The sequence below is a fragment of the Propionimicrobium sp. BV2F7 genome, from assembly GCF_000510445.1.
In the GTDB taxonomy this organism is placed as follows: Bacteria; Actinomycetota; Actinomycetes; order Propionibacteriales; family Propionibacteriaceae; genus Propionimicrobium; species Propionimicrobium lymphophilum.
The window spans coordinates 517,339-575,009 of sequence record NZ_AZIS01000003.1; the positions used below are offsets into that span (position 1 = coordinate 517,339).

The following is a 57,671-nucleotide window of genomic DNA, read 5'->3' on the forward strand; positions in this document are numbered from 1 at the left end:
TCGGCCTTCTCGCCTGCGTCCTGCTGCTGGCCAAAGCTGCCGCTTGGGCTTTCGACAACTACTACGCGGGCATGTATCACGCGATTCTTGGCACTGTTATTGGTTCTTCTGTAGCTATCTTCCCGACCGTCGTATTTCCGGCTTTCACCGAATCGGGCCTAACCGAAATGGGCCTTTCGATGCCTGTCGCAGTGATATTCGCGTTGCTCATGTTGGCGGCTGGCGTCGTCGCCTCTCTAGCATTCAGCAAGCTAGAGGACAAGGTCTCCGATGAACGAGAGGCCATCGACGCTAGCGCGTAAAGTTTGTCATCCTTTAACCGCCTAGTTACACAATTGCCGCTGTTAGCCGGTACGGTGCTTTCGTGACCTCATTCAATAGCGAAACCCGTACCGCGCTAAGCAGCGGTGCTTCTTCAAAACGAAAAATAGTTAGCTGGGCGATGTGGGACTGGGGAACTCAGCCCTTCAACACAGTCATCACAACATTCGTATTTAGCGTATACATCACCAGCAAAGCCTTCGGCGACTCCAACACCACCAGCCAGGCTCTCTCAATTTCCACCGCTATTGGCGGCATCTTCATCGCATTAGCCGCCCCAGTGCTGGGGCAGACGGTCGATCGCTATGGCAAGACCGTTTCTGTTTTACGCTGGCTCACCTGGGCTCTGGCCGCGATCTCCTCCGCACTGTTCTTCGTGAAGCCCGAACCAGCCTACCTATGGTTGGGTCTCGGCCTGCTGGCCTTAGGCTCGGTCATCAGCGAGATCGCCTCGGTCAACTACAACGCTCTACTCGATGAGGTCGCGGGTAGGCGCAACGTGGGTCGTGTTTCTGGCTTCGGCTGGGGCATGGGCTACCTGGGCGGCATCATCGTTTTGCTACTGCTCTACTTCTGCTTCATTTCGCCAGAAGTAGGGCTGTTTGGTGTCACTAGCGAAAACGGCATGGATATCCGAGTTGCAATGGTGGTCTGCGGCCTGTGGACGCTTGTCTTCACCGTTCCGACTTTCGTCACCCTGCACGATAAGCCCGGCAAACGGCCAGTTAAGATCGCCGGTACCGACGAGCTAAAACGTCGCAGGCCGGCGTTCATCTGGAGCTGGCTCGCCCCCATCTACGCCTCTTACCGAGAGCTAGGCCGAACGATTTCTAGGCTCTGGAAGATTAGCCGCCACACGGTCTACTTCTTGCTCGCTTCTGCCCTATTCCGTGATGGTCTGGCCGGTGTTTTCGCTTTCGGCGCAGTGATCGCTGCGGGCACATTCGGCATGGACCCCGGCGAAGTGATTATCTTCGGAGCCGCCGCAAACGTGATTGCAGGCGTCGCAACCATCGCATTTGGCCTGCTAGACGACAAGCTTGGCCCAAAGACGGTAATCATGCTCTCCCTGGGCAGCCTAGTGGCCTGCGGTTTTGCGATCTTCTTCTTCCACGACGCAGGCAAGAACCTATTCTGGGTGGTCGGCCTAATCATGTGCGCCTTCGTCGGGCCCGCTCAGTCGGCTTCTCGCAGCTTCCTTGCGAGGCTAATTCCTGAAGGCAAGAGCGGCGAGGTCTTCGGCCTCTACGCCACCACGGGACGAGTTGTCTCGTTTCTCTCTCCGACTCTATTCGGCATCTCGATTGGCATCGGCGCAGCGATAACGGGAGCCGAGAATACGCAGTACTGGGGCATCCTCGGCATCGTTATCGTGATTGCCGTCGGAATGTGCGTCATGGCTGCCGTCAAGCAGCCGGAAAAGCACACGATTTAAGCATCGATTTGCTCGTTGCTGAGCGAGTATGCGCCGTCCACGATGAAGTCTTTGCGTGGCGCTACCTCACTACCCATCAGCTTTTCAAAAGTCTCTGCTGCCTGAATACCATCGTCAATAGTCAGACGACGCAGCAACCGGTGCCGCGGATTCATGGTGGTGTCTTTGAGCTGATCGGCGTCCATCTCACCAAGGCCCTTGTAGCGTTGCGGCTCCTTAAACTTGAGCCCCTTCTTAGTTAGCTCTGCAAGCTTGCGCTGATATTCGGGATCCGAATACGTGTAGATGTATTTGTCCATGCCCTTTTTGGGGTTGGTCAACTCGAATCGGTGCAGCGGCGGGACAGCCGAATACACCTTTCCTGCCGCCATCATCGGGCGCATGTACTTGAAGAACAGCGTCGCTAAAAGGCAGCGAATGTGCGCGCCGTCGGAGTCAGCATCCGCCATAAAAATGACTTTGCCGTAGCGTGCGGCGTCGAGATCGAAGCTCTTCCCCGAGCCAGCGCCAACAACCTGAATGATCGAGGAGCACTCCGCGTTCTTTAGCATGTCTGCAAGAGATGCTTTCTGAACGTTTAGGATCTTGCCACGAATCGGTAGTAGCGCCTGGAATTCGGAATTCCTGGCGAGGTTAGCGGTACCCAGAGCCGAGTCGCCCTCCACGATGAACAGCTCACAGCGGTCGACATCGTTGCTTCGGCAGTCTTTGAGCTTGGGCGGCAGAGAGGAATTCTCCAGCGCTGTCTTACGGCGCTGCACCTCGCGCGAATGCCTTGCCGCTACCCTGGCTCGAGAAGCATTTACGACCTTCTCCATGACCGTTCTGGCCTGCGGACGCTCGCTGGGTTTGTTAGAGGTCAAGAACTTACCGAGCTCGGCCTCTACAACGCTTGCTACCAACCTAGAAACCGGCGGCGTGCCCAACACTTCCTTAGTCTGGCCCTCGAACTGCGGCTCAGGAAGTTTGACCGTCACGACCGCCGTCATGCCCTCCAAAACGTCTTCTTTAATGACGTTGTCGCTGGATTTGAGCAGCCTGGTGCCTTCCAAGGAGTTGTTGAAGGCCCGCAGCAAGCCACGTTCGAAACCGTTTACGTGCGTTCCGCCCTTCGGAGTGGCGACGATGTTCACGAAAGAACGAGTCAGCGTGTCGTACTGGTTACTCCAGCGCACTGCGATGTCGATGTCCAGGTCTCGAACGACGTCCTGTGGCGTCATGGACCCGTTTTTGTCGAGCACCGGAACTGTCTCTTCGAACTGGGTACTGCCCTGCAGACGAAGAATGTCGGTTACGGGCTCGCCTTCGCTCAGATAATCGACGAATTCAGTGATGCCACCCTCGTGGCGGAAGAATTCTTCGACTGGCTCTTCCGGACGCGAATCCGTCACCCTCAGGGCTAGGCCTGGCACCAAGAAACTGGTCTGACGTGCCCTATTAACTAGTTTCTCGATGGAAAGCTCAGCGTCTTTCAAGAAGATCTGTCGATCGGGCCAGTAGCGTACGCGCGTACCGGTCTTTTTCTTGGCAACCTTGCCGACCTTGCGCAGCCCATGACTTGGTTTGAATTTTGCATCGGGGCCTTCGCCGTCGAACTCGCCGGGCACACCGCGTTGGAAGCTGATCTGCCAGGTTGCGCCGTCACGATCCACCTGAACGTCGAGTCTTGAACTCAGAGCGTTTACCACTGATGCACCAACGCCGTGCAGACCGCCCGCAGCGCCATAGTTTCCGGTGCCGAACTTACCGCCTGCGTGTAGCTTGGTGTAAACGACTTCGACACCAGTCAGGCCGGTGCTCGGCTCGACATCGACGGGGATGCCGCGACCGTTATCGGAAACGTAAATAGACCCATCTGCTCTGAGCTCAACTGCGATTTCTTCGCCGAAGCCGGCCAAGGCCTCGTCGACCGCGTTGTCGATGATCTCCCAAAGGCAGTGCATTAGGCCCCGCGTATCGGTAGACCCGATATACATTGCGGGGCGTTTACGGACGGCCTCCAGCTCTTCCAGAACAACTAGGTTCTTGGCTCCGTACGAGTTGTTTTTAGCGTTTGGCACACCGCGACTTTACCCGCTCTGTGTCGCGGACTCGAATATTTAGGCTTCCCGCGAGTCTAATCACATTAAGATTTTCTCCATGGCAAAGATCATCGTTACCCATCCACAAATCGACGAATGCCTTGAAAATCTGCGCGCAAATCACGAGGTTATCGGCGGCAAAGAGTTCATGAGCGCCGACGAGCTTGCAGAACAGATCGTAGATGCCGATGTTCTGCTTTCTGGGCTTTCGGATCCGTTGGATGCAAAGATATTGTCTAAGGCGAAAAACTTAAAAGTCATTGGCCAGTGCGCTGCCGGTTTCAACAACATCGACATGAACGCCGCCAAGGAAGCTGGAATCGTCGTTACCACCACGCCTGGTGTCCTACATGAGTCCACCGCTGACTTGGCGTTTGCCTTGTTACTCTCGGCCACCCGCCGCACGGGAGAAGCTGAACGCCACGTTCGCGCCCGAAAGCCGTGGAGCTACGACCACACATTCATGCTTGGAAAGTGCATCCAGGGCGCGACGCTCGGAATCATCGGTCTCGGTCAGATAGGCGAGGCCATGGCAAGACGAGGCGCTGCCTTCGGCATGAATATCATCTATACCGCTCACAGCGACAAAGACACCACGGCCATCGATTCAATCAACCCAAACACGTCCCCCACTAAACGAGTAACAACCGAGGAATTGATAGCACGATCGGATGTGATTTCACTGCATTGCCCGCTAACCGACGAGACCCGCCACATTCTCGATAAAGACGCCTTTGGAAAGATGAAGTCCGGCGTTTACATCGTCAACACGGCGAGAGGCGCTTGCATTGACGAACGTGCTTTGGTTGAGGCGCTCAATTCCGGGAAGGTGGCAGGTGCCGGCTTGGACGTTTACGAGAACGAACCCCTTATTGAGGAGGAACTCTACGGGATGGAAAACGTGGTGCTTCTCCCCCACATTGGCTCCGCGGCGACCAAGACCAGGATTAACATGACTGCACTTGCCGTTGAAAACATTGAGCTTGTTCTATCAGGCAAGGAGCCCAAAACTCCGGTTACTCAATGAGGCAATAACAACCGAATAGAGAACGCCTGGTTGTTTTGTTTACCTGGCCAAGTATTGTTGGGAACAAGTTGAACCGAAATGTAGTTCTACCTACGTAAGGTCTGAACGAAGGATTGATATAGATGCTTACCGATGTGAGGGAAGAAAAGCTTACTGCTGCCGACCGTTGCGACCGTTGCGGCGCCCAGGCATACGTGCGGGTGACGCTTCCATCCGGCGGTGAACTAATGTTCTGCGCCCACCACGCGCGCGCCCACGAGGACAAGCTGCGCCAGGTTGCAATCAGGATTCAGGACGAAACCGCAAAGGCAAATATCTAAATAAAGCTTCAATAAATTAGGCGTCATGAGCCCATCAGGCTCGTGACGCCTATATTTTTATATTGTCCGGCTTACGATGTAATTGTGGCTATTGAAACATTGGCTTTTCTGCCGCGTCCAAGCACACGGCTATGGCACCAGAGCGCCACACGATGATCCACTTCGAAGAACCTCATGAACGACCGCGGCACCGACCACGGAAAAATGTTTGCCCGCCAGCCTTTTGCCAAGCCATTCGATTACGAGCTCGCCAAAGCCTTCATCGATTACCAGCTAGAAACAAAGAAAGACGTCACGAGTTTCTGGCTGCCGAAAGAAAAATGATTCGTCAGCTACCTTTCCCCGCTTTTGGTTCTTGAAAAATGTCTGCTCGCCCCCATGCAGAAAAGATTTTCTTATCCTGCGACCTCATGAAACCTCGGGGGATATTTTCCCTCTACGAGTGTTAAAATAGTTTCGACGGGAAGAAAGAATCAACATTTCTAGACGCCCCCTGTGCGCCTAGATGGAGGAAGGCAATTTATGAATTTTAGCAAGAAGAGCCACGTTCTAATTGTCGCCAGCGGGTTAAGTTTTCTGCTGGCTTTTTCGCCGATGGGCTCAGCATTCGCTGAAGAAAACGCGCCTGCCGAAAGCAACACGAACATTGTGCAAGCCGGCACTGACCCAGCTGCTAAGAACCTAACAAAAACAGAGAACTACGTTAACCACGATCTATCGGTCTTGCCCGACAACGTCAACTGGGATGGTGAACGAAAAACCTTCGAAGACGTCGATAAATTTGGCGGCTCGGTAAAACTTCCTGATACTTCCACTCCTTATTCCGTCGCCGACTTTAAGGAAACTCCTGGTATTAATGAGCCAACAATAGGCAACGCAGAAGCTTTCGGCTGGGATCTTAACTATGGTGCCGTGAGTATCTCGCGTGAGGGCAAAGCTTACAAATCGGGTACGGGTGAATCAGGGATTATTAATCCGGAAAACAAAGAGAACATCATATGGTTTGGCAAGTACAGAAAAAACCCAGAACCTGAGATCAAGAAGGACATAGATCCTCTATCCATCGCCAAGCGCGCATGGATACCGTGGGAAAAACTCAACGGAGATTTATTCAAGGATGCCAAGTATTCCATCCTGACCGGGGAATATTGCATCTTAAAGGATTACGTCAATAGCAGTTACCCTCGGTGGGATGATTGCTCTCGATCTGATGTTGACAAGAGCACAAAGAAAGTATTTTCGGATTACACCGACTCGCCCATAGGAAAATACACAATGCTGACTCGTGCTGATCTTAAAAATGGCCAGCACATTATTGTTGAACTAAAACGCACCGTTTATCCACGATTCAACGCTGGTGTTAAGCAGGCCGTCGACGTGACCCCAGGAAGCGAAATCGTGATCACTCCTTCATGGGTTTCAAACGGCAACGTAAAAGGAACCGACCAGCTTCAATTGCGCATCTACGATGCAACGGGCAAGCAAATCTCCGACTTCCCCTACTGGTCTACCGATCGTCCCGTGATGCTGTACGAGGGTTCCACCAACCGGCCAGAGGTCGGCACGCAGGGATTTGTTTGGAAAGTGCCAGAAGGCGTTACTCGAATTTTCACTACTTTCAGGCAGGCAGACGAAACAGCTGATCACACCGGGCTAGCCGATAAGAGTGCCGTCGCCTTAACCGGGTTTACTGGCGCTACCGTAACGACTGGATCACACCTGACCATGGCCGCTGCTGCGACTAACGATCCTGCTAAGCAGATCGTCAATAAGCCGTTTGACTTTGAGCTTGTCGTAACCAGCGATGGTTACGCCGCTACCGCTAACGGTGAATTCTCCGCAGAGCTCCCCCAGGGTGTCACTGCTGAGTCCGTTGTGGTCAAGACTGCCGACGGCAAAGAGGTTGCGGGAACAATAAAGGACGGCAAGATCATCGTTCCCCTGTCCAAGATGAACGTCGGCGATAAGGTTACCATCCTTCTCAAGGGCATTAAGCTTCCAGTCGCACAGAAGTGGAATCTGCTGAACCCGGTGTTGTCGTACAACACCTTCGCGCTTAATGGAGGCTACACAGACGCTGCCGAGTTCACCGACCCGTTCCACATCGTCCACCCGTACACGATCTCTCTAACAGCTCAGCCCGATTCGAACGTTGCAAAACCTACTGAACCAGCAAAGGCAACGAAGGGCAAGAAGCATGTGGCAAAGTCTAAAGGACTTCCCACTACCGGTTCAGGCTCTCTAGGTGCCATCGGCGTTGCAGGAGTAGTACTGCTTGCTGGAGCTACCGTGGCAGCTACTCGCCGCAACAGGAAGAACTAGTAGCTACAAAAAATAATTGATAAAGGCCCAGGGCTGATTACTCTTGCCCTGGGCCTTTGTCATGTCCTGGCTTTAGGCATTCGGTTAATTACGCATTTTCCTAGGCTTCTTTGCTGCAAGAAAAATGGAGGGCAAGATTTCCTTACCCTCCATTGCTAATTGCCTGCTCGCCTTATCACTCCAAATAGTCGCGCAGAATCTGCGAACGGGACGGGTGACGAAGCTTGCTCATCGTTTTCGACTCGATCTGACGAATACGCTCACGCGTGACACCATAAACCTTGCCGATCTCGTCGAGAGTCTTCGGCTGGCCATCGGTCAGACCAAAACGCATCGAAACCACACCTGCTTCGCGCTCGGAGAGCGTGTCTAGGACATCGTGCAACTGCTCCTGCAGCAGGGTGAAGTTCACCGCGTCTGCCGGAACGATAGCCTCGGAGTCCTCGATCAGATCACCGAACTCAGAGTCGCCGTCCTCGCCCAGCGGGGTGTGCAGTGAGATCGGCTCGCGACCGTACTTCTGCACCTCGACAACCTTTTCGGGAGTCATGTCGAGTTCTTCAGCCAGCTCTTCAGGATTGGGCTCGCGACCAAGATCCTGCAGCATCTGGCGCTGGACTCGAGCCAGCTTGTTGATGACCTCAACCATGTGGACCGGAATACGGATTGTGCGAGCCTGATCGGCCATCGCACGAGTGATCGCCTGCTTAATCCACCAAGTTGCGTAGGTGGAGAACTTATATCCCTTTGCGTAGTCGAATTTCTCAACTGCACGGATAAGGCCCAGGTTGCCCTCCTGAATCAGATCAAGGAAGAGCATTCCACGCCCGGTGTAACGCTTAGCAAGGGAAACAACCAGTCGAAGGTTAGCCTCGAGCAGATGGTTCTTGGCGTCTTGACCATCTTCGACGATCCACATGTAATCGTCGATATCTTCAGGTTTCACGTCGCCGTTGCTGACGGATTCCTCGGCGAACAGCCCAGCCTCGATGCGCTTGGCAAGGTCGACCTCTTCAGCGGCATTAAGCAAGGCAACCTTGCCAATCTGCTTCAGATAGTCCTTAACCGGGTCCGCAGTGGCACCAGCAGTGACTACCTGCTGCGCGGGCTCATCGGCGTCGTCCTTATCGGAGAGACTGAAGCCCTGTTCCTCGTTGATCTTCGCCTCGTCCTTCGCGGCCTCGGCGGAATCGAACTTGGAATCATCGACATCGTCTAGGGAACGCTTCTCACCGCCGACGGTAACGACCAACTCGTCACCTTCCCGCTTGACGGTGACAGACTTACCGCCGCCAAGGTTCTTGGCGACCTCCTGCTCGTCGTCCTCTTCTTCGAAGTCATCCTTTAGATCATCTGCGAGGTCGCTTTCAACATCAACCTCGTCGTCGAGCTCATCCTCGTTTACGTCCTCGGGTTCAGCGACTTCGTCGAGTTCAATTTCGTCTACTTCTTCGGTTTCTACCGGCTTTACTTCTGCCTCTTTAGCCTTAGAAACCGCAGTCTTCTTGGCTGCCGGCTTCTTTGTAGCAGTCTTCTTAGTGGCAGGCTTCTTGGCCGCTGTGCTCTTACTGGCGGTCTTCTTGGGTGCGGAAGTCTTAGTCTTCGAAGTCGAACGAGCAGCAGTCGTTTTCTTCTTGGGAGTTTCCGCGCTCTGCGTTTTAGATGCCGAAGCCGTGCTCTTTTTCTTTGCAGTGGAACTGGCTTTAGCTGCAGAAGCCTTTGTGGTGCTTGGCGACACTAACGTGACCTTCCAAATCTGTTACAATATCCGGCGAAAAACATTCGGGCAGGCTAGAGACCTACCACATCTATCTATTGTGGCACCTGGTACCAAATTTCTAGCCCCCAAACGAGCCGAAGACTGCGACTAGAGGCAGATTTTTAGAAAATTATAACTATACCTGTGACATAAAACACGCACACTGATACGCCAGAGGTCTGATTGTTGCCAAAGTGAGAAACAAATCCAGAACTTTTCGCGTTGCAGCTACTGAACCTAAAAGCTGTAAGCAGTTTGGCTTTAGATAGATATTCATTTCGATATTAGGAGGCACGTCCATGAGTTCCAGAGCCCGTGCACGCAACACAGAAGGCATCGATGGCAAAGACTCCGTTGGCCTTTACTTGGAAGCCATCGCCAAGACTCCTCTCCTTACAGCCGAAGAAGAGGTCTCGCTGGCGCGCCGCATTGAAGCTGGCTTGTTCGCCCGCAAAATTCTCGATGGCACCGCTGAGACAAGCGTCAAAGCCACACAGGAAGAGCTGTTAGAGGTTGCTCAGGACGGACAAACCGCCATGCAGCACTTCACCAGAGCAAACCTTAGGCTCGTGGTTTCCGTTGCTCGCCGTTACGGACGTTCGCAGATGCCGCTCCTAGACTTAGTTCAGGAAGGCAACACCGGCTTGATCCGCGCCGTCGAGAAGTTCGACTACGCGAAAGGTTTCAAATTCTCCACTTATGCGACCTGGTGGATCAGGCAGGCAATTAGCCGCGGCATCGCCCAGCAGGGACGTGTCGTGCGCCTTCCGGTTCATGTGGCTGAGCAGGTTAACCAGATTGCTGCGGTGCGTCGCAACTTGGAGCGCGAGTTGGGACGCGAACCAGAGATCTCAGAGATCGCAGAAGAACTGAATCTCGAGGAGGGTCGAGTTATCGACCTCATTCGTTACTCCCGCGAGCACGTCAGCCTGGACGCTCCGGTCGAGGAAGAGGGCGACACCTCTTTGGGCGACTTGATTGCCAGGGAGACCTCCCCCGGTCCTGACGAAGTTGTGCTCAGCCAGGAGGACCGCGATCGCCTTGACCATCTGCTGGAGAACCTGGATGAGCGTTCCGCAGACGTCGTTCGTAGGCGCTACGGACTGTTGGATGGCCGCCAGGCCAAACTCTCCGATATCGGTCAGGTCTGGGGCATCACCGCGGAACGCGTACGCCAGATCGAACGCGCCGCACTGAATGTACTTCGCGAGAAAACTGCTGTTCCCGTCGGATAGTTCTCTTAGACACAAATAATGCGGTGGCTTTTAGCCACCGCATTATTTACTTTTCTAGGCCTTTAAAGATTCGAGTTCTTCGGCCTGCTCGAGAACTGCGTCAACGATCCTTTCGTCGTCGATCTTCAGCCACTTGCAGACATTCTCGACCGCCTCATCGAGCTCTCCCGACACTAAGGGCTTCAACTCATCGGCGCCGGCGTCTCCGATCGGAGCACCAATTCCGCGCAGGTGCAGCACCCATGCTGCAACCGCACGAGTCGCACCTGTGGCCACGGTTCCGTCCTTAATGAGTCCCTGAATCGTCGGGACGATCCGGATAGGCAACTTCTGCGTGCCGTCATTGGCAATCTGGGCTAGCAGATGCTTGATGCGGGGGTTCTTGTACCTTTCGATGAGGGCGTTGCGGTAGTCCTGAATCTCTTTCTGCGGAAGCGGTAGCTGCGTTGCGGCGTTATCCCACCACTCCTCTACCCAGCCTCGAACACGCTCGTCGCAGATTGCGTCGTAAACGGTTTCGTGGCCAAGAATAGAAGCCGCATACGCCATTAGCGAGTGCGAACCGTTTAGCAGGAACAACTTGCGCATTTCGTGAGGAACAACGTCATCGACGAACTTAGCGCCCATCGTCTCCCACTTGGGACGACCTGCCTTAAACTCTCCGGCCAGCACCCACTCTGCGAACGGTTCAGTGACCACAAGGCCTTCGTCTCGGATACCAGTTTCTTCGGCTACACGGTCGCGATCTTCATCAGTTGCTCGGGGCGTGATCCTATCAACCATGGTGGTGACGAATCCCACGTTCTGATCGATCCACTCGAGCAACAATGGGTCTACCTGCTCGGCAGCCTGACGAATGATGCGCTCGGCCATTTCGCCGTTTTCAGGAATGTTGTCGCAAGGAACGAAAGTGATAGGACCAGCATCTGCGTTGCGGCGAGCCAGCAGCCCTCGAATGAACTTTCCTGGCCCGGTGAAGACCGGAGATTCCAGATCCCCACTCTTCAATAGCTCGATGTCCTTCTTTACCAATTCGTCGTTGAGGTCGAGGTTACCTTCGTTGTCGCGGCAGTAACCGGCTTCGGTGATAGTCGAAGTCACGATCGCCACCTTGGGATCAGCGAATAGCTTGGTCCACGCCTCATGCTCGTGCGAACGATAGGTGTGAGATACCGAACTCATCACCTCAACCTTGTCCCCATCAGGGTTCTGGATGCACAACTGGTAAAGACCTTCTTGAGCATCCAGTGCGTCGTCTCTGGGAGATTCGCGCGGCTCCAGCGTAGTCCGTCCAGCGAACCCGGCTATGCCCCACTCGTCGGCGTCCTCAGCGTGTTCGGTATACCAGGCCTGATGAGCGCGAGTGAAGTTACCGATTCCTAGGTGAATGATTCGGGTCGGGGCCGCCGGGCGGCCGTGCTCTTTACGGTTTAACTTGCTCACAGATTGAACACCTTCTTTGGTTGATCTACGACCAGGCGCCTTGCCTGCTCGATTGCTTCGTCTTCATCGAGGCGATGAGTAGCCACAAGCGACGCCAGGTGAACCGCATCAAGGCGACGAGACATGTCGTGTCTAGCGGGAATGGAACAGAATGCTCTGGTGTCGTCGATCATGCCGGACGTGCGGCTGAAACCGGCCATTTCCGTAACGGACTGCTTGTATCTGAGAATGGATTCCGGAGCGTCAATGAACCACCAAGGAACGCCTATGTAGAGCGACCTGTAGTAGCCAGCAAGAGGCGCAATTTCGCGGCTAAACACGTCCTCATCCAGCGTGAACAGCACCAACTTTAGGTTCGGGTGGTTACCGAACTTGGCGAGGGCTGGCTGCATAGAGCGAGTCACCTCGAGAGCGTAGGGGATATCGCCGCCAACGTCAGCCCCGTATTCAGCGAATGCGTGTGGGTCGTGGTTCCTGACCACCGCCGGATGCAATGTCATCGTTAGGCCGTCTTCACTGGCCATCCGGATCTGGTCTACCAGCAGAAAACGCCTTAGTTCTGTCGCCTGAGCAGGACTAATTAACGAGGTTCGGGCCAACTGATACAGATTTTCCGCCGTCGCCCTATCGACGACGTTGGTTTGCAGGTCAGCGTGTGAGTGATCCGTGCTGATCGCGCCGTTTTCTTTGAAATACGCCCGACGGTTCTCCATCGCTTCAGTGAATCCGGAAAGGGTGTCGACGCTAACCTCAGAAACTTCTCCGAGATTGTTTACCAGCTCATTCCAATCTGCTCGCCCAGGCTCAAGATATTTATCGGGACGGAAGGTTGGAACGACACGATGTTTGGAGCTGAACTCCTGGTTAGCGTGGATCGCCTGGTGATCGGCCAGGTCGTCACAAGGGTCATCGGTTGTTGCAATGAATTCGATGTTGAATTTGTCCATCAGCTCGCGTGGGCGATGCGCTTCGTCGTCGATCCAGCCCTGGATTTGGTCGTATATTACGTCCGCCGTTTCGGGGCTGGGACGCTCGGTAACACCAAAAATGCCTACCAGCTGGTCCGTCATCCAGTAACGCATCGCTGTGCCGTTGTAATCGCTCCAATGTGCGCAGAATGTCCGCCAGGCGTTGCGATTATCTTCCTCAGACATCTCCTCGCGGCCGACACCCAGCTGCGACAATTCGACGCCGTTAGCGTGCATGATTCGATTGATGTAGTGGTCTGGGGTCAGCAAAAGCTGGGCAGGATTTCCGAATGAAGTATTCTCGCTGAACCAACTCGGCGGCACATGCCCGTGTGGAGAAATGATGGGCAGGTCTTTTGTTGTCGAATAGATCCGGCGGGCTATCTCTCGTTGAGTTGACTCTGCCGGAAATAGGCGATCTTCATTCAGTGTCAGTTTTGGCATGTACCCAATTCTGATTGGTTTTTAGTTCAGCTGGGCCATGTTGCCAGTTATTGCTGGGCCTACCTGAGCCTTGCGTTACGGGTATCGATTCGAGTGCGCCGAATCGGGCCAGTCGACTCGCGAACAATCAGCTTCATTGGGAGCACGACCGAGTTGCTCGGTGGCAGCCTGGCAGGTTCCTTGTTGATCAAAGCCAAAGCGATCTTGGTTGCGCCCTCACCTAGCTGCGCTAGCGGAGCCGCGACCGTGGTCAGGCCAGGGGTGACAAGATCGGAGGCGAAAGTATTATCGAAACCAATGACAGACAGATCACCAGGAACAACGAACCCAGCATCCTTTGCGGCACGGCTCAGGCCGATCCCGATCATGTCGTTGTAGCAGATAGCCGCGCTAACGCGCTGTTCCATGACCCGCTTGAATACGCTGTAGCCGCCCCTTACTGTCGGCGCTACGGGACCGATCTTGTGATCAATCAGTTCCAGCTCAAAACAACCCTCGCGGAACGCCCGCCAGCGCGCTCCGTCCGCCCAGGAAGCGGAGGGCCCTGCCACGTAGCAAACCCTGCGGTGGCCCATTTCTGCCAGGTGCTCAAGAGCCCTGCGCATTCCCCGCGCATTATCCGTGATGACACACGGTAGGCCAGCCACCATTCGGTTCAAAACGACAGTCTGCACTTCTTTTGCGACGCTGCGAAGCGCAGTGTCGGAAACCCTCGAGGTCGCGATGATCAGACCGTCGAGGACAGGAGAAGTGCGCTCGTGAAGTTGACGTTCCAGGTCTGAGGACTCTTCGGTGTCCACCAAAAGGATCGAGTATCCGCGTTTGTTAGCTACATGCTCGGCTCCACGAATGATGCTGAAGAAAAACGGGTTCGTAACGTCTGTCACTGCAACACCGATAAGCTTGGTTTTGGAACTAGGAACTGTGCGGGTAACCTGCTCGGTCCGATAACCGATTTCTGCAGCTACCTGGTGAATCTTTGCGGCCGTCTTACTGCTCACACGCCCGGGGCGAGAAAAGGCTCTTGACACCGTGGAAGGGCTCACACCCGCAGCTTCAGCAACGTCGTATATCGTTGCCGGCTTGTCATCCTCTGACCTTCGTTGCGTCATTTTCTCATCATACCCCTAGATAATGAACAGTTCGAGCATCTCATGATTATCAAGTCTTGTTGCCACAGTGGCAATCTTTTATTTACTTTAGCTAGGAAACAAACGACAAATATCCGCAGGCTAAACATTTCTGGATATAGCGTTGAGCCAAAGCAGCGGAAGCAGACCGCGCCAGAAGTTTTTAAGGAGAAACATGTCGATGCAAGCAGCACAGGGGCAGGGAAAGGCCAATATCGGCGTCATCGGAATGGCCGTCATGGGTTCCAACCTGGCTCGTAACCTTGCACACAAGGGCTACACGGTGGCGCTGTTTAACCGGTCCCCCGAAAAGACCCGAAAGGTCTTCGCCGAGCACGGTCACGAGGGCAATTTCATTCCAGCAGAAACTGTCCAAGAGTTTGTTAACTCAATCGAGCGTCCGCGTTCAATCATTCTTATGGTCAAAGCCGGCAAGGCTACAGACGCCACCATCGAACAACTGATGCAATACCTTGATGAGGGCGACATCATCATGGACGGTGGGAACTCCCACTTCCGTGACACCATTCGTCGGGAGAAGGAAGTTTCTGAAAAGGGCTTCCACTTCGTCGGCACCGGCATTTCTGGCGGCGAATACGGAGCTCTTACTGGCCCGTCGATAATGCCTGGCGGCACACCCGAAAGCTACAAGACCTTGGGCCCGATGCTCGAAGATATTTCCGCACACGTCGGTGACGAGCCTTGCTGCACATGGATCGGCCCGAACGGTGCCGGCCACTTCGTCAAGATGATTCACAACGGAATCGAATATTCCGACATGCAAGTCATCGGTGAGGCATACGAGCTGCTTAAGGGCGCTGGCCTTAGCACCGATAAGATCGCTGACATCTTCGCCGAATGGAACGAAGGTGAGCTGAGCAGCTATCTAGTGGAGATCACCGCCGAAGTTCTTCACCAGAAGGACCCCCAGACCGGCAAGCCGCTGGTTGATGTGATCAAGGACCGGGCGGGCATGAAGGGCACCGGAACTTGGACTGTCGTCACCGCTCTCGAACTAGGCGTTCCGGTCAACGGAATTGCAGAGTCTGTTTTCGCTCGCGCCACTAGCAGCCACGACGATCTCCGCAAGGTTGCTCAGGCGTCGTTGAAGGGCCCCGATCGCAAGGTACAGGTCGAAGATGTAGATGCTTTCGTTGAGCAGGTGCGACAGGCGCTCTGGGCATCGAAGGTTGTGGCCTACTCCCAGGGTTTCGACGAGATTCGTACGGGCGGCATCGAATTTGGTTGGAACATTTCGGTTGCCGATTGCGCGAAGATCTGGCGAGACGGCTGCATCATCCGCGCGAAACTGCTCGAAAACATCTCGCAGGAATACAGCGCAGACCCCGAACTTGTTTCGCTTATGTGTGCTCCCTCAATCGCGCCAAAACTGGACGAGTACCAGAACTCTTGGCGTGAGGTAGTTGCTATCGCTGCCAGTTCGGGAGTCGCAGCACCCGTGTTCTCTAGCTCGCTGGCCTACTACGACATGGCTCGCGCGCCCAGGGTAAATGCGGCTGTAACTCAGGGCCTGCGTGACTTCTTCGGCTCGCACACTTACGAGCGTGTGGACGCCCCGGGCCACTACCACCTGGACTGGAGCGGAGACCGCACGGAAGAAAAGGTTTCCGAGGATTAATCAACTGAACTAAAACTGCGGGAGTGCCTGGAGAATAATCGTCCAAGCACTCCCGCAGTTTTTTAGATGTCTCTAAACGAGAAGTTCATTCATCGCTTCCCGGGTGGTCTCTGGCAGATTAATAGATTTACCAGTCTTCGGGTCCACCGCCACCAGAACCACTTGTCCCCTGGTCAATGGGTTTACATCCTCTGGGCTGCAAAGCTCTGCAGCCAACGTCAGGGACTTGTTCCCCACTTTCGTCACGGCGGTGCGCACCTCGTAAGGTTCGGGCCTATAAGCAACCTGATGGATGTATTGGACATCCTGGCGAGCAATCACCCAGCTCAGGCCTCCTTCTTGGCCCTCGACGTTGATTCCTGCCCGAGCGGTCGAGGGATCAGCGCTTACTGTGGTGTCGATTCTTCCGAGCATCAGATAGTTCAGTTGCACCACGTTGTTCACGTGGCCGTAACCGTCAATATCGGACCACCGCGGTTGCGCAGCGGTCTTGTGCCCTCCCCCATTAAGGTCGGGGATCGGGAGAGCTTCAGCTGGCTCGCGCTCAACCCGCCATTGGTTGAAGAAAGCTCTTTCGGAATCATTGAGCCTGCGCGGATACTGCGCGTCGAAGTCGAAGGGGCAAAGCGAAGTTGTCGCACTGACGCACAGTCGCCCGTTTTGGGTTATCCGATACGCCATCTCGAACTTAGCTCCACCGACCTTTGAAACACCGACCTTGACGTCTAAATAATTTGGCGAATAGAAAATTGGCGCATGGTAGGTGATCTCATGCGAAGTGACCACAACACCGGAGCCCAAGAGGCTCTGCTGATCAGACCCTGATTCCAAAATCTGAGTCCTCGCTTGCTGCATGAGCTCGACAACAGAGACGTTATTCACGTGCCCTTGCGCGTCAATATCGGTGTAGCGAAGCTGGATTTTCGCGGGAAACCAATTGTCCTTACCCACAGAATGCGCCTTAAACCGTCAGGTCCGATCTGGAGGCTTCTTCGTACATGGCGTCGATCTGGTCGGCGTACTTTTCGTAAACCTTGTTTCGACGCACCTTCAGGCTAGGTGTCAGATCGCCATTTTCTTGGGTCAGCTCGTGATCCAGGATCGTGTAGCGCTTAACCTGCTCCCAGTTCTCGAGATAAGAGTTCGCCTTTCGAATAAACCGGTCTATCGACTTCTTTATCTCGGGAAGCTGGGTCAGTTCCGCATACGACAGGTTTTCGTGTCCACGCCTCTTCGCCCAGAGCTCGAGCGCAGGCCGATCAAGCGTCACGATTGCCGAGCAGAACTTTCTTCCCTCGCCGATGGCGATCGCCTGGTTGACGTAGGGAGTGTTGGCCATGATCGCGTTCTCGATCTTCTGCGGGGCAGCGAATTTGCCATTCGAAGTCTTGAACAGGTCCTTCTTGCGATCGGTGATGAACATGTTGCCATCCTCGTCCATGCGGCCAATATCCCCGGTGTGGTACCAGCCATCTTTAAAGACCTCCGCAGTCTCCTCTGGCATGTTGTGGTAGCCACGAGCGATTATCGGGCCGCGCAGCAGTATCTCGTTCTCCTCGCCAAACTTCACATCCAAACCAGGAACTGCCTTGCCTATGCTGCCCAGCACGGGTTCATCTGGAAGATTCAAGAACGCAACAGCCGAAGTTTCGGTTGCCCCGTAGCCTTCGATTAGGGGTAAGCCAGCCCAGTAGAACCATTCCTGAACCTGTCGGGAAAGCTTCGCGGAACCAGAAATCATGAACCGCATCTTTCCGCCCATTTTCTCGCGAAGCTTCGAAAAGACGAGCTTGTCAGCCAGCGAATATTTAAATCTCATCCACAAGGAGAGCTTCTTGCCAGCCATCCTGATCTTCAAAGCGTCCCTGCCGGTAGCAAAAGCCCACCGGGAGATATGCCCCTTGAGAGATTTAGCCGGATAAATCGTGATGACGGCGGAACGAATCTTCTCAAAAATCCTCGGCACGCCTACCATGATCGTGGGGTGAACCTGCTGCATTCCGGACATGATGTGGTCTACACGCCCATCCACCGAGCAGCGCATTCCGACGGCGATGTGCAACGCGATCAGGTCGCGGCCGAAAACATGGGATAGCGGCAGCCAAAGGTAGAGATTGTCTTCGTGGGTTACCAGGTGGCTAACCATGTGCTGCAGCGCTTCACCTTCGTGGGTCCAGTTCCTGTTGACCAGCTCCACGCCCTTGGGGGTGCCCGTGGTTCCCGAGGTGTAGATCAGCGTGGACAGATCCGAAGGTTTGATCATTTCGATCGCGCGATCGACGCAACTTGGGTCTTCCTTCAGCAGCTGGTCGCCAGCGTCCAAAAGCTGCTGCCAGGTCAGAACGAAGTCTTCGGACTTGTCTTGGCGGTCGTCGTCTATCAAGACAATATGCTCGATCTGATCGACGAGGTTCTCGTGCTTGGTTATCTTTTCCAGCTGCGCGGAATTCTCGACGATCGCAATCTTCGTTGTCGAGTCAGTCAGAATGTGGACTTCCTCGTCGTTGTGCGTATTTGGGTAAACCGTGGTGGTCGCTGCCCCCGCGCAGGCAATCGCTAAATCGGCGAACACCCATTCAATGCGTGTGGAACTGATGATGGCGACCCGCTCCTCCTTGCGGATGCCAAGACTGATTAGACCAGCCGATAACCTGTCCACTTGTTTTTGTGCTTGGAACCAGGTGATCTCCTGCCATGGCTCGCCGTCGACTTTCGGCGGAACATAGTAGGCAATACGGTCTGGGCATTCGATAACCCGTCTGCGAAACATCGCCGGATAGCTGGGTGCTGCCTTGCTGTCTAAGTATTTGACTGCTTGCGAAACGTCGCTGCTCATTTAGATTCTTTCCGTTTCAGATAGCAAAAGTACTCTTCCACATTAGGAGATAACACCAAAGCAAGTGCTATCTAAACGCCCAATTTTCCGAATAGATGTTTGGTTGGTTTCGTCGACAAGTGGGCACAGCGCTACATTCGGCTCGCTTAGTGGCAGACTGGAGGCGATGTTTGCCACAAAGAAAGCCCCAAGCCAACCGCTGTTGGGTAATTTCACCTGCCTAGATGAATCCTCCCTGACAAAGGCGATCTATTCGTCCGACTCGTCTATTTATAGGGTTGTTCCGAAGGTGGTGGCTACCCCGAAAACCAGGTCCGAGCTCATTGACCTGGTTCGAGCCGCGCTGAAGGAAAAGCTGCCTATCACTGCTCGTGGCGCTGGCACTTCTTGCGCGGGTAACGCCGTCGGCAGTGGTCTTGTAATAGATATGCGCAAGCATCTGAACAAAATCATTGAAATAAACCCGCAAGAGCAGACGGCAACCATAGAGCCTGGGGTTGTTCAGTCTGCGTTGCAGGAGGCAGCAAAGCCTTACGGATTGAGGTTCGGCCCGGATCCTTCGACTGCAAATCGATGCACAATCGGCGGCATGATCGGGAACAACGCCTGCGGACCGCGTGCGCTGGGCTACGGTCGAACTTCTGACAACGTCGTCGAACTCGAAGTGCTCACAGGTACCGGAGAGCTGATTACTCTCACGCGAGACGGCATAAAGGGCATGAGCGACAAACCGCTTCGCAATTTTGCCAACTCCAACCTTGGAACCATCCGCACCGAATTCGGGGCATTTAGCCGGCAGGTTTCCGGTTACAGCCTCGAGCATCTGTTGCCCGAGAACGGTTTCAACATCGCCGGATTCTTTGCGGGCACTGAGGGCACGCTTGGTGTCGTCACCAAGGCGAAGGTAAGGCTCGTCAAGGATGCTCCCCTAAAGACTACTATTGCGCTTGGCTATCCGACGATGCCGCAGGCAGCCGACGATATGCCAATTCTGCTGAAGTATTCCCCTACTGCCTGTGAAGGCATGGACCGCAGACTTTCCAATTTGGTCGCCGAGCGCATTGGCCCGCACGCCGTGCCCGAACTGCCCAGTGGAGATGCCTGGATATTCATCGAGCTTGTGGGCGACGACGCCGAAGAAATTTCTGCGAGAGCGCATTCGATGGTTGAAGACTCGAATTGCACTGAAGGTTGGGTCGTAGCAGATCCCTCCGCAGCAGCCAGGCTCTGGGGCATCAGGTCGGATGCTGCAGGACTTGCTGGTGTAGCTCTAGATCGCCCAGCATACGCAGGCTGGGAAGACTCCGCCGTGCCGCCAGCCAAACTCGGCGATTACCTTCGTGACTTCGAAAAGCTTCTCGCCAAATTCGACCTGCGCGGCCTGCCTTACGGCCACTTTGGTGACGGTTGCGTGCACTGTCGAATCGACTTTCCTTTAGAGGACGCCGACGGGCCCCAGCGTTATAAAAATTTCGTAATGGCAGCGGCGGAACTTGTTGCAGGTTACGGCGGCTCGGTCAGCGGCGAGCACGGCGACGGCCGGGCGCGCAGCGAGCTGCTAGCCAAAACTTACTCGTCTAAGGCGATCGAGCTTTTCGGCCAAATCAAGAATTTCTTTGACCCGAAGAATCTTCTCAACCCTGGGATTTTGGTGAATCCGGTTTCCGTATCCGACGACATCAGGGCTTTCCAGTCCCGCAAGTCGGCGCTTAAGGTAAAGCATCCTCAATTCGCTGCAAATGTACATCGTTGCACTGGAGTCGGAAAATGTCTGGCGAATACTACTGCCGGTGACGGCGTTATGTGCCCCAGTTTCCAGGCCACTGGAGACGAAAAAGACTCGACCAGGGGCAGATCACGTGTTCTTCAAGAGATGATCAATGGCAACTTGATCAGCGAGGGCTGGCGCTCGCCGGAGGTTCGTGAGGCGCTTGAATATTGCCTCGCTTGCAAGGGGTGTCGACGCGATTGCCCGACCGGCGTAGATATGGCTTGGTATAAGTCGAACGTTTTGAACGAGGCCTTCAGCGGCAGAATCAGGCCGATAAACCATTATTCGTTGGGTTGGCTGCCCAGGTGGGGACGTCTTGTCACCAGCCTGCGGATCGGTTGGCTAGGAAACTTTTTCCTGCAGACCCCCGGCCTCAAGCATGTGATTCGCGCGGTTGCCGGCGTAGATCAACGCAGGCCCTTGCCAAGGTTCCGAAGCGGGAAGGCCGCCAGAAAGAACCGTCCCTGTGCGAATGTTTCGGCGCCACACGGCAAGGTTGCTATCTGGGTCGATTCTTTCACCGACGCCTTCGCGGGCGATCAGCTGGCGGCCCTACTGCTGGTCTTGATCGACGCGGGCTACGACCCGCAGGTGATCACAGAGCCAGCTTGCTGCGGACTTACCTGGATCACTACTGGCCAGCTAGACGGGGCAAGGAAACAGCTCACCAATGCTCTGGATATTCTCGAGCCGATAGCGGCTAAAAATATTCCGATCGTGGGCATGGAGCCTAGCTGCATGGCGGTTTGGCGAAGCGACGCGCCCGAGCTTCTTCCAAGCGACAACCGAGTCGACACTGTAGCTTCGAGCATCACAACGTTGGCAGAATTACTGGTGGCCACCGATGATTGGCAGGCGCCGGACCTTTCGGGCCACGAAGTGATCGCACAGCCCCACTGCCACCACAGTTCGGTGCTGGGTTGGCAGGCAGACGCGAAGGTCCTGGAACGGACCGGAGCAAAAGTCACGAAGCTTGCAGGCTGCTGCGGGCTAGCGGGCAATTTTGGCGTCGAAAAGGGACACTACGAGGTTTCGGTAAAGGTTGCAGAGCACGATCTACTGCCGGCAATTAAGGCTCATCCGGGTGCCGTAGTGCTAAGCGATGGCTTCAGCTGCCGCAAGCAGGTCACGGACCTCACAGATAGCGATGCCGTGACGCTTGCGCAGCTTCTTGCCAGGCACTCCTAGGAGTCGTGACGTTCTAGCAGGTATTTGACGTCGTAGGGCTTGCCGCGGAACTTTGCGTAGTTGTCGATCAGCGGCATGGAATCTCCCATGGCCAGAATCTGTCGGCGGAACTTTTCGCCGTTTTCGCGCCTCAATCCGCCGTTTTCGTCGAACCAAGCGCAGGCGTCTGCGTCCAGCAGCTCCGACCACAGGTAGCCGTAGTAGGCCGCGGCGTATCCCCCGCCCCAAATGTGACTGAAGTAGCAGCTGCGATATCGCGGTGGAATGAGTGGGAAATCCACTCCCGCCGCTTTGAGTGCTTTCGCCTCGAATGCGTCCACCTCGGCTGGGTTGCTCGGCAGTTCATCCGCCGCTGCGGTGTGCCAGGCCTGATCGAGAAGCATCGATGCTACTAGCTCGGTGTCGGCATAAGCCTGATCGAATTTTGCGCCGTCGATCAGCTTTTGGATCAGCTCTTGTGGCAATTGAGCGCCACTTTGCCAGTGTTTTGCGTATCTTTCGATGAGCGTTGGCTCCCATGCCCAGTGCTCGTTCACCTGGCTGGGGAATTCCACGTAGTCTCGTGGCCCGTTCGCTCCAGCGAGGCTGGGATATCGTGCCTCAGAGAAGAGCCCGTTTAGACAGTGGCCGAACTCGTGGAAGATGGTGATCACGTCGTCCCAGGTCATCAATGTTGGTTTGCCAGGTTCGGGCTTTACGTAGTTGCAGTTGAGCGTGACTACTGGCAGCTTGTCACTGAGTTCGCTTCTCACGACTAGGTCGTTCATCCACGCCCCGCCCTGTTTGCTTGGCCTGGCGTATGGGTCGACAATTATCCCGCCTAGAAGCCCATCTTCATCGTGGACCTCGTAGACACGGGCATCTTCGACGTAGCCCTCCTGTTCTATCTGTTTGAAGGTTAGGCCGTAGAGTTCGTTCGCCTGGGCGAAAATTCCGTCGTTAAGCAGGCGCTCGAATTCGAGGTACGGCTTCAGAATTTCGTCAGATACGGCGTAGTGCTGACGCTGCTTTTCCGCCATCCACTGCCAGTCCCACGCCTCGAATTTTTCGCCAGGAAACAGCTTTTCGAACTCATTTTGGTAGACCTTGGCATCTCTTTCTGCCGCCGGTATCGCTTGATCGCGAACCGCCTGTAGGACCTCGGTCAACGCTTCAACCGTGGCAGCCGTGCCCTCGTCGGCGACGTATTCGGCGTGGTTTCTGAATCCCAGCAGTTTGGCTCTCTCCAGACGCAGCTTGGCCGTTTTGATGATCAGTTCTCGAACGTCGGATCCACCAGTTTTACCGCGTGCGATTGAAGCCTTGAAGATGTGTTCGCGGTCTTCACGGTCGTAGAGTTCGGCGAGAATCGGCTGACCTGTCGTGTTGATCAGCTCGACGGTCTTTCCAGCCACCTCGATGCTGGACTCATTCCTGCCAGCCACCACCAACTGATCCCACTTGGCATAGTTCGCCGCCAGTTTTGAGTTCAGTTCGCGCAGACGCTGTTGCTCCTCGTCGGAAAGCTGCACTCCGGAGCGACGGAAGTCTTTTAGGGTTAATTCCACCCAGTGCCTGTCTTGGTCGTCCAGATCGGTCTTCGAAAGAGCCTCTATTTTCTCGTACAGAGCGCGGTTTTGATAGATCTCATCGGAGTGAGCCGCGAATAGCGGGGCATATTTTTCGTTAAGGGCATCCAGTTCGTCCGTGGTGTCGGAGCTCATGACCGTCTCAAACAGGGCGAGTAACTCACTCAACTCCTCAGCGGCCTTTTCCCAAACCACGATCGTATTCTCGACGGTGGGCCGATCGTTAGCTACTATCTCATCGATTGCTGATAGCTCGTTGGCCATGGCCCGATCGAAATCTGCTGCAAATTCTTTGGCTGAGCGGCCGAAACGCGGAAATACAAGCTTACTGTTCACGCATTAAACCCTAGACCCATTGCCAACTATCATTGGGCCTGTGAGTGAGCAGAAGTCTGAGCAGAGAAGTGTCTGGAGCTACCCGGGTTTCGCTAACGTCATGGTGGCTGTTTTTGCCGCTTTTGGTTGCTGGGCGCTGCTTCTTCCTGTGATCCCGAAGGCGATCTTGGACGGCGGCGGTTCGGCCGGGCTAGCAGGCGCCTCGACCGGCGTGTTTATGGGCGTAACGGTGATCTCTCAAACCCAAACACCGAGATTGATCACACGATTCGGCTACGTGCCAACAATGGCTTTTTCGGGGGTTTTACTCGGCCTGCCCAGCCTTCTCCACATCTTCACCATGTCCGCGCCTGCGGTCTTCGCCGTTGCGGCGCTGCGCGGAGTGGGTTTCGGCACGTTATGCGTGGCGGAATCCGCGCTGATCGCTTCCCTGGTTCCGCTAAAACTTCTGGGCAGGGCGTCCGGCACATTGGGCGCGATGGTTGGCCTCGGCGAGCTACTCATGCTGCCCCTCGGCCTGGTGATCGCCTCTTCTTCTGGCAGCTACACGCCGGTTTACATCATCGCCACAATCGTTGGCATCGCGGGCACGATATTTGCCACCAGAATCCCGCACGTAGAACCGGCCAGAAAGTCGAGCACGAGGCTATCCGAAGCAAGAGTGCCGACATGGAAGCTAGTTGCCGTCCCCGCCGCGGCAATGTGTTTCACCGCAATGGGTTTCGGCGGCATTTCGACGTTCCTGGCCCCTGCAGTCATAGACCTTGGAATCGATCATGCGGCATTAATCGCTGGGCTTGGCCTATCGGTCGTTGGTTTGGCACAGATGATCTGCCGATACTGTGCTGGAGTGTTCGCAGACGCCAAGGGAGCAGGAAGGCTCATAGTTTGGGCTGGCCTACTGGCGACTATCGGCATCGGAGCCGTTGCCATAATTCTGGTCACGAACATCAGCGGCTGGCTGATTTTCGCCGCGCTGGTCTGCTACGGAGCCGGGTTTGGTGTGGTGCAAAACGAGGCTCTTCTCCTAATGTTCGGCAGGCTTTCTAAAGACAGGAACGAAGTCGCCTCCGCTATCTGGAATGCCTCGTTCGATTCGGGAACAGGAATCGGCTCTTTCGTCCTCGGTATCGTCGCCACGGTCGCTGCCGGAGGCAGCCAGTTCTTCTGGGTTTTTGCGGCGGCGGCTGCTCTTGTGGGCTCGGCGTTCTTGGTTACCCTAATTGATCTGATAGTAGGAAATCACAGAATTGCAGAGGAGAACAACTTAAAGGCGGTTATCCGCAGATTCATCGGAGCGATTCATATCACCGCTATCCCCAAAAAATAATGAACACACGAACTGAAAATAACATCTTTAAGATATTTTTCGCCCGTTCTTATTCAATACCTACTAAGGCTTTTCTCCAGATAAGGAATCATCTGTAAAACAGCTACCAATCGCCCCATTGCCGCCTCTGCCTGCGCTAACATTCAGTCTAAAGCTAGTAAAAGGACTTACCGATGGATGTTTATTTTGAGGATCCCTACCTCAAAGACGCCCCACTTCCGTCGAGCTGGCCGGCGACCGAAGCATATCCTCCTGTCGGAAAAACGAAAGTCTTAGAGGCAATTAAGCCGAGGATCACCAAGGAATTTCTTCATGGCCGACTAGCAGTAATTAACTGCAGTAGAGAATTTTTGCCTTTTGAAATAGCTACGCACTGCCTGGGCTCGTTTTGCGATCACGAACTTTTTTCCTGCAACCTCGCACCGGGCGATCCGATTCCCGAGGGCCTAGCTAAGGCTGAGGGCGCTGTAGTCGTTGGCATATCCGGAACCCAAACGGAGCTAGAAGAACTCTGGTCCAGGCTTCGTCCCATATTGTTTTTTCGGAAAGACCACAACAGCGCGATTGTAATCGAGTCGGACACTGAAGAACTGCCGTCGATTATCCGCACCGACGCAGATTCGATCTTCCTCTCGAGCCAAATGCGGCTGACAGATGAAGAACTATCACAGGTTTTTGACAAAGTCACCAGCACTAACGTTTCTATCCGGTTGGAAACCACCGGCGGCGCTGCCGGCCTGGTCGCTGCCCTCTCAGAAGATCATTTTTCGTACTGGACTAAAGAGTTTGATGAAATCAGCCTTGACTGGGCGAAGAGGATTTTCGCTAACTACGATTTCAAAGCGATCGAGCCCTTCACATGGGCCCCCAGTTTGTCCAACAGTGCATACGAGGAATTGTCTGGGCTGAATGTCTCGGATGTAGACAACTTTTCCTTCCTGATTGCGGTGACCAGAAATCGTAGATTCATTCCTTACGCTCTTTCTGTTCAGCTTCACCGCTTCATCGAAAACGAAGAACCAGGACACAACCCGGCCTATCGAAAGAATCTGATCGAAAAGATCTTTCAGATGAACAACACGATGGTCGTCGATCAGATCAGAATGTTGGCCTGGTTGAGCGCCTGGGAAAAGCTGGATTCGGTTCTCAAATACCGCATGGCTTGGTTGAGTCTGCTCTCTGACGAGCAGCGAAAACTTTTCGCCTGCACGTTTCCCAGCTATCCTCCACTGGAGTTGAAGTCGCTTTGCGTAGCGAATGATTACTTGCGTCTAGGGGATTCGAAGTTTAGATATTGGGCCGGAGGCGTCTGGGCGAAACTGAAATATTTGCTTCCGCATTCGGGGCAACACCCCAAGGGCACCCTCGTTAACGAGTTGGTAGAGAACATCGGCTTATACGACAAGCCAGACAAGGCTATTACCGTAGACTTAACCCGGTCCCGGATCAAGCATTACGTGAAGAGGTTCTCAGAGCTGGTCAACGATGCCGATAAATTTGAGCAGTATTCCGAAAATGATATTGCTCTGCTCGTCGAAGTTATAAACGGGATAATCGACGCTGGGTTGATTTCAGGAATGTACCGAGAAATCACAGAATTAGTGCGCATCAACAATCTTCTTTACAAGACATACCCAGATTTCATAAGTAATTTTAGGAATCTGCGGGCTAACATGCTCGCCCGCGCCGCCCTAGTCGAAACATATAATCTTAACGTTCCTCAGGGTGTTGAATACCTTGAGGAATTTGAGTCCAACTGGAGTGGGCTAAGCAAGCAGGCTGACGAGATTTATGAAATCGCGTTGATGCACATCCGAATGCGAAAATTAAAATCTCGGCTCGCTGATTTTCAAATACAGGATCTGCACGAATCTTATTCTCCATATCGAGCCACGTTGTTGACTTTATTCAGGGCAGCAGAAACTTCTCGATCGACGGCAATTTCTTATGCCAAAGGAATTCTCGACCATGTCTCCTGGCTAGATATTCCTAAATGGCAGTGGTGGAGCCTGCGCAGCATTCTGATTCTGCTTTACGCCAACGAAGGTAAACCCAATGAGGGAGCCGAGTTGCTGACTAACGCTTGGTATCCGGAATATTGTCGGGAGATTCTCGGGGCAAGGCTGCGTCTGGCTAATGGCGAGGTGACCAGGGCTTTGGAAGAGACGAACAAGATTTTGGATGTTCCTGCGCTTCCGATTTTGTGGAGAATCATCTGCTACACGGTAAAAATTTCGTGCTTAGAGATTCTGGGCCGTCCCGCTTCCGAAATCAGTTCAACATTGGACATTGTTAAATGGTCCGACATACCAGAGCTCGTTCCGACCTTCCCTAGTAGCGCAAGAAGAGCCATCGTCGACAGATTAGATCCGAGCGAGATAATCGGTTCGGGCAGCCTGGAAGAGGTTGTTCCTGTTAAACGTCCGGTTCTGACCCCACGTCAGCTGGAGATCCTGCGCTTGTTGGCGACCGGAATGAACCAACCGAAAATCGCTGAGGCATTGTTCATCAGCAGGGAGACTGTTAAGTCTACTTGTCGCGGAATTTATAAGCGCCTTAACGTCAGTGGCAGGGATCAGGCTGTTGCCGAGGGCAAGAAGCTAGGAATGATCTAGGCTCTCCCTTCAGATTTCTCGTCCTGATCTTCCTCGTCTTTTTTCTTATTCATAACGGGCACCCTGCTTAGCTTGACGAACACGTATACGAGTGTTGCGGTGCCGCCGATAAAGATTAGGATCCACCACGGAAAACCCGGCACGTCCGATGGCTGCCCTGCCCGGTCCAGGTCTTTTTTGGGTGTTGGGAAAACCCTTTCGCCGGTCACTAGCATACGGTGTGAGTTGATGCCTAGAGGAGTGCAGGTGACGAGCGTCGCCAGATCTTTGCCCGCTTCTGCCCTAAGCGACTCGGTTTGTTCGGGCTCGACGGTCTCTTTTTTGTAGACCCGATAGGTTAAGACCTCGCCAAAAATCTCGATTGTGAAAGTGTCGCCGCTCTCCATTTTCGGCAGGTTGTTGAACATAGTGGCGTTAGCCAAGCCACGGTGCGCGGTGATTACGGTATGAGTCGATTCGCCACCGACCGGGAGGGAACTGCCCTCCAAATGGCCGGCGCCTTCCTTCAATACTTCATCGGATGTACCGTGATAGATGGGCAGATCGACGCCGATTTTATCTATTCGTAGCCTGGCCATGATTCCTGAAGGCTGCGAGCTTAAAAGTTTGTCGTATTCTAGGTCTGCATTGAGCTGTTCTCCGGCGGATGTCGGTTTACGCTCCCCTATTTTCAAATCGACGCCCATGTTCAGGGCTTTGTTGTATCTGTGCGCCAGCTCTAGTTGTTCGGCTTTGTCGGCTTCCATTTTCGTCTCTTTGACGTATTCCTGTGAAGCTTGCGTCTGGTTGACTTCGTTGAGCCAGCTGGCGGTCATCGGATATAGGCCCATTAGAAGACCTAGAAAGGCCACGGCAACGCCAATGATAGTGAGAGCCGAGGGCTTCCACCTGTAGGGGGAATTTTTTGGCGTTGCCGTGGCCATTATTCAGTTATTCTTACGCGAGCTCTTTATTACGACGGTGAGCTACGGTTAGAGCACCTGCTGCGATAGCAACAAGGGCGATGCCACCACCGGTCAGAGCGATCGCACCCTGAGCACCGGTAAGGGGCAGACCGGGAACGATCTGCTTGTTGTTGTTGACCTTAAGGTCGTAGGTACCAGCTGCGGTCTCGCCTGCGGTAACCTTCAGCGCGATCGGATCGGCCACCTTAACGTAACCGACCGGAGGCTCGATCTCTTTGAGGATGTAGCAGCGGGTGTCGGACTCATTGCCCTTCTCAGTAACCACGCCCTGAGCGTCTGTTTCCTTGTATTTAGCCGAAACGAACAGGCCATCGATGGTGACTACACCGTTTTCATCTGAAATGAATTCGGCCTTAGTGTTTACCGAGATCGGCTTAGCGTCTGCTGGAATCGCGGTGTCGGTGCATTTTCCATCCTTAGGGTAAAGGCTATCGTCCTTCGGAGCGTAGACCTCGAACTTGGCGTCCTTAAGGAGCTTCTTCTCATCATTATCGGCGTACTTCAGAACCTTGACGTTGCCCCACTTGGTCTTGACCTCGTTGGTGGGGTTGCCCTTTTTCTTCGGTTCGAACTCGTTGTTCGGGTCGGTAGAGTACTCGGCTTCGTTCTTGATGGTTCCATCACCGACGGAGGATACGGTGGTATCGAAGGTTACCTCGACCTTCTTGCCGCCCAGAGTCTTTAGCTTAGTCAAGCCAGCATCGGTGAATTTAACACGAACGGTCTGCTTTTGGCCCTCTTCCTTGGCAGCAGCTTCAATCGTATAGTCGTCCCCTTCTTTGAAAGTGTCGCCGCCCACGACCTTGACACTCGGAACAGCCTTGTAGGTCAGGCGGGCGTCGAAGGTATCAGAAACCACGTAGTGTGCCAGCTTGTCGTAACCTGCAGGCAGCTTCGGAATATCAGTGGTCACCTTGAAGGAAACCTTGGAGCCCAGGCCGAGACCTTCCTGCTTGACGTTTTCCTTCTTGGCCTCGCCAACCTCGTTCTTCGGGTAGGCGTGAACGTCGTAGAGCCAGCTCTTGTTGTACGGCATCGGAATGGTGGCGATGAATGGACGAGCAGGAACGGTCACTTTAGCCGGAGCCTTGGTCTCACAGACCAGGTAAGCAGCAATGGCGGGCTTGTCAAAAATAGTGATGCCATCACCGTTTGTCGGGGTAAGTTTATTTCCTTTCTCAACCGTGAACTGGGTTCCATCAATGGTGAAAGAGCCCTTAGCAGCATCGGCACAGACTGTCGATGGCACATCGGTAACCTTCGCCAACGTATCCCAATCCTGGTACTTGTTAGCTAGGTCGAGGCTGGTGATCTTGTAGGTGGTGAACTCAACACCCTCTAGAGGTTTGGGAAGCGGACCGGATTTTCCGTCAGGAGTAACCGCAGGGTTGCTATTTTCCTCGTGCTTGTGGATCGTCAGCTTGGTAGGCTGAGTCGAATCGATGTTGTCCAGAGTAACATCACCCTCGGCGTGGGCGGTGGCGCCCAGCCCAGTCAGCACACCGCTGGTGCCGATCAAGCAGCTCGCGGCGATAAGCGCGAGTGCCTTTTTAGTCTTTTTCATGACTAACCTTTCTTGTTGATTCTTGCGCGATTATTTAGTTGCGAGTCGCTGTCGCCTTCTGGCGAGCACGATTGTTGTCGTGCCCAACCCGAGAAGGCCTAGGGCTAGGACAACGAACACGGTGCGACTTATTCCGCCGCTAAGCGGAAGTACTACTTGTGGGGGCGCGGAGTTCACGAAGCGATAGACCGCATGCTCCCCCGGCTGAACGCTTACCGGCTTTGTTCTGTCAACCTCTTGCCAGTCGGCTGCAGCGTTCATGTCTGGTTTATTTGGATTAGTGCCGACGTACTTTTCCAGTTTGTTGGCGAGATAAGCGACGTCAGATTTTTCACTCAAGGTGAATTCGCCGCCTGGTAGAACCGGAATGCTGTTGTTTTTTGTTACTTCTTCTGAGCCCTCTGCCGACAAGGATTTCTGAGTATCAGTTTTGGCTTTAGCAGAAACAGTCACATCTGAGGGCTTTAGGCCGGTGGACTTGTCTTTGACGTACTTAAGGACAGTCAATTCCGCGGTGGTGTTGGTAACGGTGCATGTGACGTCCTTGCCTGCCTCTACAGTCACTGACTCGGTTTTTTCTCCCTTTACAGTGTCGACTTTTTTGACTTCGTTGTCTGCGCAGCTCCAGTCGCCTTTTTGCGCATACGAAACGAAGTTCTCGTCAGAGGCCTCGGAGAGAGAATAGGTTCCAGGTTTAACCGTTGCACTGATGGAGTCTTTGCCAGCTTCAGGGTTGCCGTTCAAACCTTTTACCTCTTTGCTGTCTTTATCGAGTGCAATCAGTTTAAAGTTCTCCGGCTTAGCAAGGGTGTAGAGACCCTCAACACCATTAGCCACGGGAGCCACTTGCTTCTTCAGCGTTAGCGTGGTCTTGGGCTTGTTGACGAAGGTGCAGGTCATGGCGCGTCCAGGACCAAAAGGATCAGGATTAGGAATTTCTACATATTGCTGGAATATGTTTTCCGTTTGCTTGCCTCCCTTTGGATCAAATGTAAATACCGCGCTCTTCCCATCATCCATCTTGCATTCAAGATTCATCTCGTAATCGGAAAGCTTTGTGGTCTCATTCGCAGGCCCTTCCCTGAAATAGTATTTCGCGCCAGGACGAACAATCACCGGCCCGACAATAGCGTTATCTTGAATTCCATCTTCTGGGTGTTTTGAGTGGTCAGTCTTCTTTAACACAAAAGGCTCTGGGGCTGAACCATCATCATTAAGAGGAGCATTGTCAATGGAAATCCTGAAATCATCAGTTTTTTTCTTACGGGTTAAATCTTTTTGAATTTTAACTGTCGGTGGAATTGTGCAAGAGGCCAGATCGGACCCTGTCCTATCTTTTTCCCCATAAGTCATCTCAGAAGAAATGTTATCTTTCTGGATTTCTGTCTTACCACTCATCGGGTTCACAACGTAAATTGAAGTTTGCGTTCCGCTATATTGAACGATTAGTTTTCCATCAGAATTCACCGCAATGCCATTGTAAGAAATACCTTTTCCATAGTTAGCCTCTCTGATAGGTTCTGCAGGTATTTCTCCGCCAGCAGCGTTTTTTATGTCTTCTGCCTTAACAGTTAGCAGCTTACCGTTCCCGCTGCTGGGGTCGTGGTAAAGCAAAAACATATTTCCTTTATCATCAAAACTAAGGTCCCCGTTAGCAGTTAGACCAGTTCTGCCAGCATCTTCTTTATTCACTCGAATATTTCCGACATGTTTCACATTTCCATTTTCAAACGCAAACAAATGAAAATAAATTAGCTTGTAAGTTTCTGTTTTTCCTTCACAGTCATACCAGCGATCAACCCATTTCCAACGCAAACTACCCCAATCCCATACCTCTTCCTTAACTTTGTACTGCCAGCGACCATCCCTGAAAGTACCTTTTTTCCAGGTCCTTGAATCTTTATCCCAATACACAGACGGGTCGGTATCAGTCACCGCATTTTGAGAGACCGTATACCCGCCAAAATAATAAATCCCATTTTCCTGGCTAGGAATCATTCCACCAGCAATTAGACGATTAGAATAAATGTAATAGTCACCTTTGTACCTGAGATCAGGATTTTTTTGATCATAGACGACTCTAACGCCATCTTTTTCAGTCCACTTAAGAATTCGAAGATACTGGTATGGTTTAGAGCCATCTTGATATTCCAATGTATATCTCTGATAAGCGTAAGCCTCTTTACCCTTCGCACCGATGGCTAATCCGTTAAAATAATAATAGCTAGGAAGACCTTTAGCGTCCTTACCATTTTTATCCTTGGCTTTACTGAAATCTATGGAGGTTTTTTCTACCTTCGTTTCATCTCCAACCCCGTTAATCTTCCAGACCTCGCCAGTTTCAGTGCTCAATGAATAATAATCGTTATATCCACACGAAAACACGCTCAAGGCGCGCTCCTGACTTAAAGCTTGAGGTGTCGCTTGCGGGGCTATCTCCAAACTTTCAGAATCATTCTCCGGATCCTCGCTTTGAGAATTTGCTTCTACAGGTGCAGCGGAAGCGTCAAACTCAGCATCAGCCTCGCCAACCGTCTGCACAGCCTTAGGCTCAGGCGAATTAGTCGGTTCTGCGCTTGTCTCGGCCTGGGCTGATGGGGCGAGGCTCAGGCCAAGCAGCATCGCCATAGAACAAAACGACGCGGCTAAGGCTTTGGACGTCTTCGACTTGCGATAAAGGCGCCCTAAATATTTATGAAGCATTGAATCCCCCGACTCAAAAATCAGACCTTATGACAAGCATCACTTTAGGCCTGATTCAAATCGGTTTTGTCACACACCCCACTTGTCAAGGGAGGACGCACACCTTTAGCCCACACTGTTTTACAGTTGTCGAGCGTAAAAACGCTTTTGCCGCAGACCATTTTGATTCTTTACAAAAAATATTTACCCCCTCCCCCCCCCCTTACTCAACCCCCACCGCTTAACCCTTTTCACGCCCCTTAAGCGAAAAGAAAAGTGAGGTTTCCAGCTAGGAGAACCCTTGCCCATCTAAAGCGCATTAAACCCCGTAGCAAACACGAAGGTCACGAAAAGAAACTTTGTCACCTGTTAGATAAACTATTTTTGGCGGCACAGCACTGGCACCCCTTCGAGCTTTAAGCACAATCGATAATCAGCCACTCAGAAAACTGAAAACAGAAGTTTTTAGCCAACTTAAACCGCACACGAGGGAAAAAGTAGAAAATTTTCCCTATTACTAGATAGGATCAGAAAATGATGAGTTACAGGATCTCTGAAGTTGCAGCACTTCTTGGAGTTTCCGACGACACCGTCCGCCGCTGGTTAGAGGACGGAAGAATAGAGGCCGTTGAGGGGTCGTCACCTCGAAAGGTGACCGGCTTCTCCTTGGCCAACTATCTGTCCCAGGAACACCAGCTTTCCGGATCTCACGATGTTTCGACGAGGAACATGCTCAAAGGCCTAATCATCGAGATCAAGAGCGACACCGTGATGAGCCAGGTAGTTATGCAGTGTGGCCCCTTCAGAGTCGTATCGCTCATCAGCACAGAGGCCGTTAAAGATCTGGGACTAGGACCAGGCGTGATCGCCAACGCTCAGATCAAGGCCACGAACGTATCCATCGTTAAATAGCTTGTGTTTAAAAGGCGCTAGCTAGACAACAGAAAAGGTGAACAATGAAGCGTTTGCTAGCTCTACTTAGCGCCTTGCTACTGAGCCTGACACTGGCTTCCTGCTCGAACGGCGAGAACATCGAAACGAGCGAGAGCGCCTCCACAAGCGAAAACCTAGGTTCCGTGACCGTTTTCGCTGCAGCATCCCTGCGCGACGCGCTACAAGAACTTAACGAAGAAGTATTCCTCAAGGACCACCCTGGCACCAAGGTAACTTTCAACTTCGACGGTTCACAGAACCTGGTTAGCGGCATAAACCAGGGCCAGCCCGCCGATATCCTGCTCACAGCCGACCAGAAAAACATGACCAAGGCCATCAAGAACGGCGACGTCGAGTCGGACGTTTCCTACGCCACCAACACCATGGTCATGGTGACCCCCGCCGACAACCCGGCCGATGTTAAGGAGTTCACCACTGGCGGGCTGGCCGGCAAGAAGCTTGTCATCTGTGCACCTGACGTGCCCTGCGGCAACGCAACCAAGAAGCTTGCTGAGCAGAACGGCGTCGAGCTGAACCCGGTCTCTGAGGAACAGAACGTCAAGGATGTTCAGGCAAAGATCACCACGGGTGAGGGCGACGTCGGCCTCATCTACAAGACCGACGCCATGAACGCCGGCGACAAGGTTCAGGTCATCGAGATTCATGGCGCCGACAAGGTGGTCAACGATTACCGCATCGCAGTGGTAAAGAACGCGTCCAACAAGGATGGCGCACAGGCCTTCATGGACGCCGTTATTTCCGAGGCCGGACAGAAGATTCTGGCTAAGTACGGTTTCACTCCCCCGACCAGCAATTAATAAGCAAAAAACAACGCCCGGGCTGCTGAGGTTAGCTACCGAGGCACCTGGGCATTTTTAAGTAAGAGAAATGAAGAAAGCCAAATATGCGCCCTGGTTGTTGGTGCCGGGAACTATCGCTGCAGCATTTCTGCTCATCCCATTAGTCACGATCGTAATCAGGACTCCCTGGACCAACTTTTTCGATCTGATAACCACAGACGTCAGCATTGATGCTCTCGTTCTTTCGGCAAAAACTTGCGCTATAACGCTCTTGATCTCACTCGTGGTTGGAGTTCCCCTCGTCTTCGTATTGGCGCATCTGCCAGATATGTGGTGGGCCAGGCTGCTACGGACCGTCGTCACGCTTCCGATGATGCTGCCGCCAGTCGTTGCAGGTTTGGCGCTGCTGCTGACCTGGGGGCGTCGGGGCATTATTGGCGAACACCTGAGTGTGCTTGGCATCGAGATCGGCTTCTCCACGATCGCCGTAGTCATGGCTCAGACGTTCGTCGCCATGCCGTTCCTGGTCTCTTCGCTGGAGGGTGCGATTCGTTCCTCCGGCGTCGAATACGATGAGGCAGCCCGCGCGCTTGGCGCCAGCCGCAGCAGGACTTTCTTCGAAGTTACCGTTCCGGTCATGCTGCCCGCGATCATCAACGCCGGATGCATGTGCATCTCCAGGGCCCTGGGCGAGTTTGGTGCCACAATCACCTTCGCCGGATCTTTGCAGGGCTCGACACAGACGATGCCCCTTGCTATCTACCTGCAAAGACAGTCTTCTCAAGACGAAGCACTGGCGCTTGCGGTTGTGTTGATCATTGCCGCAATCGTCGTACTATACGGCGGAAATCTTGTCGCTTCGCTTCTGCCAGGCGCTAAAACCAAATCTCAGTTGAAAGCAAAAAATAAAGCTAAAAACAGGAAGGCTGAGCTCATCGAGCAGCCCGACACGACACCAATCCAGATAACAAAGCCAACCAGCGCGAGGCCATCAGCATGCACATCTATACACGTCGATGCTGCTGTTGCGGACAGGGGCGTCCACCTAACCACAAACATCCCGGGAGGGGTTTTGACCTCTGTAATGGGCCCCAACGGATCTGGAAAGTCGACGCTACTTGGTTTGATTTCGCAGACGCTAGAACCCACCTACGGATCGGTTCAATTCGATCCCTCAAACCCGCAGATTGTTTTGCTTCAGCAAAAACCCCTGCTCTTCCCACACATGAGCGTGCAAAGCAATGTCGAATTCGGGCTTAGGGCACGAGGCTTACCTCGCGAAACCGTGAAGACCAGGGCAAAGGCCGAATTGGCAAGCGTCGGCCTAACCGCGATGGCGAACAGGCGGCCTAGCCAACTCTCCGGTGGTCAAGCTCAGCGGGTTGCCATTGCCAGGGCCATGGCGATTGACCCAGACATCGTTCTGCTCGACGAGCCGATGGCAGGCCTAGACGAAAGATCGGCGGACGCTGTGCGGGAAGACCTTGCCGCGCGGCTTGAGGCGTCCCCGTTCACCGCTGTGCTCGTGACTCACGATGTAGAAGACGCGGACAGGCTAGCAAGCAATAAGATCCTGATTCGCCACGGAAGGGTGTCTAAAGAGGAGTCTCAGTAGAGGATAGTGCCCAGGCAACCGAACTCCTGGAACCCCACCTTTTCGTAGAGTCTCCTGGCTGAAGTGTTGTAATCGTTGACGTAGAGCGACACGACGTCGTAATCGAGCGCGCATAGCTCAATTACCTTAGCTAGCGCACCGACGCCCAATCCTCTGCCACGCAGCTCGGGAGCGACCCAAACGCCTTGAATCTGGCAAAAGCTCTTGTAGCTGCAGCCGATATCGGTTTTGAACCAAACCTCGCCATCCTCGCAAGCGCCGAACGATCTCCCCTGCCTGATCAGCCTAGAGATATAGGACTGATAGCTGTTGAACTCGTCCAACGGAGAGATGCCCAGCTCCTCGGTGTACATTTTTACCGCAGCTTCGAAATAAGGCCGATAGTTTTCCGGGCCTATCCGGCATACCCTTTCGTCTGCGGCCACCAACGTAGTGTTACCGATCGCCAGTAACGGCTGCCTAGCTCGAATCTCTCTAGGCCTAGCCCAAGCCCTGGGCCAAGCGGAAGCCAAAGTGCGGAAGAACTTCTCCACGTTTGTGCTGGAGCCCATGATGGCGCTGGCCTTGCGAATTGGCCCCACGCGCCGCACAAAACCACCAACTGCCTCATCGGTTAGCTCATCGTTAACGCTGGCCAAAACAATGTTCACGCCATCGTGGCAGACATCGATGAGCCTTCCGTTCGACCAGTATCCGTAAAGGCAACAACCCAATCGATCGATATTGAAACCACCGTCGACGAGCCTGGAAAGCAAAAAGAGGTTCTCGATCGGCTTCTTCTCCAACAGCTCGACTAGCTCTCCGATGTCCCTGCGCCGAAGCCTGTGCAGGCCATCCGGCACTAGCTGATCACTACCTCGGGGTGGCCGCTCTGCTCCATGGTCTCGGCGATGCGCAAGGCGTGACCCATTAGAGTTTCGACGATTTCGTCCTCGGGAACAGTCTGGATCACCTTACCCTTGACGAAAATCTGACCCTTACCGTTGCCGGAAGCAACTCCTAGGTCGGCTTCGCGAGCCTCGCCGGGGCCGTTGACGATGCAACCCATTACGGCGACTCGAATCGGCACGGTCAAGTGACCCAAACCCTCGTTTACTTGACGAGCTAGCTCGTAGACGTCCACCTGGGCGCGCCCACAGCTTGGGCAACTAACGATTTCGAACTGGCGAGGACGAAGATTTAGCATCTCGAGGATCTTGATGCCGACCTTTACCTCTTCGACCGGAGGCTCAGAAAGCGAAACGCGAATCGTGTCGCCGATGCCTTCGGCGAGCAACGCGCCGAACGCTACCGCAGACTTGATAGTGCCCTGGAAGGCGGGACCCGCCTCGGTGACGCCGAGGTGAAGAGGATAGTTGCAAGCCTCAGACAGCCTGCGATATGCCTCGACCATAATCACCGGGTCGTGGTGCTTGACCGAAATCGCGAAATCGAAGAAGTCCACGTCCTCGAAGAGCCTGGCCTCGTTCAGCGCGGACTGCACCAGCGCACCGGCAGGATCCTTCTCGTACATCCCGAGCAGACGCTTATCCAGCGAACCCGCGTTGATTCCGATGCGGATGCTGGTGCCATGATCTTTGGCGGCCTTCGCAATCTCGGAAATCTTGTCGTCGAACTTCTTGATGTTACCGGGGTTAACGCGCACACCCGCACAACCTGCCTCGATTGCAGCGAACACGTATCTGGGTTGGAAGTGAATGTCGGCGATTACGGGAATCTTAGACTTGGCCGCAATTGCTGGAAGCGCATCTGCATCGTCTTGGCTGGGGCAAGCAACACGAATGATGTCGCAGCCCGCAGCAGTTAATTGAGCGATCTGTTGAAGAGTCGAGTTGATATCGGCAGTCAGCGTGTTGGTCATCGATTGCACAGTGACGGGCGCGTCACCGCCGACATAGAGGTCGCCCAGCTTAACCTTCCGGGTCTCGCGGCGAGGAGACAAAACCGGCGGCTTCTTCGCAGATGGTGTGCCTAGATTAACGCTCATCAGTTCCTCTACTTTCCTTCGCTCTCGATGATCTCGCTCGCGCGGCCTCTAGCCCACGCATCTGCGCCGAGGACGCTTTCCAAACTCAGGCCTTCATCAGATACGTGCCCATTAGCCAGGTGGTCGTCCAGAACCTTTCCAATGATGTCCGAGATATCCAGAAAACCTATTTTACCTTCGCAGAATGCGTCCACACACACCTCGTTGGCGGCGTTATAGACGGCGGGCGCGCTGCCAGAGGCTTTGCCCGCCTTACGCGCCAGCTCCACTGCTGGAAATGTTTCGTTATCGAGAGGTTCGAAGGTCCACTCTTGGGCCTTGCTCCAATCGACGGGTCGAGCCGCCTCGGGCATACGGTTGGGCCAAGTCAGAGCCAACCCGATAGGCAGCTTCATGTCTGGCGGGGACGCCTGGCAGATTAATGCCCCATCGTTAAACTCAACCCCGGAGTGCACCATAGACTGCGGGTGCACGACGACCTGGATTTGGTCGAAGTCAACGTCGTATAGAAGTGCCGCCTCGATGAGTTCAAGCCCCTTGTTGACCAAGGTCGAAGAGTTGATGGTGATCACCCTGCCCATATTCCAGGTGGGGTGGGCCATTGCCTCCTCGACCGAGACATTCTTCAGTTCATCTCGGGTCTTACCTCTAAATGGGCCGCCCGATGCGGTAAGAATGAGTTTGCTGACCTCTTCGCTGCGGCCGCCTCGCAGGCACTGCGCGAAAGCTGAGTGCTCGGAATCAACCGCGACAAGCTGGCCCTCTGCCGCAGCCTCGGTCACTAGTTTTCCGCCGATTACCAGCGACTCTTTGTTAGCCAAAGCCAAAGTTGTGCCCGCTTTCAGAGTGGCCAGCGTGGCAGTAAGCCCAGCCGCTCCGGTTACGGCGTTCAAAACGATATCGGTGTCCATCGCGGCTAACTCATCAGTGGAATTTTCACCGCTGATCACCTCTGGACGATAAAGCTCCTCTTCGATGAGCCCCTCTTCGATGCCGATGTTTTCGTAAGCGGCCCAAAAATCGCCGACGCGCCTTTCATCGGTGATCGCCACTTTTTGCGGCCTGAACTCATAAACCTGTTTGGCCAGCAACTCTGGCTGAGAACCATACGCGGCAAGGCCGTCGATCATGAACTCTGAGCGTCGAGCACCAATTACCTCGAGGGTTTGGGTGCCGATCGAGCCGGTTGAACCTAAAAGAACTACGCTTCGCACATTCTCTAGTCTGCCACTTTTATCGCACCAACCCAGAAACGTGTGTTAGCTCGCGTGGGTCTTAAGATTGACTACCGATATGAGTAAACTGGGTTGCCAGTGGACAGCTGCGACGACGAGGTAAGGGAGGCTCCATGGAACTACCACACAACTGGAAGAGCCTGCCCGTAGCCAAGCTTGACCCATTCGACGTCTCGGTGGCCCCCACCAAGCAACAAGGTGCGAAGGATCTTCAGGCAGTCTGCGTGGCCTACGACAATCGCAGGATCACCGCTCTCGGAAAGAATCGGCACGAAGCCGCTAAGCCTGGCCGCGACGTCCGCAACGGATTCACCGCCACCCCAAGCCACTTCGCTAATATGTTTGCCTTCAGGCACAGGCTCGGCCGTAAGTTCGCTAGGCAGTTTGCCCTCCAGGATTCCCCAATCCTGTTCGCGAAGCAGCGGGCTTTTGACGGGTTCAATGCCAAGACGCCCACCGATTATTTCGGCGGTTTGGATTGCCCTAACCTGATCGCTACACCAAATAGTTTTGGCCCCCGAAGCGACGAGTTCGCTCGCGGCCCTCTCCGCTTGCCGGACGCCAAGATCGGTCAGCGGCGGAGTCATATCTTGACCAAGCACCCGTCCCTCTACATTTCCAACTGATTGGCCATGACGAACAAGAAAACTCTTCACCAGATCAGACTATCCGCAGGCATCCCAGTCGGCATCGCCCTGGACGCCATCGTCGCGGATCCACCGAACGAATTACACCCGGTTGCGTGGTTCGGCAGCTGGTCGGGATTCCTCGAACGTCACATGTACAAAGACAATTCTTTGGCGGGCGCCTCTTATTGGCTCGCTGCCGTCGCCCCGGTGGCGGCATTCGGCGTTGGCCTGGACCTTTTCGGCAGGAGATTCCCGGCTTTACGCCCGATCGTCACATCCATCGTCACCTGGGCGGTGACCGGGGCGCGCAGCCTGCAATCTGAAGGCGACAAGATGGCGGAGAAGCTCGATTGGGGTGAGCTAGCTGAGGCACGTCAACAGCTCGGAAATCTTTGCGGCAGGGATGCCAGAGGCATGGACGAGCACGAGCTGGCCCGCGCAACGATAGAATCGATGGCTGAGAACGCCTCGGATGCTGTTGTGGCGGGCATATTTTGGGGTGCTGTCCTCGGCAACACCGGAATGCTAGTGCACCGAGCCGCTAACACCCTCGACGCCATGGTCGGCTACCACAACGACCGTTACGAGCACTTCGGCAAAGTCTCAGCGAAGATTGACGATGCGCTCAACTACATCCCGGCGAGGATAACCGGCCTGCTTGGCATACTCTCTGCGCCCAGCGTGGGCGGAAAAATCGAAAAAACTGCCCGTGTTGTTTTCAAAGATTCCCGAAACCACCCATCCCCCAACGGCGGCTGGTGCGAATCGGCTTGGGCCGGCGCAATCAACGTGAGACTTGGCGGAAGGAACGTGTACCCCGGTGGAGTCGTCGAGGATCGCGGGACGCTGAACGCACAAGGGCGCAAACCTGCAGCTCGAGCGGTTAGGAAGGCAGCGAAGCTAGTTGGCGTGGTAACAGCGGCTGCTGCCGGAATTGCCGGTGCTGCCCTATTTATTCGAGGTGGACGTGGCTAAAGGAATTTTGATCGCAGGCACTTCCTCTGATGCAGGTAAATCTGCGGTAGTCACAGGAATCTGTAGGGCTCTGAACAATCGAGGAGTTTCTGTTGCGCCTTACAAGGCACAGAACATGTCCAACAACTCGATGGTCTGCCCGGACGGAGCCGAGATCGGCAGAGCGCAATACCTGCAGGCTCAGGCCGCTCGAGTCCAGCCGAACGCCCTTTTGAACCCCGTTTTGCTAAAGCCGGGAAGCGACCGTCGTTCGCACATCGTGCTCATGGGCAAGGCGGATGGCACGCTAGAATCCGGCGAGTACTCCACCGGCAGGAAGCATCTGGCAGAGGCCGCTTTCGAGGCGTACCGCAAGCTAAGTTCGCAATACGAGGTGATTGTATGCGAGGGTGCCGGCTCCCCCGCCGAGATTAATCTGCGCAGCGGCGACTACGTGAACATGGGGTTAGCCAGGCAGTTCGATCTGCCGGTGGTTTTAGTCGGAGACATCGATCGCGGCGGTGTGCTGGCATCCATCTACGGCACTTGGGGCCTGCTGGGCCCAGAGGACAGGCGACTGCTTAACGGATACATAATTAATAAGTTCCGCGGCGATCAGACTGTTCTAGACCCGGGCCTCAAAGAGATCAGCGAACGAACTGGGTTGAAAAATTACGGGGTGCTGCCCTGGATCGGCGGCGTTTGGACTGACGGCGAAGATTCGCTCGAAGTGGCTCGCTGGCGAGGCCAGACCGGCGACGAGGGCACGCTGAAAGTCGCCGTGGTTCGATTCCCCCGCATCTCCAATTCAACCGATGTCGATGCTTTGGCCGCAGAGCCGGGAGTCTTCGTCCAGGTGACCACGCAAGCATCCGACCTGGTAGACGCTGACCTGGTTGTTCTTCCTGGCAGCCGTTCCACCACCTCCGATCTTGACTGGATGAATTCCAGAGGGATTTCCGAAGTAGTCAGAAATCGTCATGCCGAGGGCAAACCGGTGTTAGGCGTTTGTGGCGGATACGAAATGCTCGCACACGAGATTCACGATGAAGTTGAGGGCTCAATCGAGCAGGCGAAGGGGCTTGGGCTGCTGCCTATTGACGTGCGTTTCAGCCCCGAAAAAACAGTTCGGCAGGCCGCCTACAAGTGGCACGACATGTTGGTTTCGGGTTACGAAATCCATCACGGCAAAATAACCAGCAAAGGTCGCGCAGAGGAGTTCCTCGACGGCTATCGTTCTCAAAACACTTTCGGCACCATGCTTCATGGCAGCCTGGAAAACGATGATTTCCGCAGACGACTGTTGCTTGAAACCGCGCAGATCAGCGGAAGCCGTTGGCGTCCAGACCCCGAAGCCCCCGCCTATTCGCAGCGCAGAGAAGACATGATCAATGCGCTTGCGGATTCGATCGAGCAAAACGTCGACCTGGACGCGATGCTGGAGGCCATGTGAGCAGCACCAGAGAAAAGCGCCACAAACCACGGCTAATCGTGCACACCGGCGACGGCAAGGGAAAGTCCACGGCTGCCTTCGGCATGGGGCTGCGCTCTTGGGCGCAAGGTTGGAACGTCGGAGTCTATCAATTCGTGAAGTCCGGTAAATGGAAAGTTGGTGAGAAACTCGCATACGAGACGCTCGCCAAAGCTCATGAAGATAACGGAGTCGGTGGCTCGATATCTTGGTACACGCTAGGCGAAGGATTCACCTGGCTTCGCAGCAACGACCACACTGACCAGCAAAGCCTTGCCCAGGAAGGCTGGGACTTGGTGAAAAAACATTTAGCGGAGGAAAAGAACCGCCTGTATATCCTCGACGAGTTCAACCACGTTTTGTCTCGAGGCTGGCTAGACATCGACGAGGTAATCGACACGTTGGGCAGGCGGACAGGCAATCAAAACGTTGTCATTACCGGCAGGAAAGCACCTAAAAAGCTCATCGACGTAGCGGATTTGGTGACATCAATGGACAAAATCAAACACCCCTTTGACAAGGGAGAACGTGGACAGGCAGGAATAGAATGGTGATGCCGAGGATAGTTGTCGCGGCACCGGCCTCAGGCCAAGGCAAGACGACGGTCTCTATCGGCCTAATGGCCGCGCTCCGGCAGGCAGGCCACAAAGTAGCTCCATTTAAGGTCGGGCCCGACTACATTGACCCTGGATACCACACCCTTGCTGCGGGCAGGCAAAGCCGAAACCTGGACCCTCACTTGTGTTCTGAAGAGCTTATCGGCCCGCTCTTCAAGCACGGATTTGAAGAACCGGAGCCTGCCGACATAGCCGTCATCGAGGGAGTCATGGGGCTTTTCGACGGCAAGCTGGGCACGGTTAGCGACAACGGTGCATACGGGTCTAGCGCTCACATCGCGAGCCTCTTGCAAGCGCCCGTAGTTATTGTCGTAAATGGTTCGGGAAGCTCAATTTCCGCAGCCGCAGTTGCCCAAGGCATGGCCACCTATAGCTCCAAAATTAATGTGGTGGGAGTCATCGCAAACCGAATCTCCAGCCCTAAGATTGCGGCTGAATTGGCAAAGGCTTTGGAGCAGACGGGTTTGCCCTTGCTCGGCGCTATTCCTACTAATCAGCAGGTGTCTGCGCCATCTAGACATCTCGGGTTGATTCCTGCTGCCGAGAGGGACAGCGCTCAAGAGATGGTCGATACCGCAGGACGAATAGTCGCGGAAAACGTCGATCTCGACGAGATAATTCGGCTCGCCTCGCAGGCTCCCGATTTAGATGCCCAGGCGTGGCATCCGACCACCAAGCCGGTTGACGGCAATCCCAAAATCGCTGTTGCCGGTGGCAGCGCGTTCACCTTCAATTACCCGGAAACATTCGAACTACTCGAGGCAGCAGGCTGCGAAATAGCTTGGTTCGACCCGCTTACAGACCCCCAGCTGCCAGAGGACACCGCCGGCCTCTACCTGGGCGGTGGCTTCCCTGAGGTTTACGCGGGCAGGTTAGCCGATAACAGAAGCCTGACGGCTCAGATTGGCAAGGCGGTCCGGGCCGGGCTGCCAACTGTTGCAGAGTGCGCTGGGCTGCTGTACCTGTGCAAAGAAATCGACGGACTGCCGATGAGCGGGGCCCTAGATTTTACTGCGTCTATGACTCCCCGTCTTCGGATGGGCTATCGCGACTTTGAGCCTACGAAAGACTCAGTTATCTACCGGGTCGCAGAGAAAGTCAGATTCCACCAGTTCCACCGAACCAGAATTGATGGCGAGCAGGACTGGTACTTCACAGAGACCACGCACGCCACTTATCAGCACACTCATTGGGCTGCCTACCCGCAATTCGCCCAGCGTTTCGCTCAAGCCGCGAGCCAGTGGGCGGCAAGCCCTAAGTGTGTTTCTTCTTTCGCTGTTAAATTCTCCCCCAGTTCCTCCACCCAAGGAGACGGATTCGCCGATCTGAAGCACCACGGAGACGCCGAGCTGGACGAAAGCCTCGTCGATCTTGCTGTTAACGTCAGGGCGCCTAAACCCCCTGAGCTGATCCACCGAGCGCTAGCGCAAGACATCGATAACTGGAGCGCATACCCGAGCGCTAGAGAAGCAAGACGAGCGATAGCCGAACACCACGGCGTGTCCCCAGAGATGGTTCTACCGGCCGCCGGAGGCACACAGGCTTTTGATCTAATTGCTCAAGCGCTTCGGCCCAGCAACCCGCTGGTTATCCACCCGCAGTTCACCGAGCCCGAACATGCGCTCAGCCAGGTGTGCAAACAGGTTTACCGTAAGGTTCTGCCCGAACCATTCGAGTTGGACATCGAAATAGACGAAAAGTTTGACTTCATCGCTGTCGGCAACCCGACGAACCCTACCGGAGTGCTGCACCGAAAAGAGCAGCTTCTCAAGTTGGTCCGCGGCCACAGAGTGTTACTTGTCGACGAGGCGTTCATGGACGCAGTGCCCGGGGAGCCGGAGTCGTTAATCGGGCCGCAGATGACTGGCATTTTAGTCGCCCGGTCGTTAACCAAGACGTGGAGCATTGCGGGTGTGCGCGCAGGATACGTCGTCGGCGATCCGAGGCTCATAGCGGCGCTTGAGGACATTCAGCCGTCGTGGTCAGTCTCCACCCCGGCGGCCACCCTCATGTGCGCAACGACCACGCCAGATGCTCTCGAATACGTTTCGACTAGCAACGCCGAGCTAGCTCGAAACAGGCAGTGCCTAATTTCGCAGCTTTCCAAAGCAGGTTTCGAGGTCGTCGGAAATCCTTCGACGCCATTTGTACTGGTAAATGCTGCACAGATAGGCGACGATCCCGCCTCGACTCTACGCGAGCAGGGATTCGCCGCACGCAGCTGCGTGTCTTTCCCCGGGCTTGGGCCTGGCTGGCTGCGAATTGCCGTTCGAAGCCCAGAAATTTCCGCTAGCCTCGCCGCTGCTCTAAAAGAGCTAAAAGGAGAAACCAGTGACTGAGTTGTTCCACAAGACGATAAAACAAATAGTTCCCGTTGACGAAGACGTTAGGGCCAGGGCGGTTAAATTCCACGCCAACCTGACCAAACCGCCGACATCTCTTGGCTATCTCGAGGTAGTCGGTGAACAGCTTTCGGCAATTTCCGGTCAGTGCCCGCCGCCGCTGCCTTTGCCTGCGCGAACCTGCGTCTTCGCAGGCGACCACGGCGTCCAAGCACAGAAGGTTTCTCCCTGGCCCCAGACAGTCACAGAACAGATGGGCACGAACATCGCTCGCGGAGGCGCCGCAATCAACGTGCTATCCAGGCATGCCGGCGCAGACGTAGTGGTTTACAACGTCGGCGGGCTCACGAAGCTGCCTGAGAGCGAAACCTGTATCGACTGCCGAATCGCACCGGGAACAAAAGACATGACCCAGGGCCCAGCGATGAGTGAGAAAGAGGCCTACCAGGCGCTGGAGATCGGCATCAAAGCTGCTAAAGACGCGGTTGACGCCGGCAAAAAATGCCTCATCGCGGGCGAGTTGGGAATCGCAAACACAACACCGGCGGCAGCCCTGATCCGCGTTTTCACCGGGGCTGGAATCGCCGAGGTAACCGGCAGAGGCTCAGGGGCAGACGACGAGATGCTTGAGCGCAAGAAATCCGTAATCGCCACCGCGATCGCCGTTAATGGCGCAACCAAAAAGAAGCCGATCGAGGCACTCGCGGCAATCGGCGGATTCGAACACGCGGCCATGGCAGGTCTAATGCTCGGCGCTGCTGCCGCCAAAGTGCCGATCATCGTTGACGGCGTGATCGCCTGCTCCGCAGCGCTCGTCGCCGCGGCTATCTGCCCGGATGTTTTGGGCTACATGATCGCAGGTCACGACGGTGAAGAGCCTGGCATTAGGGCTGCTTTGGATAACCTGGGTCTTCGCGCGCTCCTCAAACTCGATCTAAGCCTCGGTGAAGGATCCGGAGCAGCGGCAGCACTGCCGCTCGTCACTGTTGCCGCGAAGATAATGAACGAAATGGCAATCTTTGGCGAAGAATCTGGCGTTAGCGGAGAGAAGGAAAACTAATGAGGCTGCTCGTCACGGGAGGCAGCAGGTCGGGTAAATCCGCTTACGCGGAAAACCAGTTGATCGACCTGGAAAAAGTCGATTACCTGGCCACCTCTTACAACGACCCTGCCGACGCCGAATGGCAGCACCGGATAAAGCTGCATCGAGAGCGAAGGCCACAGACCTGGAAGACCATCGAGACATTAAAAATTGCAAGTGAGATCTCTAAGGATTCTTCTGCGCCTCTGATGATCGACTGCCTAGGCGTTTGGCTAAGCAGAGTCATGGACGAACACGGTTTTTGGGAGAGCCTAGATGCCGGCCTAATTCAGCCTTCGGTTGACGAATTGATCTCCTCTCTCGAGAATACCTCCAGAGACGTCGTCCTCGTCACAAACGAGGTCGGCTGGTCGCTTGTTCCACCCGATGCGGGTTCCAGGGCCTACCGTGACGAACTCGGCAGGCTCAATGCGAAAGTTGCTGAGGTTTGCGACAAGGTGGTTCTATGCGTAGCAGGACAGCCACTGACCATTAAGGGACAGAAGTGAAGACAACAGTAACGAACCCATTCATAACTGCTCTTGCGATGTTCACCACGCTGCCGGCCCCAGACGTCGGCATAGTGGACAGATCCAGGAGCACGAGGACGATCGTCTGGCTGCCCTGGGTCGGTATGTTATTGGGCGCCCTTGGCGCCTTCGCTTGTGGACTAGTAATGATTTTGGGCGGCGGCCCGCTTCTCGGCGCAATCTGCGGCCTTGCCGTCCTGACGGTTTCTACCGGCTTTCTTCACCTGGACGGTTTAGCAGACACCGCTGACGGGCTCGGCTCTCGAAAGCCAGCCGAAGAGGCACTGCGAATCATGAAGCAATCCGACATCGGCCCGATGGGTGTGTGCGCGATTGTTCTAGTTCTGGCTATTGACACGTCCGCGCTCAGCTCCTTCGCCAACACGAACGCTAACGGCGAGCTGTGGGCACACGATTTCTGGCAGCAATTTGCGCTTCTAGTCACAGCTCCGATGGTAGCCAGGATGGCCGTTCTGATCGCGACGCGAGTTGGTGCGGAAACGGCTAGACCAGGCGGATTCGGGGCGCTATTCGCAGCGGTGACCAAACCTGTCACGATAGTCATCAGCCTGATTGCAATGGTGCTAGTAGTTGCCACTGCTAGCGGATTTGCGAGCGGCTTCAGCGCTTACGAAATCGTTCACTGGGTCATAGCCGCACTAATAGCGGTCGCGATCGGCACCTTGTGGCAGAAGCACTTGGTCAAGCGTTTCGGCGGCTCCACCGGAGACACCTTCGGATCGTTAATCGAGATAACCCAGATGTGCTATTTGCTTGCCTGCGTGCTGGGCTGAACCCTGCCCTCGCGGACAGCAGCAGCTAGCTGCCCGCAGGCACCGTCGATCTCTCGGCCTCGGGTTTCGCGCATCGTCGTCGGCACTCCCGATCGCTCCAAATGCTCGATGAAGGCCTTTTCGTCAGACTTGCGGCTGGCGGTCCACTTGCTGCCAGGCGTCGGGTTCAGCGGAATAAGGTTCACGTGGAACCACCCCCAGTCTCCCCTGGCGTGTAGTTTCTTCGCCAACATATCTGCGCGCCACGCCTGATCGTTGATATCGCGCATCATCGCGTATTCGATGGAGACCCGCCTGCCCGTCACCTTTGCGAAATTCCACGCAGCATTTAGCGTGGCATCGACGCCGTAACGCTTGTTGATCGGGATCAGTTCATCGCGCAGCTCGTCATCTGGTGCGTGCAGCGAAAGCGCCAGATTGAACTGCATTCCCTCCTCGGCGAGTTGGAGCATTTTGGGCACTAGGCCAACTGTAGAAACGGTTATGCCGCGCGCGCTCATCCCAAAACCGTCCGGTTTCGGTGTGGTCATCGCGTGGATGGCCCCCATGACCGCCTTGTAGTTGGCCATCGGTTCGCCCATCCCCATGAACACGATGTTGCTGACGCGATTATGGCCGGGAATTAAACCTTCTTCGAGCTGCTGATTGGCGACCATCAGCTGCTGCAAGATTTCAGCGGTCGAAAGATTGCGCTGCAGACCGCCCTGGCCGGTGGCGCAGAACGGGCAGCCCATGCCGCAACCTGCCTCACTGCTGATGCAAAGGGTTACCCTATTTGGGTAAGCCATCAAAACGGATTCAACGATCGACCCGTCAAGACCACGCCAAGCGACCTTTACAGTTTGACCGCCATCGGCGCTTTGCGTGCTAACCGGCTCCATGAGGTTCGGGAAAAACTTATCCGAGATTTTTGCGCGCATCTCCTTGGGCAGATCCGTCCAGGAATCTGGATCGCTGTTCAGCCTGCCAAACCAGTTATTGGATATCTGCGCGGCACGAAATTTAGGTAGCCCCAGCTCGACGACGGCGTTCTTACGCTCGTCGATGTCCAGATCCATCCAGTGCAGCGGGGCTTTCTTCATGAATCAATTGTTTCAACTTGCCGCTGGCAAACACAAAATGCATTGCCTCGCGTGGTCAGACTAGGATTAACAATGTGAACACCCAAGACATGACTGCAGTCGTAACGGTCACCGGCATCGACCACGTCGGAATCGTTGCGGCTATCGCCAACGCCCTCGCAAAACTGAACGTGAATATCGTCAACATCTCCCAGACCCTGATGGACGGCTTCTTCACGATGATGCTGGAGTGCCACTTCGACCCGGCTGAGATGTCCATCGAGAAGCTGCAGGCCGGCCTAGACGAGGCCGCCAAGGCAGAGAAACTTCTGGTTCGGGCGCAGTCCGAGGCCATCTTCAAAGCGATGCACGAGCTGTAAGCCATGGCGACATTCGAAAACGTTCTTGAAACAGTACGGATGATCGACGAATATCGGCTAGATATTCGAACGGTCACCATGGGCATTTCGCTGCTGGATTGCGCCGCGACGGACGTAGATTCCGCATGTGATCGCATCTATGACAAGATCACCAGCAGGGCCGAGAAGCTCCTTGAGACCTGCGAGAAAATCGAGGCGGAACTCGGTATCCCGATCATCAACAAACGCATCTCTGTGACGCCCATTGCCATCGTCGCAGCTGCGAGCAGGGCCAACGACCTGACACCGTTTGCTAAGGCCCTAGACCGTGCAGCGAAAGCCTGCGGAGTCAACTTCATCGGCGGCTTCTCTGCGCTAACGGAAAAGGGAGCTACTGGCTCCGATCTCGCGCTGATCAACTCGTTGCCGCAGGCCCTCAACGAAACCGATCTCGTTTGTGGCAGCGTTGCGATTGGCTCTTCGCGCGCGGGCATCAACATGGACACTGTGGGCCGCATGGGGCGCATCATCAAGGACGTGGCCTCCGCCACCGAAAACGGCTTTGGCGCAGCCAAACTCGTGGTGTTCGCAAATGCGGTGTCCGACAACCCGTTTATGGCGGGAGCATTCCACGGCGTCGAAGAGGCCGACTGTGTAATTAGCGTGGGCGTTTCCGGCCCGGGCGTCATCAAGAGCGCAGTGGACGCTGCCCCCGACGCAACTATGGGCGGCCTTGCAGAAACCATCAAGAAGGCCTCGTTTAAGGTCACCAGGATGGGCCAGCTGGTTGGCACTTTGGCGGCTGAAAGGCTCGGCGTCGACTTCGGCATCGTCGATCTTTCTCTTGCGCCAACACCTGCTGTAGGCGACTCCGTCGCGGAGATTCTAGAAGAAATCGGCCTGGAACGCGTCGGCGGTCCGGGGACCACCGCGGCCCTTGCACTGCTAAACGACGCGGTCAAGAAGGGCGGAATGATGGCATGCAGCCACGTCGGTGGGCTTTCCGGGTCCTTCATACCTGTTAGCGAGGACGCCGGAATGATCGACGCCGTCAACGAGGGCGTGCTGACCATCGAGAAGCTGGAAGCAATGACAGCCATTTGCTCCGTCGGCCTTGACATGATCGCCATCCCCGGAGACACCTCGGCAGCGAGCATTTCGGGCATCATCGCAGACGAGGCAGCGATCGGCATCATGAACAACAAGACCACAGCCGTGCGCGTCATCCCTGTGCCGGGCATGAAGGTTGGCGACGAGGTCGAATTCGGCGGACTACTTGGGCACGCGCCGATCATGAAGGTTAGTTCTGCATCTTGCGAAAAGATGATCGGACGCGGAGGACGAATCCCCGCCCCGATTCACGCATTCAAAAACTAAACCAACAGGTACATCAGCAGCCAGAGCACGGGCGCGGAAGCGAGCAGAGAATCCAACCTGTCCATCGCTCCCCCGTGCCCAGGCAACAGATTGCTCATGTCCTTAAGGCCGGTATTTCGCTTAACCATCGACTCGACCAGATCGCCCAAGGTGGCGGTAAGCCCGAGCACCAGGCCGATTGCTACGCCCACGTACCACTGCGAATCAATCAGCAGCTCGGCCAATACCGCACCGATAGCTGCCGAGCTCAACAACCCACCGAACAAGCCCTCCCAGGTCTTTCCTGGGCTGATCTTGGGCGCCAGCTTCCGCTTACCGAAAAGCGAACCGAACAAGTAAGCTCCGGTGTCGCTGCACGGAACGCAAGCGAATAAAAATACCAGCCTCAACCCACCATCGGGTTGTGCGAGCAGCAAGCCAGCAGGGGCACCAAGAATGCCCAAGTAGCCGATCGTGAAAAAAGACGCAGAGGCATCTTTCACGAAATTCTCCGCGCCCCTCCTAAGATGGCCGAAAAGCGCGAAGAGAGATGTGAAAAGCAGGATGGCGAAAACAGCAACCAATCCGTTGCTGCTGTTTTGCCACACGCTAAAGCCGTAACCGGCTGCAACGGAAAGCGGAACACCGATCAAAATCGGGAGCCGCTCTCCATGCATCTCGAGCTTGTCCAAAGCTCGAAGGACTTCCCAGGACCCAGCGAATAAAGCCGTGGCCCAGAAAGACACGAAAATCCAGGGTTGCCAAAGCAAACCGGAAAATATCCAGACCAGCAAACCAGACGCTACGGCAATTGCTGCCGGAAGATTGCGGCCAGCACTTTTCTTGCGTCTGGATTGCGGCGTTTTGGGCGAATTCAAACCTTAGACTTCCATCAGTTCGGCCTCTTTGGCCTTCAGCAATTCGTCAACCTGGTTGGTGAACTTCTTGGTCTCGTCCTCGATCTGCTTCTCACCACGACGAGCGTCGTCCTCGCCGATGTCGCCGTCCTTCTCGGCCTTCTTTATTACGTCCATAGCAGAGCGACGATGGTTGCGGATAACTACCTTGGCATCTTCTGCCTTGTCGCGGACGATCTTGATGTATTCCTTGCGGCGATCTTCGGTTAGCTCGGGGAACACGACGCGAACGGCATTACCGTCCACAGCCGGGTTAACGCCTAAGTCGGAGTTGCGCACTGCCTTCTCGATCTCGTTGATGCAACCGCGATCGAACGGAGTGATCATCATGACGCGTGGCTCTGGAGACTTGAAAGTGGCCAGCTGCTGAAGCGGAGTCGGAGTTCCATAGTATTCAGCGGTCAACTGATTGAACATCGCCGGAGTCGCGCGACCAGTGCGTACCTTGGAGAAATCAGTCTTAGCGAACTCAATTGCAGACGCCATCTTCTTTCGGACGTCTTTGATAGTTTCATCAATCATTTTCTAAACCTCTTACTTGTCGTTAATGCAAGCCTATCGGTGGCTAGCGAAAATATTTATGGGCGAACCAGAGTGCCGATGTCTTCGCGGTTAACCACACGGGCGATATTGCCCGGCTGATCGAGCTGGAAGAAGACCATGTCCAGATTGTTGTCGCGGGCAAGGCTGATCGCCGTGGCATCCGCTATCTTCAGGTTCTTTGCCAGGAATTCGTCGTAGCTGAGAGTCTCGTAACGCTTTGCATCCGGGTTTACACGAGGATCGGAATCGTAGACCCCGTCTACGCCGTTCTTGCCCATCAGGAGAACCTCTGCACCGATCTCGAGCGCGCGCTGTGCGGCTACGGTGTCCGTGGAGAAATATGGCATACCAGAGCCTGCGCCAAAGATGACAACGCGACCCTTCTCCATGTGACGCTCCGCCCTGCGCGGAATGTATGACTCTGCGACTTGACCCATTGTGATTGCGGTCTGCACCCTGGTCGGAACACCTGTTTTCTCGCAGAAGTCTTGCAGCGCCAGAGCGTTCATCACGGTGCCGAGCATGCCCATGTAGTCTGCACGGTCGCGGTCCATTCCGCCCTTAGTCAGTTCCGCGCCGCGGAAGTAGTTGCCGCCGCCAACGACGACGGAAACCTGCGTTCCGTTTTCGACGATGCTGGCGATCTCCTCAGCCACCCTGGATACCACTTGGGGGTCAACCCCGAGTTGGCCACCACCAAACGCTTCGCCTGACAGTTTCAGTAATACCCGCTTGTAGGGTTGCGGCACGGTTCCTCCAAGTCTTCGATTAAAAGCTTCTTGGTTAACTTTAGCCGTTAGTAGGTTAAGAGTCCTAGTTGTGGGCATAACAAACCGGGGCGGCTCCAAATGGAACCGCCCCGGTTGATAAGGATTTAATTAGCCACCAACGGAGAAGCGAACGAACTTCTTGATGGTAACGCCGTTCTCCTTAGCCAACTGGCCAACAGTCTTCTTGTCGTCAAGAAGCGAGGCCTGCTCCAGCAGGGTGAAGTCCTTAACGAAAGCGTTGACACGGCCTTCGACGATCCTAGGGATGATCTTTTCGGGCTTGCCCTCTTCCTGAGCGGTCTCAGTGGCGATGCGCTCTTCGCGCTCGATGACCTCAGCCGGGATATCTTCGCGGGAGAGGTAATCAGGACGCATGGAAGCGATCTGCATGGCTACCTGGTGAACGAAGTCGACATCGTCCCCCTCGTACTGAACCATGACGCCGACCTGCGGAGGCAGGTTCGGGTCGCGACGGTGCAGGTAGACGTGGGTCGGGTCCTCGAAGGTGGCTACCTTAGCCAGCTCGATCTTCTCACCGATGCGGTTGCGCAGATCCTCGATGCGGGTCTGAATGGTCTCGCCACCCAGGTCAAGCTCCAGGACCTCTTCCGGAGAGTTAGCCTTAACGGACTCGGCAGCCTTGACGATCTGGTCGCCTAGCGAAACGAAGTCGTTGCTCTTAGCGACGAAGTCGGTCTCGGAACCAAATTGGATCAGGCAGTTACCCTCGTTAGCAACGAGGCCGTTGTCCGCGCTACGGTCGGTGCGCTTTGCAGCCTTAGCGGCGCCGCGAACGCGAAGAACCTCAACGGCTGCCTCGATGTCACCATCGGCCTCAGTGAGAGCCTTCTTGGCGTCCATCATGCCTGCGCCGGTCATGTCGCGCAGCTTCTTAATATCAGCAACACTAATTGCCATTGGTTTTTCCTTTCGAAACCGAATTACTTATCGGCTGCCGGGGCCTCGGCCTTGGTCTCTTCTTTGGCCTCATCTGCGGGCTTTTCTTCAGCCGGCTTTGCATTCTCGTCGGCGTTCAGCAACTCGCGTTCCCAATCCGGCATGGGCTCGCCGGATGCCTGATCGTCGGTGTTCTGCTTGGAACGCTCGACAAGACCGTCGGCGGCAGCGTCAGCAATAACGCGGGTCAGCAGAGCGACGGAACGGATGGCGTCGTCGTTGCCCGGAATCGGGTAATCAACCTCATCCGGATCGCAGTTGGTGTCGAGGATGCCGACTACCGGAATGCGAAGCTTGTGAGCCTCGTCAACCGCCAGGTGCTCCTTCTTAGTGTCGACGATCCAAACAGCCTGCGGCAGCCTGCTGAGATCGCGGATACCGCCGAGAGACTTCTGCAGCTTCTCGAGCTCGCGGGAGAAGCCAAGAAGCTCCTTCTTGGTGAAGCCACCGGGCTTAACGGTCTCGAGGTCCATACCCTCCAGTTCCTTCATGCGAGCAATTCGCTTGTTGATGGTCTGGAAGTTGGTGAGCATACCGCCGAGCCAACGCTGGTTGACGTAAGGCATTCCGACTCGGGTTGCCTGTTCTGCGATGGCCTCCTGGGCCTGCTTCTTGGTGCCGACGAAAAGGATCTGGCCGCCGCGAGCAACGGTTTCCTTAACGAAGTTGTATGCCTTGTCGATGTACTTCAGCGACTGGCGAAGATCAATGATGTAGATGCCGTTGCGCTCGTTGAAGATGAAACGCTTCATCTTCGGGTTCCAACGACGGGTCTGGTGGCCGAAGTGCACACCGTTTTCTAGTAGCTGGCGCGCAGTTACCACTGCCATGGGTTTTCCTCTCGGTTTTGAAGGCAACGGACTTTCCGCAGCCGCCTGGCACGCCGACCATGCCCACTCGAATAATCGAGAACCTTGGGCACCGCCCGGATTAGCACCGATTGGCGTGCGCGTTGTCGATAGACGAACTACCGCACGTCAATTGTATGGATTGTCAGGCGAGGATTCCAAACCAGTGCAACGCCAGATTTCTAGATAGATGTTGTCCGAATGAACATTCTGAAGTTTTAAGACAATAAATGATTTCGTGAACAAGTTTAACTGCCTACTTTTGGCCGCGGTCAGCTCTATCGTCCTGTTTCTCCAGTGCCTGTCCGTCGCCGCTGCTTCCCCAAGCCGCGTCCCTCCCCTGACGGGACCCATAACCAGGGCTTTCGATTTACCCGAACAGAATTGGGCGGCGGGTCATCGGGGAATTGACTTTGCGGGCTCAAAAGGCGAGCAGGTGTTTGCTGCATCAGCCGGAAGAGTTACATGGGTTGGCCAGGTTGGGGGCGTAACGATGGTTACGATTACGCATTCCGATGGCTTGCGCTCCACGTATCAACCGGTTTCCCCGTCAGTCGAGCCCGGACAACAAGTGTCAGTTGGCGCCAAAATCGGATCACTGCTTGAGGGGCACCAAGGTTGCCCGGGCGAAGCTTGCCTACACTTCGGCGTTCTCGACAAAGACAAATACCTAAATCCCCAAGACTGGCTGGGCGGGACAGACGGGAGCCGAGTGCGGCTACTGCCGATGAATGCTCATCCAAGAAAAGTGCCTCTAGGCTTGATGACTAGTGAAGCCTCGGGCCCCTGGCCTGTTCCGGGCGTGGTCACGTGCGAATTCGGCCCCAGAACAAATCCAATAACGGGAAATAGCGAAATACACGATGGCACCGATATTGGCGCTCCGTGCGGAACACCGATCAAAGCTTGGTCTGACGGAGTGGTTACCTTCGCGCAAATGACAGCCGGCTATGGAAACCGCGTAGTGCTAGCCGATAGCCCCGGAAACGAGACCTCATATTCCCACCTACAAGGATTCAACGTCGCCGCGGGTCAACGCGTTAAGTCAGGTGACGTGGTGGGTTTTGTTGGCACTACCGGATATTCAACCGGATGTCATCTTCATTTCAGCGTGGTCCGTGACGGAAAATTCATAAATCCTCGCCAAATTGTCAGGGAATAATTAAGAATATTTGTCTCGACACCGGCCACATGGCTTGCGGCGGCGCAGACGTCGTCGCTTTAGCCAAGCGTTACGCCAACCGTGTCGACATCGTTCACGCAAAGGACATAACCGACAAGCTTCTTCCCGGAGAGATCACTTGGTCCGAGGGCGTAAAGGCCAGCATGTTCGCACCGATCGGTCAGGGCGACATGGACTTCAAGGCAATCGTCACTGCCCTCGACGAGGCGAACTTTGACGGCTATTACGTGCTGGAGCAGGACATCATGATCGATGGCGAGCCGGCTCCTGGCGAAGGCTCGATTAACAACGCAAAGGCTTCCCTCGAGGCGCTTAAGGCGTTGGCAAAGAACTAACTCAATTTTGATTTTTGCCCCGACTATGTCGGGACCATTTTCATGCCCTGGGGTGCGCTTGTTTGAATGCGGATACCAAGCGCTCGTTTGTAATATGTGTGTAAATCTGGGTTGTCGCCAGCGAGGAGTGTCCGAGCATCTCTTGCACGCTACGAAGGTCCGCTCCGCCTTCAAGCAAGTGCGTCGCCATTGCGTGGCGAAAACCGTGCGGGCCAACGTCAGGTGCCTGCGGTAGGGCATCGAGAGAATTGTGCACAACCCTGCGAACGACTCGAGGATCTATTCGCCCGCCGCGTAGCCCCAGAAAGAGCGCATAACCAGATTTATCGGTGGCTAATTGCTGCCGAGACTGAAGCCAATTCTGGATCGCTCGTTGAGCGGGGGCGCCGATCGGAACGCTGCGCTGCTTGTTTCCTTTTCCGATTACGGTCACTGTGCCCCGAGAAGTATTCAGATCGTCGATGTCCAACCCGCACAACTCACTAACCCTAATTCCGCTTGCATAAAGCAATTCAAGGATTGCCTCATCGCGCCTGTTTTGAGGTGTGTCTTCCGTCATCATCGCGTCGATTGCAGCGTCGAGCACGGTTCGCATTTGGTCTTGAGTGAGGGTATTTGGCAGGCGTTTTGGCACTTTTGGAGTCTGCAGCTTGCTTGCTGGATCAGATTCGATGTGCCCATTTTCACGTAGCCAGCGAAAAAAAGTCCTTACCGCACCGATTCTTCTAGCCAGAGTCGAGGGCTGAGCGCCTGCAGACTTCATCGCGGCTAACCAAGCACGCAAATCAGCAATACTTATCTGAGAAAAATCGGAATGCCGCCCAGACACAAAATCTATGAGGTCCTGGATATCACTCGAGTAAGCATCAACAGTGTGAACCGAGCGACCGAGCCGAATCCGCTGGTCGCTGGCGAATTGCTGCTTGAGTTTTTCCATGGACATGTACTCAATCTAGGCCAGAGGGGGCATAGTTAATCTTTGAAACACGGATAGAGTAGTTTTGCTAGTAACAGGTAATAAATTCATCTATTTTTCGGAGCGTTCGATGGCATCACCTAGTGAATGGGCACAGAAGGGCAAAATCAGGAGGGTTACCCGCTGGACCGAGCCGGTGATGCACCAACAGACAAAACCCGTCACTGATTTTGACGAAGATCTGCGTCAGCTTGCCGCAGACATGTTTGCGACCATGGAGGCTGCGGATGGTGTCGGACTGGCGGGCCCGCAGGTTGACGAGTCACTCGCCATCTTCGTTTTCAATTGCCCCGACGAAACCGGAAAAATGCATTCCGGCGTCGTCTGCAACCCGAAGATCACACTGCCTGAAGGAAAAGAGCGCCAACTCGATGCCACTGAAGAGGGCTGCTTAAGCTG

The 57,671-nt window shown here is 54.8% G+C and carries 47 protein-coding genes and 1 pseudogene (2 of these 48 only partly in view); 26 read left to right on the top strand and 22 right to left on the bottom strand.

All coding sequences use genetic code 11. The features are described 5' to 3' along the window. Together HMPREF1255_RS03330 and HMPREF1255_RS03335 are read left to right on the top strand one after the other, a co-directional pair. Positions 1-302, top strand: the end of a protein-coding gene (locus HMPREF1255_RS03330) for a DUF368 domain-containing protein (protein ID WP_024110684.1). It extends 619 nt beyond the left edge of the window; the window shows 302 of its 921 coding nt (coding positions 620-921); its start codon lies off the left edge, out of view; it ends in the stop codon at positions 300-302. Between the two features lie 140 nt (positions 303-442). After that, entirely contained in the window at positions 443-1,756 is a 1,314-nt protein-coding gene (locus tag HMPREF1255_RS03335) for an MFS transporter (RefSeq protein ID WP_051394974.1), read from the top strand. Here the strand turns inward: HMPREF1255_RS03335 and HMPREF1255_RS03340 are convergent. Next, entirely contained in the window at positions 1,753-3,816 is a 2,064-nt protein-coding gene (locus HMPREF1255_RS03340) for a type IIA DNA topoisomerase subunit B (RefSeq protein WP_024110853.1), read from the bottom strand. The genes HMPREF1255_RS03335 and HMPREF1255_RS03340 overlap by 4 nt on opposite strands. A gap of 79 nt (positions 3,817-3,895) precedes the next feature. Between HMPREF1255_RS03340 and HMPREF1255_RS03345 the strand changes: the two genes are divergently transcribed. From HMPREF1255_RS03345 to HMPREF1255_RS03360, 4 genes are all read left to right on the top strand, one after another. Continuing rightward, on the top strand, positions 3,896-4,864 hold the full coding sequence (locus HMPREF1255_RS03345; RefSeq protein WP_024110700.1) for a D-glycerate dehydrogenase: 969 nt from the start codon (positions 3,896-3,898) through the stop codon (positions 4,862-4,864). 122 nt (positions 4,865-4,986) lie between these two features. Next, entirely contained in the window at positions 4,987-5,184 is a 198-nt protein-coding gene (locus tag HMPREF1255_RS03350; RefSeq protein ID WP_016455830.1) for a hypothetical protein, read from the top strand. 174 nt (positions 5,185-5,358) lie between these two features. Then, positions 5,359-5,508 carry a hypothetical protein gene (locus HMPREF1255_RS09590; protein ID WP_016455829.1) on the top strand — a complete coding sequence of 50 codons (150 nt, stop codon included), beginning with the start codon at positions 5,359-5,361 and terminating at the stop codon, positions 5,506-5,508. A 198-nt stretch (positions 5,509-5,706) separates the two neighbouring features. Then, on the top strand, positions 5,707-7,506 hold the full coding sequence (locus HMPREF1255_RS03360; RefSeq protein ID WP_024110667.1) for an LPXTG cell wall anchor domain-containing protein: 1,800 nt from the start codon (positions 5,707-5,709) through the stop codon (positions 7,504-7,506). A 175-nt stretch (positions 7,507-7,681) separates the two neighbouring features. Here HMPREF1255_RS03360 and HMPREF1255_RS03365 read toward each other — a convergent pair whose 3' ends face one another. Beyond that, positions 7,682-9,244, bottom strand: a complete 1,563-nt coding sequence (locus tag HMPREF1255_RS03365) for an RNA polymerase sigma factor (protein ID WP_024110553.1) — start codon at positions 9,242-9,244, stop codon at positions 7,682-7,684. A gap of 320 nt (positions 9,245-9,564) precedes the next feature. On the opposite strand from HMPREF1255_RS03365, the gene HMPREF1255_RS03370 reads away from it, so the two are divergent. After that, positions 9,565-10,500, top strand: coding sequence for an RNA polymerase sigma factor RpoD/SigA (locus HMPREF1255_RS03370; protein ID WP_016455826.1), 936 nt, complete (start codon positions 9,565-9,567; stop codon positions 10,498-10,500). 54 nt (positions 10,501-10,554) lie between these two features. Here HMPREF1255_RS03370 and HMPREF1255_RS03375 read toward each other — a convergent pair whose 3' ends face one another. Genes HMPREF1255_RS03375 through HMPREF1255_RS03385 form a run of 3 tightly spaced genes read right to left on the bottom strand, consistent with a single transcriptional unit; the run spans position 10,555 to position 14,467 of the window. Next, positions 10,555-11,943 (bottom strand): mannitol dehydrogenase family protein, encoded by a 1,389-nt coding sequence (locus HMPREF1255_RS03375; protein ID WP_024110907.1) that lies wholly within the window; start codon positions 11,941-11,943, stop codon positions 10,555-10,557. Continuing rightward, positions 11,940-13,355 carry a glucuronate isomerase gene (gene uxaC / locus HMPREF1255_RS03380; protein ID WP_024110848.1) on the bottom strand — a complete coding sequence of 472 codons (1,416 nt, stop codon included), beginning with the start codon at positions 13,353-13,355 and terminating at the stop codon, positions 11,940-11,942. Before uxaC ends, HMPREF1255_RS03375 begins: the two co-directional genes overlap by 4 nt. Before the next feature lie 59 nt (positions 13,356-13,414). Further along, complete coding sequence (locus HMPREF1255_RS03385) at positions 13,415-14,467, bottom strand: LacI family DNA-binding transcriptional regulator (protein ID WP_016455823.1); 1,053 nt, start codon at positions 14,465-14,467, stop codon at positions 13,415-13,417. A 193-nt stretch (positions 14,468-14,660) separates the two neighbouring features. On the opposite strand from HMPREF1255_RS03385, the gene gndA reads away from it, so the two are divergent. After that, on the top strand, positions 14,661-16,124 hold the full coding sequence (gene gndA, locus HMPREF1255_RS03390) for an NADP-dependent phosphogluconate dehydrogenase (RefSeq protein WP_051394975.1): 1,464 nt from the start codon (positions 14,661-14,663) through the stop codon (positions 16,122-16,124). A gap of 72 nt (positions 16,125-16,196) precedes the next feature. Here the strand turns inward: gndA and HMPREF1255_RS03395 are convergent, their stop codons facing one another. Further along, positions 16,197-17,075, bottom strand: a complete 879-nt coding sequence (locus tag HMPREF1255_RS03395; protein ID WP_024110649.1) for a thioesterase family protein — start codon at positions 17,073-17,075, stop codon at positions 16,197-16,199. A gap of 10 nt (positions 17,076-17,085) precedes the next feature. Continuing rightward, a complete protein-coding gene (locus tag HMPREF1255_RS03400; protein ID WP_024110590.1) occupies positions 17,086-18,960 on the bottom strand; it encodes a long-chain fatty acid--CoA ligase in 1,875 nt (624 codons plus the stop codon). Between the two features lie 166 nt (positions 18,961-19,126). On the opposite strand from HMPREF1255_RS03400, the gene HMPREF1255_RS03405 reads away from it, so the two are divergent. Then, a complete protein-coding gene (locus tag HMPREF1255_RS03405) occupies positions 19,127-21,919 on the top strand; it encodes an FAD-binding and (Fe-S)-binding domain-containing protein (protein ID WP_024110914.1) in 2,793 nt (930 codons plus the stop codon). Here HMPREF1255_RS03405 and HMPREF1255_RS03410 read toward each other — a convergent pair. Then, positions 21,916-23,823 carry a M3 family metallopeptidase gene (locus tag HMPREF1255_RS03410; protein ID WP_024110515.1) on the bottom strand — a complete coding sequence of 636 codons (1,908 nt, stop codon included), beginning with the start codon at positions 23,821-23,823 and terminating at the stop codon, positions 21,916-21,918. The two genes, HMPREF1255_RS03405 and HMPREF1255_RS03410, sit on opposite strands and share 4 nt — an antisense overlap. Before the next feature lie 40 nt (positions 23,824-23,863). Here HMPREF1255_RS03410 and HMPREF1255_RS03415 point away from each other — a divergent pair, with 40 nt between their 5' ends. Both HMPREF1255_RS03415 and HMPREF1255_RS10035 read left to right on the top strand, forming a co-directional pair. Then, the gene (locus HMPREF1255_RS03415; protein ID WP_024110535.1) at positions 23,864-25,153 is read left to right on the top strand and encodes an MFS transporter; all 1,290 of its coding nucleotides are present in this window, start codon (positions 23,864-23,866) and stop codon (positions 25,151-25,153) included. A 173-nt stretch (positions 25,154-25,326) separates the two neighbouring features. Continuing rightward, positions 25,327-27,768, top strand: coding sequence for a helix-turn-helix transcriptional regulator (locus tag HMPREF1255_RS10035; RefSeq protein WP_024110675.1), 2,442 nt, complete (start codon positions 25,327-25,329; stop codon positions 27,766-27,768). On the opposite strand, the gene HMPREF1255_RS03425 is transcribed toward HMPREF1255_RS10035, so the two are convergent. From HMPREF1255_RS03425 to HMPREF1255_RS03435, 3 genes are read right to left on the bottom strand one after another with little or no spacing between them, the layout of a single operon-like run. Continuing rightward, positions 27,765-28,691: a class C sortase gene (locus HMPREF1255_RS03425; RefSeq protein WP_024110727.1), complete on the bottom strand. Its 927-nt coding sequence runs from the start codon at positions 28,689-28,691 to the stop codon at positions 27,765-27,767. The two genes, HMPREF1255_RS10035 and HMPREF1255_RS03425, sit on opposite strands and share 4 nt — an antisense overlap. Before the next feature lie 13 nt (positions 28,692-28,704). Beyond that, complete coding sequence (locus HMPREF1255_RS03430; RefSeq protein WP_024110835.1) at positions 28,705-30,297, bottom strand: SpaH/EbpB family LPXTG-anchored major pilin; 1,593 nt, start codon at positions 30,295-30,297, stop codon at positions 28,705-28,707. A 30-nt stretch (positions 30,298-30,327) separates the two neighbouring features. Then, complete coding sequence (locus HMPREF1255_RS03435) at positions 30,328-33,000, bottom strand: hypothetical protein (RefSeq protein WP_155948450.1); 2,673 nt, start codon at positions 32,998-33,000, stop codon at positions 30,328-30,330. 513 nt (positions 33,001-33,513) lie between these two features. On the opposite strand from HMPREF1255_RS03435, the gene HMPREF1255_RS03440 reads away from it, so the two are divergent. The 3 genes from HMPREF1255_RS03440 (at position 33,514) to modB (ending at position 36,327) form a co-directional block, all read left to right on the top strand. Next, entirely contained in the window at positions 33,514-33,891 is a 378-nt protein-coding gene (locus tag HMPREF1255_RS03440) for a molybdopterin-binding protein (RefSeq protein ID WP_024110915.1), read from the top strand. A 44-nt stretch (positions 33,892-33,935) separates the two neighbouring features. Further along, on the top strand, positions 33,936-34,730 hold the full coding sequence (gene modA, locus HMPREF1255_RS03445) for a molybdate ABC transporter substrate-binding protein (protein WP_024110580.1): 795 nt from the start codon (positions 33,936-33,938) through the stop codon (positions 34,728-34,730). Positions 34,731-34,800: 70 nt separating this feature from the next. Next, positions 34,801-36,327, top strand: a complete 1,527-nt coding sequence (gene modB / locus HMPREF1255_RS03450) for a molybdate ABC transporter permease subunit (protein WP_024110639.1) — start codon at positions 34,801-34,803, stop codon at positions 36,325-36,327. Here modB and HMPREF1255_RS03455 read toward each other — a convergent pair. From HMPREF1255_RS03455 to HMPREF1255_RS10170, 4 genes are all read right to left on the bottom strand, one after another. Then, complete coding sequence (locus HMPREF1255_RS03455; protein WP_024110557.1) at positions 36,321-37,169, bottom strand: DUF4081 domain-containing GNAT family N-acetyltransferase; 849 nt, start codon at positions 37,167-37,169, stop codon at positions 36,321-36,323. The genes modB and HMPREF1255_RS03455 overlap by 7 nt on opposite strands. Beyond that, positions 37,169-38,314, bottom strand: a complete 1,146-nt coding sequence (gene ispG / locus HMPREF1255_RS03460; RefSeq protein WP_016455808.1) for a flavodoxin-dependent (E)-4-hydroxy-3-methylbut-2-enyl-diphosphate synthase — start codon at positions 38,312-38,314, stop codon at positions 37,169-37,171. Before ispG ends, HMPREF1255_RS03455 begins: the two co-directional genes overlap by 1 nt. An 8-nt stretch (positions 38,315-38,322) precedes the next feature. After that, positions 38,323-39,528, bottom strand: coding sequence for a 1-deoxy-D-xylulose-5-phosphate reductoisomerase (dxr, locus tag HMPREF1255_RS03465; RefSeq protein WP_024110645.1), 1,206 nt, complete (start codon positions 39,526-39,528; stop codon positions 38,323-38,325). Between the two features lie 140 nt (positions 39,529-39,668). After that, entirely contained in the window at positions 39,669-40,136 is a 468-nt protein-coding gene (locus HMPREF1255_RS10170) for a histidine phosphatase family protein (protein WP_051394976.1), read from the bottom strand. A gap of 45 nt (positions 40,137-40,181) precedes the next feature. Between HMPREF1255_RS10170 and cbiB the strand changes: the two genes are divergently transcribed. From cbiB to HMPREF1255_RS03505, 7 genes are read left to right on the top strand one after another with little or no spacing between them, the layout of a single operon-like run. Next, the gene (cbiB, locus tag HMPREF1255_RS03475) at positions 40,182-41,153 is read left to right on the top strand and encodes an adenosylcobinamide-phosphate synthase CbiB (RefSeq protein WP_024110581.1); all 972 of its coding nucleotides are present in this window, start codon (positions 40,182-40,184) and stop codon (positions 41,151-41,153) included. Continuing rightward, positions 41,119-42,585 (top strand): cobyric acid synthase, encoded by a 1,467-nt coding sequence (locus HMPREF1255_RS03480; RefSeq protein WP_024110988.1) that lies wholly within the window; start codon positions 41,119-41,121, stop codon positions 42,583-42,585. The genes cbiB and HMPREF1255_RS03480 overlap by 35 nt, the downstream gene beginning before the upstream one ends. Continuing rightward, complete coding sequence (gene cobO, locus HMPREF1255_RS03485; protein WP_024110592.1) at positions 42,582-43,157, top strand: cob(I)yrinic acid a,c-diamide adenosyltransferase; 576 nt, start codon at positions 42,582-42,584, stop codon at positions 43,155-43,157. The genes HMPREF1255_RS03480 and cobO overlap by 4 nt, the downstream gene beginning before the upstream one ends. Next, positions 43,157-45,559 (top strand): cobyrinate a,c-diamide synthase, encoded by a 2,403-nt coding sequence (locus tag HMPREF1255_RS03490; protein WP_024110838.1) that lies wholly within the window; start codon positions 43,157-43,159, stop codon positions 45,557-45,559. Before cobO ends, HMPREF1255_RS03490 begins: the two co-directional genes overlap by 1 nt. Next, positions 45,552-46,622 carry a nicotinate-nucleotide--dimethylbenzimidazole phosphoribosyltransferase gene (gene cobT / locus HMPREF1255_RS03495; protein ID WP_016455801.1) on the top strand — a complete coding sequence of 357 codons (1,071 nt, stop codon included), beginning with the start codon at positions 45,552-45,554 and terminating at the stop codon, positions 46,620-46,622. The genes HMPREF1255_RS03490 and cobT overlap by 8 nt, the downstream gene beginning before the upstream one ends. Continuing rightward, positions 46,622-47,152, top strand: a complete 531-nt coding sequence (gene cobU, locus HMPREF1255_RS03500) for a bifunctional adenosylcobinamide kinase/adenosylcobinamide-phosphate guanylyltransferase (RefSeq protein ID WP_016455800.1) — start codon at positions 46,622-46,624, stop codon at positions 47,150-47,152. The genes cobT and cobU overlap by 1 nt, the downstream gene beginning before the upstream one ends. Beyond that, positions 47,149-47,967 (top strand): adenosylcobinamide-GDP ribazoletransferase, encoded by an 819-nt coding sequence (locus HMPREF1255_RS03505; protein ID WP_016455799.1) that lies wholly within the window; start codon positions 47,149-47,151, stop codon positions 47,965-47,967. Before cobU ends, HMPREF1255_RS03505 begins: the two co-directional genes overlap by 4 nt. On the opposite strand, the gene rlmN is transcribed toward HMPREF1255_RS03505, so the two are convergent. Continuing rightward, a complete protein-coding gene (rlmN, locus tag HMPREF1255_RS03510; protein ID WP_024110833.1) occupies positions 47,940-49,049 on the bottom strand; it encodes a 23S rRNA (adenine(2503)-C(2))-methyltransferase RlmN in 1,110 nt (369 codons plus the stop codon). The two genes, HMPREF1255_RS03505 and rlmN, sit on opposite strands and share 28 nt — an antisense overlap. 74 nt (positions 49,050-49,123) lie before the next feature. Here rlmN and HMPREF1255_RS03515 point away from each other — a divergent pair, with 74 nt between their 5' ends. Continuing rightward, complete coding sequence (locus HMPREF1255_RS03515) at positions 49,124-49,408, top strand: ACT domain-containing protein (protein ID WP_016455797.1); 285 nt, start codon at positions 49,124-49,126, stop codon at positions 49,406-49,408. A 3-nt stretch (positions 49,409-49,411) separates the two neighbouring features. After that, on the top strand, positions 49,412-50,764 hold the full coding sequence (locus tag HMPREF1255_RS03520; protein ID WP_024110913.1) for a PFL family protein: 1,353 nt from the start codon (positions 49,412-49,414) through the stop codon (positions 50,762-50,764). Here HMPREF1255_RS03520 and HMPREF1255_RS03525 read toward each other — a convergent pair. The 5 genes from HMPREF1255_RS03525 to rpsB form a co-directional block, all read right to left on the bottom strand. Continuing rightward, positions 50,761-51,621 (bottom strand): phosphatidate cytidylyltransferase, encoded by an 861-nt coding sequence (locus tag HMPREF1255_RS03525; protein ID WP_024110654.1) that lies wholly within the window; start codon positions 51,619-51,621, stop codon positions 50,761-50,763. The two genes, HMPREF1255_RS03520 and HMPREF1255_RS03525, sit on opposite strands and share 4 nt — an antisense overlap. A gap of 3 nt (positions 51,622-51,624) precedes the next feature. Then, positions 51,625-52,182 (bottom strand): ribosome recycling factor, encoded by a 558-nt coding sequence (frr, locus tag HMPREF1255_RS03530; protein ID WP_016455794.1) that lies wholly within the window; start codon positions 52,180-52,182, stop codon positions 51,625-51,627. A gap of 56 nt (positions 52,183-52,238) precedes the next feature. After that, the gene (pyrH, locus tag HMPREF1255_RS03535) at positions 52,239-52,952 is read right to left on the bottom strand and encodes a UMP kinase (protein WP_016455793.1); all 714 of its coding nucleotides are present in this window, start codon (positions 52,950-52,952) and stop codon (positions 52,239-52,241) included. Between the two features lie 129 nt (positions 52,953-53,081). After that, entirely contained in the window at positions 53,082-53,891 is an 810-nt protein-coding gene (gene tsf / locus HMPREF1255_RS03540; RefSeq protein ID WP_016455792.1) for a translation elongation factor Ts, read from the bottom strand. 23 nt (positions 53,892-53,914) lie between these two features. After that, entirely contained in the window at positions 53,915-54,760 is an 846-nt protein-coding gene (rpsB, locus tag HMPREF1255_RS03545; protein ID WP_024110651.1) for a 30S ribosomal protein S2, read from the bottom strand. Positions 54,761-55,016: 256 nt separating this feature from the next. Here rpsB and HMPREF1255_RS09370 point away from each other — a divergent pair, with 256 nt between their 5' ends. Next, positions 55,017-55,940 (top strand): M23 family metallopeptidase, encoded by a 924-nt coding sequence (locus tag HMPREF1255_RS09370; protein WP_016455790.1) that lies wholly within the window; start codon positions 55,017-55,019, stop codon positions 55,938-55,940. Between the two features lie 8 nt (positions 55,941-55,948). Then, positions 55,949-56,296, top strand: a pseudogene (locus HMPREF1255_RS03555) (sugar phosphate isomerase/epimerase family protein); the annotation flags it as partial. Between the two features lie 40 nt (positions 56,297-56,336). Here HMPREF1255_RS03555 and HMPREF1255_RS03560 read toward each other — a convergent pair. Next, positions 56,337-57,239, bottom strand: coding sequence for a tyrosine recombinase XerC (locus HMPREF1255_RS03560; protein ID WP_024110827.1), 903 nt, complete (start codon positions 57,237-57,239; stop codon positions 56,337-56,339). Between the two features lie 103 nt (positions 57,240-57,342). Between HMPREF1255_RS03560 and def the strand changes: the two genes are divergently transcribed. Beyond that, positions 57,343-57,671, top strand: the 5' portion of a protein-coding gene (gene def, locus HMPREF1255_RS03565; RefSeq protein ID WP_016455787.1) for a peptide deformylase. The gene runs 250 nt beyond the window's last position; 329 of the gene's 579 nt are visible here — the first part of the coding sequence; the start codon lies at positions 57,343-57,345; its stop codon lies beyond the right edge, outside the window.

Excerpts from the sequence above, each read along its gene's own strand:
- cbiB (WP_024110581.1), top strand. The coding sequence starts at position 40,182 with ATGACGAACAAGAAAACTCTTCACCAGATCAGACTATCCGCAGGCATC.
- cobU (WP_016455800.1), top strand. The coding sequence starts at position 46,622 with ATGAGGCTGCTCGTCACGGGAGGCAGCAGGTCGGGTAAATCCGCTTAC.
- rpsB (WP_024110651.1), bottom strand. The coding sequence starts at position 54,760 with ATGGCAGTGGTAACTGCGCGCCAGCTACTAGAAAACGGTGTGCACTTC.
- HMPREF1255_RS03345 (WP_024110700.1), top strand. The coding sequence starts at position 3,896 with ATGGCAAAGATCATCGTTACCCATCCACAAATCGACGAATGCCTTGAA.
- HMPREF1255_RS03425 (WP_024110727.1), bottom strand. The coding sequence starts at position 28,691 with ATGGCCACGGCAACGCCAAAAAATTCCCCCTACAGGTGGAAGCCCTCG.
- HMPREF1255_RS03440 (WP_024110915.1), top strand. The coding sequence starts at position 33,514 with ATGATGAGTTACAGGATCTCTGAAGTTGCAGCACTTCTTGGAGTTTCC.
- HMPREF1255_RS03385 (WP_016455823.1), bottom strand. The coding sequence starts at position 14,467 with ATGACGCAACGAAGGTCAGAGGATGACAAGCCGGCAACGATATACGAC.
- HMPREF1255_RS09590 (WP_016455829.1), top strand. The coding sequence starts at position 5,359 with ATGAACGACCGCGGCACCGACCACGGAAAAATGTTTGCCCGCCAGCCT.
- HMPREF1255_RS03435 (WP_155948450.1), bottom strand. The coding sequence starts at position 33,000 with ATGCTTCATAAATATTTAGGGCGCCTTTATCGCAAGTCGAAGACGTCC.
- modB (WP_024110639.1), top strand. The coding sequence starts at position 34,801 with ATGAAGAAAGCCAAATATGCGCCCTGGTTGTTGGTGCCGGGAACTATC.
- ispG (WP_016455808.1), bottom strand. The coding sequence starts at position 38,314 with ATGAGCGTTAATCTAGGCACACCATCTGCGAAGAAGCCGCCGGTTTTG.
- HMPREF1255_RS03520 (WP_024110913.1), top strand. The coding sequence starts at position 49,412 with ATGGCGACATTCGAAAACGTTCTTGAAACAGTACGGATGATCGACGAA.
- HMPREF1255_RS03370 (WP_016455826.1), top strand. The coding sequence starts at position 9,565 with ATGAGTTCCAGAGCCCGTGCACGCAACACAGAAGGCATCGATGGCAAA.
- HMPREF1255_RS03350 (WP_016455830.1), top strand. The coding sequence starts at position 4,987 with ATGCTTACCGATGTGAGGGAAGAAAAGCTTACTGCTGCCGACCGTTGC.
- HMPREF1255_RS03490 (WP_024110838.1), top strand. The coding sequence starts at position 43,157 with ATGCCGAGGATAGTTGTCGCGGCACCGGCCTCAGGCCAAGGCAAGACG.
- frr (WP_016455794.1), bottom strand. The coding sequence starts at position 52,182 with ATGATTGATGAAACTATCAAAGACGTCCGAAAGAAGATGGCGTCTGCA.
- HMPREF1255_RS10035 (WP_024110675.1), top strand. The coding sequence starts at position 25,327 with ATGGATGTTTATTTTGAGGATCCCTACCTCAAAGACGCCCCACTTCCG.
- HMPREF1255_RS03360 (WP_024110667.1), top strand. The coding sequence starts at position 5,707 with ATGAATTTTAGCAAGAAGAGCCACGTTCTAATTGTCGCCAGCGGGTTA.
- gndA (WP_051394975.1), top strand. The coding sequence starts at position 14,661 with ATGTCGATGCAAGCAGCACAGGGGCAGGGAAAGGCCAATATCGGCGTC.
- tsf (WP_016455792.1), bottom strand. The coding sequence starts at position 53,891 with ATGGCAATTAGTGTTGCTGATATTAAGAAGCTGCGCGACATGACCGGC.
- rlmN (WP_024110833.1), bottom strand. The coding sequence starts at position 49,049 with ATGAAGAAAGCCCCGCTGCACTGGATGGATCTGGACATCGACGAGCGT.
- HMPREF1255_RS10170 (WP_051394976.1), bottom strand. The coding sequence starts at position 40,136 with ATGACTCCGCCGCTGACCGATCTTGGCGTCCGGCAAGCGGAGAGGGCC.
- HMPREF1255_RS03560 (WP_024110827.1), bottom strand. The coding sequence starts at position 57,239 with ATGTCCATGGAAAAACTCAAGCAGCAATTCGCCAGCGACCAGCGGATT.
- uxaC (WP_024110848.1), bottom strand. The coding sequence starts at position 13,355 with ATGCCAAAACTGACACTGAATGAAGATCGCCTATTTCCGGCAGAGTCA.
- HMPREF1255_RS03400 (WP_024110590.1), bottom strand. The coding sequence starts at position 18,960 with ATGAGCAGCGACGTTTCGCAAGCAGTCAAATACTTAGACAGCAAGGCA.
- HMPREF1255_RS03335 (WP_051394974.1), top strand. The coding sequence starts at position 443 with ATGTGGGACTGGGGAACTCAGCCCTTCAACACAGTCATCACAACATTC.
- HMPREF1255_RS03405 (WP_024110914.1), top strand. The coding sequence starts at position 19,127 with ATGTTTGCCACAAAGAAAGCCCCAAGCCAACCGCTGTTGGGTAATTTC.
- modA (WP_024110580.1), top strand. The coding sequence starts at position 33,936 with ATGAAGCGTTTGCTAGCTCTACTTAGCGCCTTGCTACTGAGCCTGACA.
- HMPREF1255_RS03430 (WP_024110835.1), bottom strand. The coding sequence starts at position 30,297 with ATGAAAAAGACTAAAAAGGCACTCGCGCTTATCGCCGCGAGCTGCTTG.